The organism is Raoultibacter massiliensis (assembly GCF_900199545.1).
Lineage (GTDB): Bacteria > Actinomycetota > Coriobacteriia > Coriobacteriales > Eggerthellaceae > Raoultibacter > Raoultibacter massiliensis.
Window position 1 is genome coordinate 508217 of sequence record NZ_LT962670.1, and the last position, 57671, is coordinate 565887.

45 protein-coding genes and 2 pseudogenes (2 of these 47 running past the window's edge) are annotated in these 57671 nt (G+C 59.2%); 35 read left to right on the forward strand and 12 right to left on the reverse strand.

All coding sequences use genetic code 11. From position 1 onward, the window contains the following. From kdpA to C1719_RS02105, 5 genes are all read left to right on the forward strand, one after another. Positions 1-818: the 3' portion of a potassium-transporting ATPase subunit KdpA gene (gene kdpA / locus C1719_RS02085; protein ID WP_245874258.1), read on the forward strand. Its footprint begins 955 nt before the window's first position; 818 of the gene's 1773 nt are visible here — the last part of the coding sequence; its start codon lies beyond the left edge, outside the window; its stop codon occupies positions 816-818. 19 nt (positions 819-837) lie between these two features. Then, positions 838-2946, forward strand: coding sequence for a potassium-transporting ATPase subunit KdpB (gene kdpB / locus C1719_RS02090; protein ID WP_102373579.1), 2109 nt, complete (start codon positions 838-840; stop codon positions 2944-2946). A gap of 96 nt (positions 2947-3042) precedes the next feature. Beyond that, positions 3043-3672, forward strand: coding sequence for a K(+)-transporting ATPase subunit C (gene kdpC / locus C1719_RS02095; protein WP_102373580.1), 630 nt, complete (start codon positions 3043-3045; stop codon positions 3670-3672). 72 nt (positions 3673-3744) lie between these two features. Further along, the gene (locus tag C1719_RS02100; RefSeq protein ID WP_102373581.1) at positions 3745-6612 is read left to right on the forward strand and encodes a sensor histidine kinase; all 2868 of its coding nucleotides are present in this window, start codon (positions 3745-3747) and stop codon (positions 6610-6612) included. A gap of 4 nt (positions 6613-6616) precedes the next feature. Continuing rightward, positions 6617-7330: a response regulator gene (locus C1719_RS02105; protein ID WP_102373582.1), complete on the forward strand. Its 714-nt coding sequence runs from the start codon at positions 6617-6619 to the stop codon at positions 7328-7330. 22 nt (positions 7331-7352) lie between these two features. On the opposite strand, the gene C1719_RS02110 is transcribed toward C1719_RS02105, so the two are convergent. Both C1719_RS02110 and C1719_RS02115 read right to left on the reverse strand, forming a co-directional pair. Next, positions 7353-8687, reverse strand: coding sequence for an MFS transporter (locus C1719_RS02110; protein WP_102373583.1), 1335 nt, complete (start codon positions 8685-8687; stop codon positions 7353-7355). Between the two features lie 98 nt (positions 8688-8785). Then, positions 8786-9550, reverse strand: coding sequence for a class I SAM-dependent methyltransferase (locus C1719_RS02115; RefSeq protein ID WP_102373584.1), 765 nt, complete (start codon positions 9548-9550; stop codon positions 8786-8788). Between the two features lie 348 nt (positions 9551-9898). Between C1719_RS02115 and C1719_RS02120 the strand changes: the two genes are divergently transcribed. From C1719_RS02120 to C1719_RS02130, 3 genes are all read left to right on the forward strand, one after another. After that, positions 9899-11989, forward strand: coding sequence for a glutamine synthetase III family protein (locus C1719_RS02120; protein WP_102373585.1), 2091 nt, complete (start codon positions 9899-9901; stop codon positions 11987-11989). A gap of 99 nt (positions 11990-12088) precedes the next feature. After that, positions 12089-13531: a helix-turn-helix transcriptional regulator gene (locus tag C1719_RS02125; RefSeq protein ID WP_102373586.1), complete on the forward strand. Its 1443-nt coding sequence runs from the start codon at positions 12089-12091 to the stop codon at positions 13529-13531. Positions 13532-13731: 200 nt separating this feature from the next. Further along, on the forward strand, positions 13732-15444 hold the full coding sequence (locus tag C1719_RS02130) for an FAD-dependent oxidoreductase (protein ID WP_102373587.1): 1713 nt from the start codon (positions 13732-13734) through the stop codon (positions 15442-15444). Positions 15445-15617: 173 nt separating this feature from the next. Here C1719_RS02130 and C1719_RS02135 read toward each other — a convergent pair whose 3' ends face one another. Then, the gene (locus tag C1719_RS02135; protein ID WP_245874260.1) at positions 15618-16919 is read right to left on the reverse strand and encodes a sensor histidine kinase; all 1302 of its coding nucleotides are present in this window, start codon (positions 16917-16919) and stop codon (positions 15618-15620) included. 32 nt (positions 16920-16951) lie between these two features. After that, entirely contained in the window at positions 16952-17704 is a 753-nt protein-coding gene (locus C1719_RS02140) for a response regulator transcription factor (protein ID WP_102373966.1), read from the reverse strand. Between the two features lie 235 nt (positions 17705-17939). Between C1719_RS02140 and C1719_RS02145 the strand changes: the two genes are divergently transcribed. The 3 genes from C1719_RS02145 to C1719_RS02155 are packed head-to-tail and all read left to right on the forward strand — an operon-like array spanning position 17940 to position 21719. After that, positions 17940-18923: a polyphosphate polymerase domain-containing protein gene (locus C1719_RS02145; RefSeq protein ID WP_102373588.1), complete on the forward strand. Its 984-nt coding sequence runs from the start codon at positions 17940-17942 to the stop codon at positions 18921-18923. Further along, positions 18916-19611 (forward strand): DUF4956 domain-containing protein, encoded by a 696-nt coding sequence (locus C1719_RS02150; protein WP_102373589.1) that lies wholly within the window; start codon positions 18916-18918, stop codon positions 19609-19611. Before C1719_RS02145 ends, C1719_RS02150 begins: the two co-directional genes overlap by 8 nt. 2 nt (positions 19612-19613) lie before the next feature. Beyond that, positions 19614-21719 carry a carbohydrate-binding domain-containing protein gene (locus C1719_RS02155; protein ID WP_102373590.1) on the forward strand — a complete coding sequence of 702 codons (2106 nt, stop codon included), beginning with the start codon at positions 19614-19616 and terminating at the stop codon, positions 21717-21719. A gap of 11 nt (positions 21720-21730) precedes the next feature. Here the strand turns inward: C1719_RS02155 and C1719_RS02160 are convergent, their stop codons facing one another. Then, positions 21731-23077, reverse strand: coding sequence for a helix-turn-helix transcriptional regulator (locus C1719_RS02160; RefSeq protein WP_180963425.1), 1347 nt, complete (start codon positions 23075-23077; stop codon positions 21731-21733). Between the two features lie 330 nt (positions 23078-23407). Between C1719_RS02160 and C1719_RS02165 the strand changes: the two genes are divergently transcribed. The 18 genes and pseudogenes from C1719_RS02165 (at position 23408) to C1719_RS02250 (ending at position 42425) form a co-directional block, all read left to right on the forward strand. Further along, entirely contained in the window at positions 23408-25309 is a 1902-nt protein-coding gene (locus C1719_RS02165) for an FAD-binding protein (protein WP_245874326.1), read from the forward strand. A gap of 205 nt (positions 25310-25514) precedes the next feature. Next, the gene (locus C1719_RS02170; RefSeq protein ID WP_102373593.1) at positions 25515-26438 is read left to right on the forward strand and encodes a branched-chain amino acid transaminase; all 924 of its coding nucleotides are present in this window, start codon (positions 25515-25517) and stop codon (positions 26436-26438) included. A gap of 153 nt (positions 26439-26591) precedes the next feature. Beyond that, positions 26592-28178: a citramalate synthase gene (cimA, locus tag C1719_RS02175; RefSeq protein ID WP_102373594.1), complete on the forward strand. Its 1587-nt coding sequence runs from the start codon at positions 26592-26594 to the stop codon at positions 28176-28178. Next, the gene (locus C1719_RS02180; RefSeq protein WP_102373595.1) at positions 28179-28472 is read left to right on the forward strand and encodes a YerC/YecD family TrpR-related protein; all 294 of its coding nucleotides are present in this window, start codon (positions 28179-28181) and stop codon (positions 28470-28472) included. It begins immediately after the preceding gene. 245 nt (positions 28473-28717) lie between these two features. Further along, a complete protein-coding gene (locus C1719_RS02185) occupies positions 28718-29221 on the forward strand; it encodes a MarR family winged helix-turn-helix transcriptional regulator (protein WP_102373596.1) in 504 nt (167 codons plus the stop codon). Between the two features lie 286 nt (positions 29222-29507). Further along, positions 29508-30356, forward strand: a complete 849-nt coding sequence (locus C1719_RS16295) for a PTS sugar transporter subunit IIC (RefSeq protein ID WP_425439800.1) — start codon at positions 29508-29510, stop codon at positions 30354-30356. Next, positions 30281-30895, forward strand: coding sequence for a PTS sugar transporter subunit IIC (locus tag C1719_RS02195; RefSeq protein WP_245874328.1), 615 nt, complete (start codon positions 30281-30283; stop codon positions 30893-30895). The genes C1719_RS16295 and C1719_RS02195 overlap by 76 nt, the downstream gene beginning before the upstream one ends. A gap of 124 nt (positions 30896-31019) precedes the next feature. Beyond that, positions 31020-33311: an Ig-like domain-containing protein gene (locus C1719_RS16150; RefSeq protein WP_102373597.1), complete on the forward strand. Its 2292-nt coding sequence runs from the start codon at positions 31020-31022 to the stop codon at positions 33309-33311. 125 nt (positions 33312-33436) lie between these two features. Further along, positions 33437-34450, forward strand: coding sequence for an Ig-like domain-containing protein (locus tag C1719_RS02205; protein ID WP_146007826.1), 1014 nt, complete (start codon positions 33437-33439; stop codon positions 34448-34450). Next, entirely contained in the window at positions 34359-36959 is a 2601-nt protein-coding gene (locus tag C1719_RS02210; RefSeq protein WP_102373599.1) for a collagen binding domain-containing protein, read from the forward strand. Before C1719_RS02205 ends, C1719_RS02210 begins: the two co-directional genes overlap by 92 nt. Before the next feature lie 28 nt (positions 36960-36987). Further along, the gene (locus C1719_RS15825) at positions 36988-37683 is read left to right on the forward strand and encodes an MSCRAMM family protein (RefSeq protein WP_425439801.1); all 696 of its coding nucleotides are present in this window, start codon (positions 36988-36990) and stop codon (positions 37681-37683) included. Between the two features lie 292 nt (positions 37684-37975). Next, a complete protein-coding gene (gene amaP, locus C1719_RS02220) occupies positions 37976-38767 on the forward strand; it encodes an alkaline shock response membrane anchor protein AmaP (RefSeq protein ID WP_102373601.1) in 792 nt (263 codons plus the stop codon). Positions 38768-38777: 10 nt separating this feature from the next. Then, complete coding sequence (locus C1719_RS02225; RefSeq protein ID WP_102373602.1) at positions 38778-39164, forward strand: DUF2273 domain-containing protein; 387 nt, start codon at positions 38778-38780, stop codon at positions 39162-39164. 34 nt (positions 39165-39198) lie between these two features. Continuing rightward, positions 39199-39663, forward strand: coding sequence for an Asp23/Gls24 family envelope stress response protein (locus tag C1719_RS02230; protein ID WP_102373603.1), 465 nt, complete (start codon positions 39199-39201; stop codon positions 39661-39663). 17 nt (positions 39664-39680) lie between these two features. Further along, positions 39681-39830 (forward strand): annotated as a pseudogene (locus tag C1719_RS02235) (zinc ribbon-containing protein); the annotation flags it as partial. 173 nt (positions 39831-40003) lie between these two features. Then, on the forward strand, positions 40004-40573 hold the full coding sequence (locus tag C1719_RS02240) for an NAD(P)H-dependent oxidoreductase (protein WP_102373605.1): 570 nt from the start codon (positions 40004-40006) through the stop codon (positions 40571-40573). Further along, a complete protein-coding gene (locus tag C1719_RS02245) occupies positions 40570-41823 on the forward strand; it encodes an HD domain-containing phosphohydrolase (RefSeq protein WP_245874264.1) in 1254 nt (417 codons plus the stop codon). Before C1719_RS02240 ends, C1719_RS02245 begins: the two co-directional genes overlap by 4 nt. Positions 41824-41867: 44 nt before the next feature. After that, positions 41868-42425: a cysteine hydrolase family protein gene (locus C1719_RS02250; protein WP_102373606.1), complete on the forward strand. Its 558-nt coding sequence runs from the start codon at positions 41868-41870 to the stop codon at positions 42423-42425. A gap of 6 nt (positions 42426-42431) precedes the next feature. On the opposite strand, the gene C1719_RS02255 is transcribed toward C1719_RS02250, so the two are convergent. The 3 genes from C1719_RS02255 to C1719_RS02265 all read right to left on the reverse strand — a co-directional run bounded on the left by C1719_RS02255 (position 42432) and on the right by C1719_RS02265 (position 44525). Next, positions 42432-43115: an NUDIX hydrolase gene (locus C1719_RS02255; RefSeq protein ID WP_102373607.1), complete on the reverse strand. Its 684-nt coding sequence runs from the start codon at positions 43113-43115 to the stop codon at positions 42432-42434. Positions 43116-43124: 9 nt separating this feature from the next. Beyond that, entirely contained in the window at positions 43125-43883 is a 759-nt protein-coding gene (locus C1719_RS02260; RefSeq protein ID WP_102373608.1) for an NAD-dependent protein deacylase, read from the reverse strand. A gap of 189 nt (positions 43884-44072) precedes the next feature. Next, complete coding sequence (locus tag C1719_RS02265) at positions 44073-44525, reverse strand: Hsp20/alpha crystallin family protein (RefSeq protein ID WP_102373969.1); 453 nt, start codon at positions 44523-44525, stop codon at positions 44073-44075. 176 nt (positions 44526-44701) lie between these two features. Here C1719_RS02265 and C1719_RS02270 point away from each other — a divergent pair, with 176 nt between their 5' ends. Next, positions 44702-45262, forward strand: coding sequence for a metallophosphoesterase family protein (locus C1719_RS02270; RefSeq protein WP_102373609.1), 561 nt, complete (start codon positions 44702-44704; stop codon positions 45260-45262). Between the two features lie 90 nt (positions 45263-45352). Here C1719_RS02270 and C1719_RS02275 read toward each other — a convergent pair whose 3' ends face one another. The 3 genes from C1719_RS02275 to C1719_RS02285 form a co-directional block, all read right to left on the reverse strand. Continuing rightward, entirely contained in the window at positions 45353-45964 is a 612-nt protein-coding gene (locus C1719_RS02275; protein ID WP_102373610.1) for a beta-class carbonic anhydrase, read from the reverse strand. Positions 45965-46083: 119 nt separating this feature from the next. Continuing rightward, positions 46084-46698, reverse strand: a complete 615-nt coding sequence (ngr, locus tag C1719_RS02280; RefSeq protein WP_342745888.1) for a nigerythrin — start codon at positions 46696-46698, stop codon at positions 46084-46086. A 297-nt stretch (positions 46699-46995) separates the two neighbouring features. Next, entirely contained in the window at positions 46996-48576 is a 1581-nt protein-coding gene (locus tag C1719_RS02285; protein WP_180963427.1) for an FAD-dependent oxidoreductase, read from the reverse strand. 163 nt (positions 48577-48739) lie between these two features. On the opposite strand from C1719_RS02285, the gene C1719_RS15515 reads away from it, so the two are divergent. The 3 genes and pseudogenes from C1719_RS15515 to C1719_RS02305 form a co-directional block, all read left to right on the forward strand. After that, positions 48740-49354: a TetR/AcrR family transcriptional regulator gene (locus C1719_RS15515; protein WP_180963428.1), complete on the forward strand. Its 615-nt coding sequence runs from the start codon at positions 48740-48742 to the stop codon at positions 49352-49354. Positions 49355-49538: 184 nt separating this feature from the next. Continuing rightward, complete coding sequence (locus C1719_RS02300; RefSeq protein ID WP_102373614.1) at positions 49539-50984, forward strand: aminopeptidase; 1446 nt, start codon at positions 49539-49541, stop codon at positions 50982-50984. A 313-nt stretch (positions 50985-51297) separates the two neighbouring features. Next, positions 51298-52053: pseudogene (locus C1719_RS02305) on the forward strand (IMP dehydrogenase); the annotation flags it as partial. A 149-nt stretch (positions 52054-52202) separates the two neighbouring features. On the opposite strand, the gene C1719_RS02310 reads toward C1719_RS02305, so the two are convergent. After that, positions 52203-53927 (reverse strand): lipopolysaccharide biosynthesis protein, encoded by a 1725-nt coding sequence (locus C1719_RS02310; RefSeq protein ID WP_245874265.1) that lies wholly within the window; start codon positions 53925-53927, stop codon positions 52203-52205. A gap of 240 nt (positions 53928-54167) precedes the next feature. Between C1719_RS02310 and C1719_RS15635 the strand changes: the two genes are divergently transcribed. Beyond that, entirely contained in the window at positions 54168-55181 is a 1014-nt protein-coding gene (locus tag C1719_RS15635; RefSeq protein WP_180963429.1) for a coiled-coil domain-containing protein, read from the forward strand. A gap of 162 nt (positions 55182-55343) precedes the next feature. Continuing rightward, on the forward strand, positions 55344-57671 hold the 5' portion of the coding sequence (gene leuS, locus C1719_RS02320; protein ID WP_102373615.1) for a leucine--tRNA ligase. The gene runs 243 nt beyond the window's last position; 2328 of the gene's 2571 nt are visible here — the first part of the coding sequence; its start codon is at positions 55344-55346; its stop codon lies off the right edge, out of view.

A 57671-nucleotide genomic window follows, 5' to 3' on the forward strand; every position in this document is an offset into this window, starting at 1 on the left:
GAATCATCGCCTTCTTCGAACAGACGGGCACGCCCCAGCTTGCGCAAAACGGCGCGGTTCTCATGGGCACGGAAGGCCAGTCGGGCGGCAATATGGAGGGCAAGGAAGTCCGCTTCGGCGTAACCGATTCGTCGCTGTGGGCTGCGTTCACGACGGCGGCTTCGAACGGTTCGGTCAACTCCATGCACGATAGCTACACCCCGATCGGCGGCATGGTTCCCATGGTGCTCATGCAGCTTGGCGAAGTTATCGGCGGCGGCGTCGGGTGCGGTCTGTATTCCCTGATCGGTTTCGTGATCCTCACGGTATTCATCGCGGGTCTCATGGTTGGGCGCACGCCCGAATACCTCGGCAAGAAGATCGGGCCGAAAGAGATGCGCATGGCGGTTATCCTGTGCATTACAACGCCGTTCGTCATCCTGGTCGGAGCTGCGGCGATGAGCCTTGACCCGGCGACGGCGGCAAGCTTGAACAACCCCGGCGCGCACGGGTTCTCCGAAGTGCTCTACACGGCAACTTCGACGGGCGGCAACAACGGATCGGCATTCGCCGGCTTCAATGCGAATACTCCGTTCATCAACGTGGTTACCGGCCTTGAAATGCTCGTCAACCGTTTCGTGCCGATTGCGGCGACGTGCGTGCTCGCCGGAAGCCTCGCTTCGCGCAAAAAGGTTGCTACCACAGCTGGCACGCTTTCGACGAGCAATGCGATGTTCGTCTTCCTCCTCATACTGATCATACTCCTCGTAGGCGCTCTGACGATGTTCCCGGCTCTCGCTTTGGGCCCCATAGCCGAACAGCTTCAGATGGTCTTGTAAAGGTAAGGTGCAAGGGTCAATGGCAACTGCCACATTGAAACAATACGATACGAAATCTCAGGCGCGTCGAGCCGTTCGCGAAGCGCTCGTGAAGCTGAACCCCAAGGATCAGGTGAAAAACCCGGTCATGTTCATGGTGTTTGTCTCGGCGGTCCTTACGACGGCTCTGTTTCTGCTCTCCCTTTTCGGCGTATCCGATCAGCAGCCCGGCTTCATTTTGGCGATCGCCGTCATCCTCTGGCTGACCGTGCTGTTCGCAAACTTCGCGGAGGCGCTGGCCGAGGGGCGCGGCAAGGCGCAGGCCGATTCCCTGCGCGCCGCCAAGCGCGATGTGCAAGCGCACAAGATCACCCAGGGCTTGCTTGCGGCTGGGGCGCATGAAGACGATCCCGTTGCGCTGTACCTGGCGCGCGCCGAAGAGGTCAATTCAGCGACGCTCAAGAAGAAGGATTACGTCTTCGTCTGCGCGGGCGAGCAGATACCCGCAGACGGGGAGGTCGTGCAGGGCGCCGCATCGGTAGACGAGAGCGCGATCACGGGCGAATCGGCCCCGGTCATCCGGGAATCGGGCGGCGACCGCTCGTCGGTCACCGGCGGCACGACGGTGCTTTCGGACTGGCTGGTCGTCTGCGTCACGCAGGAAAGCGGCAAGAGCTTCCTCGACCAGATGATCTCGATGGTAGAGTCGGCCTCGCGCAAGAAGACCCCCAACGAAATCGCGCTCGAGATCCTGCTCGTTGCGCTTACGATCATCTTCCTGCTCGTTGCAGCATCCCTGTTTACGTTCAGCGGTTTTTCGGCAACCCAGGCGGATATCGCGAACCCCACGACGATCACCTCGCTCGTGGCGCTGTTCGTGTGCCTTGCGCCGACCACCATAGGCGCCTTGCTCTCGGCCATCGGCATTGCGGGCATGAGCAGGCTCAACAAGGCGAACGTGCTCGCCATGAGCGGGCGCGCCGTCGAAGCCGCCGGCGATGTGGACGTGCTTCTGCTCGACAAGACCGGAACCATCACGCTCGGCAACCGCCAGGCGAGCGAGTTCATCCCCGTCGACGGGGCGACCGAGAAGGAGCTTGCCGATGCGGCACAGCTCGCGAGCCTGACCGACGAGACGCCCGAGGGGCGCAGCATCGTCGTGCTCGCCAAGGAACGCTTCAACATCCGCGAACGCGAACTGGGCGGCGCGGGCATGGTGTCGATCCCGTTTTCCGCGACGACCCGCATGAGCGGCGTCGATTTCGAAGGGCACGAGATCCGCAAGGGCGCGGCAGATGCGATCAGGTCCTATGTCGAAAAATCCGGAGGAAGGTACAGCGATGAGTGCAAACAGAGGGTCGAAGATATCTCCCGTGCAGGCGGCACTCCGCTGCTTGTTGCTCGCGATCATCGTATTGTGGGCGTCGTCTATCTGAAAGACATCGTCAAGCAGGGCATCAAGGAGAACTTCGCGAGCCTGCGCAAGATGGGCATCAAGACCATCATGATCACCGGCGACAATCCGATGACCGCCGCCGCGATCGCCGCCGAGGCGGGCGTCGACGACTTCCTCGCCGAGGCGACGCCCGAGGCGAAGCTCGACATGATCCGCCGCTACCAATCCGAGGGCCATATGGTTGCCATGACGGGCGACGGCACCAACGACGCGCCGGCGCTCGCCCAGGCCGACGTCGCCGTGGCCATGAACAGCGGCACGCAGGCTGCCAAGGAGGCGGGCAACATGGTCGACCTCGACTCGTCGCCCACCAAGCTCATCGACATCGTGATGATAGGCAAGCAGCTGCTCATGACGCGCGGGTCGCTCACGACGTTCTCGATCGCCAACGACGTGGCGAAGTACTTCGCCATCATCCCGGCGCTGTTCGTGCCGCTGTATCCCGCGCTTGATGCGCTGAACGTCATGCGGCTTACAAGTCCCGAGACGGCGATCCTCTCGGCGATCATCTACAGCGCGCTCATCATCGCGGCGCTCATCCCGCTTGCGCTCAAGGGCGTGAAGTACCGCGAGGCGTCGTCCCAGAGCCTGCTTTCGCGCAACCTGCTCGTTTACGGGCTCGGCGGCATCATCTTGCCCTTCGTTGCGATCAAGGCCATCGATATGCTGCTTACGGCGTGCGGGATGGCGTAGCGGACGGCGTCGAAGCGGTGCGCGGCGATTCATCTGCCGCGCACCGCGAAAACCCTGCGAAAGCGATTGCGGTCAACGTGAAAGGAAAACGCGATCATGAAACACTTCAGTATTGGAAAAACGCTTGGGAGAACCGCCGGGTTCTTCGCGATCATGACCCTGATCACCGGAGTCGTGTATACGGGCGCGTGCTTGGGAATCGGGCAGATCTTCTTCCCTTACCAGGCCAACGGCAGCATCATCGAGGTCGATGCCGATGGGGACGGAGCCAACGACAGCCGCTACTGCATGTTGCTCGGCCAACAGTTCGAGGATGCCGATCATATGTGGGGCAGGCCGACGAACTACAACCTGTCGACCTTCACCGACGATGAGGGTAATCCCGTTGCGTGGGCGGGCGCATCCAACCTGACCCCCGCGGGCGAAGAGTTCGAGCAGCTGGTTGCCGAGCGCGTGGAGAAGATCAAACAAGCTCATCCCGAAAGGGGAGACAAGCCCATTCCGAGTGATCTTGTGACGGTTTCGGGCAGCGGACTCGATCCCGACATATCTCCTGCGGCTGCGGAGTATCAGGTGGAGCGTCTCGCGAAGAACACGGGCAAAAGCACCTCCGAGATTCGCGATATCATCGACGCGTGCACCGAGCAGCCGGTGTTCGGAGTTCTCGGCGATGCGCGCGTCAACGTTTTGAAGGTGAACCTTATGCTCGACGGGGTGCTATCATAGGCGAATCGCAGTGGGCGGCACCGTTTCGTGCGGCGTTGCGCCCTGCAAAAAGACGAAGCGAGGATATGCGGTATGGTTGACGAGAGCGGTTTCGAGATCAGGCGCGATCCCGATGCGATTCTGCGCCAGATCAAAGAAGCCGAGCGCAGCGACGAGCCGGGACGCGGCAAGCTCAAGATATTCTTCGGTTACGCGGCCGGCGTCGGCAAGACGTACGCCATGCTCGAAGATGCCCATGCGTTCAAGGAAAAAGGGCTCGATGTGGTGGCGGGCTACATCGAGCCGCATACGCGCGCCGATACGACGGCGTTGCTCGACGGGCTCGAGCAGATCGACTGTCGCACGATCGAGCATCGGGGAATACGGCTGCGCGAATTCGATCTTGATGCCGCTCTTGCGCGGAAGCCTCAGATTCTGCTCGTCGACGAGCTCGCCCATACCAACGCGCCCGGCAGCAGGCACCGCAAGCGCTACCAGGATATCGAAGAGCTGCTGCGCGCGGGCATCAACGTGTTCACCACCGTGAACGTCCAGCATCTCGAGGGTTTGAACGACAAGATATCGGCGATCACGCAGGTTCGGGTTGCCGAGCGCATTCCCGACTCCGTTTTCGACCGGGCTGATTCCGTTGAGCTCATCGATATAGAGCCCGACGATCTGATAGAGCGCCTCAATGCGGGAAAGGTATACGTACCCGATCGCAGCTGGGTTGCGCTCTCGAACTTCTTCACCAAGAAAAACCTCGCCGCTCTGCGCGAAATCGCTCTGCGCCGCATGGCCGACCGCATGACGCGCACGCCCTCCGTCGACGGGGCGGCATGTCGCGTCGAGGCGGGCGAAGACGTGCTGGTGTACGTGACGCCCGATGCGGGCAACGTAAAGGTCATCCGTGCAGCGGCCAATATGGCCGAAGCGTTCCACGGCGCCCTGACCGCACTCGTCATCGAATCGTCGGAGAGCAAGAAGCTCGGCCCCGAAGAGCGCGCCCGCTTGCGTTCGAACATCGATCTTGCCGAAGAGCTCGGCGCGCATGTCGTGACCATGCACGGCGACGACGTCTCCGTGCTCATTTCGCAGTACTCCATAACCGCGGGCATCACGCAGCTTGTGCTGGGCAGCGCTTCGGGCGGCAAAAGGCTGTTCAGTCCGAAGGAAAATCTGGTGAGCCGTCTTTCGCACCTGTCATACGGCGCGGTTATCAACGTGGTGCCGGTGAAGGATCTTCCGATGCAGTTGAGTCGGTTTCGTCCTGCTACGGGGTTCAAGCTGACGTCGGGGGATGTCGTCAAGGCGTTTCTGGCGGTTGCGGTTGCAACGGCAGTCGGTTTGCTGGTGCATGGGTTCGGCCTTGCGTCGTCGGTCATCCTCATGGGCTACATGCTCGTGATCCTGCTGTTCGCGACGCGTGCCGACGGGTTTTTCTATTCGGTCATCGCCGCTTTGGGAAGCGTGCTCGCGTACAACTTCTTCTTCACGGTTCCGCGCTTCACCCTCGATGCGTACGGCATCAACTATCCCTTTATTTTCGGATTCCTCATGGTGTCCACGCTGGTGGCCTCATCGCTTACCGTGCGGGCCAAGCGGCAATCTGAGGCGACCGCGCGTCGCGCGTACCGCACCGAAGCGCTGCTCGAGAGCAGCCGCGAGCTGCAGGCGGCAACGTCTATCGAATCGTGTTTCGCGATGGCTGCGAAGCAGATCATGAAGATACTCGATCGCCCCGTGGTGATGTACCAGGCTTTGCGCGACGGCCGCCTGTCGGCTCCCGAAGTCTACGACGTTCCGGGAAGCGGGGGAGGCGATGCCCGCTCGGTCGATCTCGTCTCGCCTTACGAAGTGGCCGTTGCTTCATGGGTCGCCTCGAACAACGAGCGCGCAGGCGCGACGACGAACACCCTTGCCGAAGCCCGATGCCTTTATCTGCCCATCAGGTCGAAGGGCACGGTGTACGGGGTTGCGGGGCTCGTGATGGAAGAGGAGAGCGAAGACTTCGGTTCGTTTGAGAAGAATCTGCTCATCGCCATGCTCGATGAGTGCGGTCAGGCATGCGAGCGCATCGTGTCGGCGCGTGAGCGCCATGAGATGCGCACGAAGGCGGAGAAGGAAGAGCTTCGCTCGAATTTGCTGCGAATGATCTCGCACGATCTGCGCACCCCGCTCACGAGTATTTCCGGCGATGCCGATATGCTGCTTTCCGAGGGCGGGCGTCTGAGCGACGAGCAGAAGCGGCGTATGTACGAGGATATCTACGAGGATTCGACCTGGCTCATCAACCTGGTCGAGAACCTGCTGTCGGTCACGCGGATCGACGAGGGGAGCCTGCAGCTCGATATGGAGCCCGAAATCGTGGGCGATATCGTGCGCGAGGCGGTGGCGCATACGAATCGGAAAGGGGCCGCCCACGATATTCGCGTCGATGTTCCCGACGAGCTGCTCATGGTGAAAGCCGATGCGCGCTTGATCATGCAGGTCATCATAAACCTGGTGAACAATGCGATATCCTACACGCCCGCGGGTTCGCGCATCGAGGTATCGGCACGGCGAGAGAAAACAGCCGATGGGCATGCGGTGCGCATCGCGGTTGCCGATGACGGCCCCGGGGTCCCCGACGCTGACAAGGAGCGTATTTTCGGCATGTTCTTCACCGGGTCGGAATCGGGTCTTCTCAAGGAGGGCGGCGATGCCCATCGCAGCATGGGGCTCGGGCTTGCGCTCTGTCGCTCGATCGTGCGCGTGCATGGAAGCGATCTGGTGATTTCCGATGCGGACCCCCGCGGCAGCGTGTTTTCGTTTATGCTACCCGAAGCAACCATGGGCGGCGATCTGGGCGAGCGTGGCGACGGCTCGGCCGAGGGCGGCTCGACGGCCGAAGATGCGGCTGAAAGGGGCCTGCCGGGCGCCGGCCTGTCAGGCGTTGGCGAAAACGATCGAAAGGGTTAGGCGAATGGGCGAATGCGCACGGACGATCCTCGTTGTCGAGGACGATGCGGCGATCCGCAACCTGGTGGCCACCACGCTCGACGTGCACGGCTATCGCCACCGCGTGGCTCCGAACGGCAATCGCGCCCTGCTCGAGCTGACCTCTGCAACAGATATCGACCTGGTGATTCTCGATCTGGGTCTGCCCGATATGGATGGGGTCGATATCATCCGTTCGATTCGCGGCTGGTCGCATATGCCCATCATCGTGCTGTCGGCTCGCAACGAAGATGCCGACAAGGTAGAGGCCCTCGATGCGGGCGCCGACGACTACCTTGTCAAGCCGTTTTCGGTCGAAGAGCTGCTAGCCCGCCTGCGCGTGGCGCTGCGAAGGCTCGATGCCGGGATCGCAACCGAAGAGGAGGCGGTTTACGAAAACGGCGATCTGCTCATCGATTACCGCGCCGCAAGCGTGTCGTGCGGCGGCGTGGAAATTCATCTCACGCCCATCGAGTACAAGCTCTTATGCCTGCTCGCACGTAATACGGGCAAGGTGCTCACGCATACCTACATCCTCAAGGAGGTGTGGGGCACGGCGCTTGCATCCGATATACCATCGCTTCGGGTGTTCATGGCTACGCTGCGCAAGAAGATCGAGCCCGATCCCTCCCATCCGGTCTATATCCAGACGCATGTCGGCATCGGCTACCGCATGATGCGGGTAGGGGATTCGGCGTAACGGGAAGGCGCCCGCCTCGTTGCTACGGGGTGGGATTCTCCTCTTCTTTGGGGTAGACGATCCATGCGACGATGAACGAGGCGGCGATGCATGCGATTACGCACCAGAGCGTCACCGCGAAGCCGAAGATGTCGTTGATGGCCCCCCAAGCAAGGCAGGAAAGCCCGATTCCGATATCGGTGGCCAGCAGGTACAGGGCGTTGGCTGCTCCCCAGCGATTCGAAGGCGTGTTCTTGACGGCGACCGACTGGCTGATCGGCATGCTGACGCCAAGGCAGACGCCGTAAAAGATCCCGGCAAGATAGAACAGCGCATGCTGTGCTTCCGAGGCGAAAAGCAGCAGGTAGGCGATGATTCCGCATACGACGGAGACGCCGAACACCTTGATCGGAGCAACCCTGTCCATGTACGTGTCCGATTTCAGGCGCACGATGATCATGCTGATGGCGGAAACGGTGAAGAACAATCCGGCGTTGCCGATGCCAATCGATGTTCCGTACAGCCCGATGAAGAAGATGCCGAATCCGAATGCGGGGCTGATGATGGCCATGGGCAGCGCGCCCGGTACAGCGCGCGCTTCGAGCACGCGGCCGATGCCCCGAGGGATGGACTCGTCTGTCCCAGGCGCATCTGCAGAGACGCCCTTCTGCGGCGAGGCGGCTTGTTCGGCGGTTTCGTTCGGGCTGATGGCGACATCGTGCTGCTTGTGCTGCCGGGCTTCCCACCGCATCCGGAACACCGAGGTCTCGGGAAGCTTTTCGGGGTTTCGTTCGTAGCGGCAGAACAGGGTGAGCACGAGGGCGGCAGCCGAGATGCATGCGCATCCGAAGTACAGGTTGCCGGGTGCATCGGTCGATACCAGAAACAATCCCAAGGCGGGTCCGATCGACATGGCGAGCGCCTGCCCGAGTCCGTAGTAGCCGATGCCTTCTCCAAGCCGCGAATAGGGCAGCACGTCGGCGGCGGCTGTAGCGGCGGCGGTCGTCACGGCGGAAAAGCCGATGCCCTGCAGGATTCGGTAAGCGACGAATAGGGATAGTTCGTCCGATACGAGGGGCCCGGCCGAGCCTGCAACAAGGAACGCGGCGCCGATCGTCATGGTGAACGCGCGGCCCTTCGAATCGATGACAGGTCCGCAGACCAGGCGCGCCGCACCCGCTGCGATGGAGAACACGGCGGCAAGCAGACCCGAAAACAGAGCCGTTCCGCCTCGAAGGTCGATGTAGACCGAGGTGCCGGCGTTGACTGCCTGGCCAACAACGAAGCAGAAGAGCGCCAATCCGACGATCAGGACGAATACGGGCGTCCAGAGTTTCGGCCGCGGCGAGCGGTTCGTATTTCGCTTGGGGGTTTCCATATGCCCATCATACTCGTTAAGCGGCGCATGTGATCATGCCGATAGGCTGAAATTACATGTACGCCCGCCGAACAGCGCATGATGACGCCGGAAGCCCTCTATTTGACCGCAGTATGCACTGCGGCGATGCCTCCTGTGAAGTTTCGCCACGCGACGTCGTGGAATCCGGCATCTTCGAGCATGCCGGCGAATGTCGTTTGATCGGGGAAAGCCTTGATCGATTTGCTCAGGTACACGAACCCTTCCTTGTCGCCGGTAATGAGTCCGCCCCAAAACGGGATCATGTGCTTGAGGTAGAATCCGTACAACGCCCGCCAAACAGGGTTGGGTGGCGTTGAGAATTCGAGGCACACGAGCGTGCCGCCAGGCTTGAGCACGCGGTGGATCTCGCCCAGCGCGCGATTCCGATCGGGCATGTTGCGAATGCCGTAGGCCATGGTCACGATATCGTAGCTGTCGTCGTCGTAGGGGATGTTCTGGGCGTCGACCACCTCGAAATCGATTGGCACGCCGCATCCCGATCCTTCGTCGTAATGCGTTTTCGCCACCTCGAGCATTTCGGGAACAAGATCGGTGATCTGGATATGCGCAGGATGCGCAGAGCAGGCGATGGTGAACGAGACGTCTCCCGTGCCCCCCGCGATATCGAGGATGCTGCTCTCTTCGGTGATCGGGGCTGCTTCTATCATGCCTTTGAGCCAGCCTTTGTATGCGCCGAAGCTCGATATGGCATTGAACCGCTCGTACTTCTTGGCGATGGCGGAGAATATCTCGTACACGCGCTGCGACGAGATCTCCGCGGGCGCTTCTTTGCCGGTGGCGGTATCGATGGTATGCGGTTCTGCGGTGGTTCCTGCTGTCATGACGTCCTTCCGGCAGTTCTCTGCGCGATTGTCTTCGGGCAATCACCGATGATACCCGAACTGAGCGGTTTTGCCGAGAAAATGTGCTGCTTTCGGGTGCGAGCCTTCGGCGTGCGCCGAGACGTTTGCGGCAGCCGATCGCAGCCGTCTTGGCGCGATCGGCGAAATGAAAAGTTCTCGGCTCCGAAAACTGCCCGAAACATTGCGCCGATAGTTTGGTAACGGCAAGTTAATCGTGTGTATTGATGCGACCTCGTGATATTGTATCGGTCTATAAAACAGAAAGACCGTTGCTCGGCATCGAACACGCTGTCTGCGAAAAGGCAACAGGTGAGGAGTGTTAACAACATGGCGAAAGTTTCAGAAAACTACGGCACGATGGTTTTCAACGACTACACGATGCAGGAGCGCTTGCCCTCTGCAACGTACAAGACTTTGGCGAAAACCATCAAGGAGGGAAAGCCCCTCGACGAGGAGGTTGCCAACGTCGTCGCCCATGCGATGAAGGAATGGGCGATCGAGCGCGGGGCTACGCACTACACGCACTGGTTCCAGCCCCTTTCCGGCATCACTTCCGAAAAGCACGACAGCTTCCTCGATCCGACGGCCGACGGTCGCGCCATCATGACGTTTTCGGGTAAAGAGCTCATTCAGGGCGAACCCGACGCATCGAGCTTCCCCTCGGGGGGCTTGCGCGCAACGTTCGAGGCGCGCGGCTACACCGCTTGGGATCCTACGAGCTACGCGTTCATCAAGGACGAAGTGCTCTGCATCCCCACGGCGTTCTGCTCCTATACCGGCGAGGCGCTCGACAAGAAGACGCCGCTTCTGCGTTCGATGAGCGCGATCGAAGTGCAGGCGAAGCGCGTACTTGCGCACTTCGGAGACGGTGACAAGCATGTGGTGACCACGGTTGGCTCCGAGCAGGAGTATTTCCTTATCTCCGAAAAAGACTACGCGCAGCGCCAGGACCTCGTTTTGACCGGCCGCACGCTGTTCGGCGCACCGCCGTGCAAAGGCCAAGAGCTCGAAGAGCATTACTTCGGAGCCATCCGCCCCTCGGTCAACGAGTTCATGAAGGAGCTCGACAACGAGCTGTGGGCGCTCGGCGTGCCGGCAAAGACCAAGCACAACGAGGTCGCTCCCGCGCAGCACGAGCTCGCGCCCATCTACACCAACACGAACCGCGCCATCGACGAAAATCTGCTTACCATGGAGAAGATGCGCCTTCTGGCATCGCACTACGGGCTTGTCTGCCTGCAGCACGAGAAGCCGTTCGAGGGCATCAACGGTTCGGGCAAGCACAACAACTGGTCCATTTCGGCAGGCAAGGTGAACCTGCTCGACCCGGGCGACACCCCTATGGACAACCTGCGTTTCCTGGTGTTTCTCACCGGCGTCATCCAGGCCGTTGACGAATACCAAGAGCTGCTTCGCATGTCGGTTGCCTCTGCGGGCAACGATCATCGCTTGGGTGCGAACGAGGCGCCGCCTGCGATCATCTCGATCTTCTTGGGCGACGAGCTCGGCGAGATCGTCGATGCGCTCATCGACGGCCATGAGTACTGCAACGCCGAGAAGGTTGCCATGGACTTGGGCGTGGCGGTGCTGCCGAACTTCCTCAAAGACAACACCGATCGCAATCGCACGAGCCCGTTCGCGTTCACCGGCAACAAGTTCGAGTTCCGCATGCCCGGTTCGGCGGTGAACCTGTCCGATGCGAACATGATCCTCAACACGGCCATGGCGAAGAGCCTTAAGGAATTCGCCGATGAAATGGAAGGCAAGGAGGGTGCCGAATTCGAGGCGGCCGCCATCGCTTACGTCAAGCGCACGCTCACCGATCACCAGCGTATCATCTTCAACGGCAACGGCTATTCCGACGAATGGCCGATCGAAGCGGAAAAGCGCGGGCTTGCGAACCATCGCACGACCGCCGATGCCCTGCCATGCTACATCGATCAGAAGAGCATCGATCTGTTCGAAGAGTTCGGCGTGCTCAACGAGGCCGAGGTGCACAGCCGCTACGAAGTGAAGCTCGAGAAATACAACAAGCTTCTGAACATCGAAATCCGCGTGATGAAGCGCATGGCGCGCCGTACGTACTTGCCCGCTATCAACGAATACATCGGCGAGCTCGCTTCGACGCTCAATTCGATCAAGGCGGCGGCTCCTGGAGCCGATACGACCCAGCAGGAAGAGACGCTCGGCAAACTGCTCGACGGCGTGGCGAAGGCGTTCTCGGCGCTCAAGGCGCTCGATACGTTCCATAAGGAAGTCGAGGCGCTCGAGGACGAGCAGGAGAAGGCGAACCGCTACGCGCACGAGGGAACGCCGCTCATGGAGGCGCTGCGCACCGAGATCGATCTGCTTGAGAAGCTCACCGATCGCGATCACTGGCCGGTTCCCACCTACAACGATATCCTGTTCTACGTTTAGGGCAGTTCCGGTAACGGGAAACGGAACAGCGCCGCCCGTTGGCTCGGGCGGCGCTTCGTCGTGGTACAGGAATGGCGTTGCGGACGGAAGCGGGGTGATATGGATACGCAGAAAAGCAAAGAAGGCTATCGCGCGGCGCTCAACTGGCCGCTGCTCATCGCCGGCATCTCCTATTGGGGATACGTTAACCTGCTGTTTTCGTTTTCGAGTATTCACCCGAGCGAAGCTGCCCCCAGCGGTCCCGATGCCATATGGTTCTATTCGCTGTTCGGAAATCTCGTGGCCCTGTTCTTGGCGGCCCTCAGGCCGAGCAAAGAAGCGCATGCGGTCGGAAACGCTGCGTGGGTGACCGTCTCCTGCGCTTTTCTGGTAGTGGGTGCCTCGATGTTGTTCGCGATCAAACTGCAGTTGCTCGCTCCAGTGCTTCTTCCGCTCGCAGGCGCTCTGGCTGGTTTCGGCACGGGCTTCTCCTTCGTCTTCTTCGCAGAGCTTTTTTCGGGTATGCGGCTTCAGATGGTGCTGCTCTACGCAGGTGCGCATCAATTCTTCGGCGTCCTGCTCTATCTCGTCATCGCGCTCTTGCCTCCTGCTTTCGTCCTCGGGTTTACGGTTGTGCTGATACTGGTGTACGGGTTTTTGTTCGCTCGGCTCGGGAACTCCCAGAAAGGAGCGCCCGGCGCGCTCATCGACCGCGTGGTCGTGCAAAGCGACGTGACCCTTCCGGTATTCGTCGTGGCGGCGTTGTTCGTCGGCGCTTGCTATGGGCTCGTTCGGGCGCTCACGATAGGTTTCACGCCGACGATGACCGTGCTTTCGCCGACGGACTCCCTCGGCGGCTTGGCCGGCGGAGCGTTGCTGATGCTGAGCGCGCTGTTGTTCATTAAGAAGAATCCCGCGGAGTACCTGTACCAGATCGCCATTCCGGTTCTTGCTCTTGGGTTGGTGACGGTGCCGTTGCTAGCGTCGGGGATTCCCGTCGCTCTGCCGATCCTCTTGGCGTGTTCGTCGTATTTTTACGGGCTGCTCTGGTTCTTCGTCGTGCTTGCATGCGCGAACTCTACGACGTCGGTTACGCGTATCGGTGCGCTGTCGTTTTTCTGCTTTCAGCTCGGTCAGCTTATGGGCACGATTCTGATCGGCGCGATACCCGATGTCGCCATGGGGCTGTACGCCGTGAGCGTGGTCGCTCTTTTCGCGGCAGTCGTTCTTCTCGTGCTCGTTTTCTCGAAGCAGAAGAAATCCGAGCTCTTGTTGCTGAAGAAAGCCGAAGAGTCGAAGTTCGAACTCGGCTGCGAGCGGGTGGTTCGGGCATTTGCGCTCACCCAACGCGAAAGCGAGATATTCCGACTGCTTGCCCTCGGCGTCAATGCCAAGCAGATCGCCAAGCGCTTGGTGCTATCCGAGAACACGGTGAAGACCCATATTCGCCATATTTACCAGAAACTGGGAATCCATTCGAGAAGCGAAATGGAAGAGCTGCTCGACGAGGAAACCGCTGCGCTCGGCCGTGATGGCGCCTCGATCGGATTGCCCTTTTCGTAGCGCACGTGCACCGATTGGTCCGAACCGCCCATAGGTATCGTGATCAGCTCAAACAGACGTATCACCCTTGGGTGGTGATACGTCTGTTTTTAAGTTCATCACTGAAAAGCGAGTTACAGACTCCCTTGCTTTCCGCATAGTGCACGGTGAAACGCGATGGTGCGTTTCCGAAAGGGAAGCGAAAGAAGAAAGAGGGAGATATGGGTAACAAAGCATGCGTCGATCGCCGCGGGTTTCTCAAGGGGTCGGTTGCCATTGGCGCGGTAACCGCGCTTGGCGCTCTTGCGGGGTGCAGTCCTCAGCAGGGGGGGCAGCCGGAAGCAGCTTCTGCGGCGGCATCGTCTGAGGGGGTTACCGCTTCTGTCGTGGAAGGCAAATGGGCGTTCGAGATTCCCCCCGAGCCGATTGCGGAGAGCGATATCGCGGAAACGGTGGAAGACGATATCATCGTCATCGGAGCTGGGGTCTCGGGCCTTGTGACGGCGCTGGCTGCGGCGGAAGAGGGCGCGTCGGTCACGCTCATATGCGCGGGCACGGCGCCGGTTGCCCGTGGCGGTACGTTCCATGCGTTCAAAAGCAGGCTTCTTGACGAGGTCGGGTTGAGCGATCCTTACGGCGCCAATATCGGCGAGTTCTTCAAAAAGGAAATGATGGCATCGAGTTGGAACATCGATCAGCGCAAATGGTATCGCTTCTACAATCATAGCGAAGAGACCATGAACTGGCTGCTCGACAAAGTGGAAGCTGCGGGATACGAGTGCGTGATCGAGAATTTCGTCGCCGATGAGAGCGCTGGCGTCAACACGTCTGTGGTCGGCGGCCACAGCTTCATGGGCGGGGAGATCGTATCGACCGGCATGGGCGGACCTTTGGTCGTTGAGGTTCTGGTTGCCGAAGGCGAGCGTGCGGGCGTGAAGTACCTTTATTCGACGACTGCCAAGCAGCTTGTCCGCGAGGATGACGGTGCGGGCCGGGTGAGTGCGGTCATCGCCGAGAACCCCGACGGGGCGTACGTGAAGTATGCAGGAAAAAAGGGCATCGTCATGGCGACGGGCGATTTTTCGGGAGACCGGGAGATGGTCGCCAAATACTGTCCGAGCGTACTGCCGTTTCTGAACGACAACAAAGACACCTACGACGCCCAGTTCCAGTTCGGCGGCTTGATGCCCGGCGACGGTCACAAGATGGGACTCTGGATCGGCGCAGCGTGGCAGCATAGCTCGTTGTGCACGCCCATGGTGTTCACGGGCGGCCCTGGTGCCACGGCCTCGCCATCGACTGGGTTGTTGCTTGATGCCCGAGGAGAGCGTTTCGGCAACGAGGATATGACCAACAGCTTCTTGGCAAACGCCCTGATGCAACTTCCCGATCAGGCAGCCTATGGAATCTGGGATACGGGTGCGGCGTCGTTTTTCAAATGGCCTGCGGCGGCGCCGTACGGGTCGGGTACCATGACGCCCGAGGATGTTATCGCAGGGTGGGAGACGGCTTGCACGCAAAGCAACCCCACCATGGTGAAAGGCGAGACCGTCGAAGAGGTTGCTGAGCTGCTCGGGCTGCCGATTGACGAGGCGGTCAAGGCGGTGGCGCGGTACTCCGAACTTGCCGAGGCCGGCGTCGATGAGGATTTCCACAAGAGGCCGCAGCTGCTCAGCCCGATCACGACGGGCCCCTTCTATGGGATGAAGTACAAAGGCGAGGATATGCTCACCATCATGGGAGGACTGCGCACGAATGCCGACATGCAGGTGTGCGACGCCGACGACAACCCCATCGAAGGGTTGTATAACGTGGGAACGATGGTCGGAGACATGTACAGCAATCTCTATACGCTGCTGGTGCCCGGTTTCAATCTGGGGTCCACCTGCTTGACGTTCGGGTATCTGACCGGCAAGTCTTTGGCCAAGGCGTAGCCGGGCGCCTTCGGAGAATCGGAGCAGCTCGCTTTTTGCGTGATAATGCGGGGGCTCGACCGGGACGGTTCCGGTCGAGCCCCCGCTTGCGGTATGCGCCTGTTCGGTAGGCCTGCCTGTGGGCTTCCAAAGCGGGTTGTGCAGGGGAGGCGTCCTGAGACGCTTGATCCGCCCTATTGAGCGACATCGGGATCGCAGGCGAGTTTCGCATCCCACGCGACGACGAACACGGTGCTTTCGGCTTCCGAGCTGCGGGCGGAGATGGTGCCGCCGTGCTCCTCGGCCACCTCGCGTGCGATGGCAAGGCCGAGGCCGTAGCCTCCGATGCTGCGTTCGCGCGCCTTGTCAGCTCGGTAGAAGCGGTCGAAGATGCGAGGCAAGTCCGCCTCTGGGATCGGTGTTCCCGAGTTAGCGACACGCAGTTCGATGCGCTGCGACGTGCTTGCGAGTGCGACCTCGATGCGACCGCCATCGCCTGCGTACTTGTACGCGTTGTCCAGAAGCGTGCTGATAAGCCGCTCGAGGCGCAGAGCATTGCCCGTGATCCAGATGCCTTCCTCGACGTTTGAAGCCACGTCGATTTCCCTCTCGTAGGCAAGCGATTCGAACTGCAGCAGGTTGCGCTCGACCATGTCGCTCAGATTGATCGGCGTGTGGATACGGTCTCTCTTCGGCGCATCCGTGCTTGCCAGGAAGAGCATGTCTTCCACCAGCTTCTGCATGTTTTCGGCCTCTGTTTCGATCGCCTCCACCCATTGGCTCTGGCTTGCCACGGTTTTTTCGGGGTGCTTGAGCAGAATCGAAGCATTTGCAAGCATAACGGTAAGCGGCGTTTTGAGCTCGTGAGATGCATCGGCGACGAACTGCTGCTGCTTGTTCCAGGACTCTTCGACGGGTTTGAGGGCCCATTTTGAAAAGAAGAGGCTGATTGCAAAAAAAGCCAGCAGGGCGATGATGCCTACGCCGGCAAGGGTAAGGGCAAGCGTCTGCCATTCTTCGGCTGACCCTTTGTCGGCGAATGCGACGAAGGCTCCGTTTTCGTTGGTGTGTTTGACGTAGAAGAGGCCGACCGGGTCGAGCAAGCCCGATCCGTCAGGAACCGAGGCGATTTGCTCGGCTGCCTGCAAAAGCACATCGTCGGTCATGGAGGCGGTTGTGGCGTCGGAGACCGCAGCAAGCGTCCCGTCTGATTCGATCTCGTATACGGCAACGGGGATGAAGCGCTTGCCCTCGCCCTTTCCGCCGATTTCGAACGGCATTCTGCCGTCGGTTTCGGCGGACGATTCGCCCGACCGATCGCTCGTGGCGGGGGAAATCGCAGAAGCGAGCGGTTCTTTTTTTGGCATGGTGTCATGATCGATTGCGGATTCGAGCGTTGCGTAAACGTCGGCAACCGCCTGTTGGTAGTTGATGACGCAGATGATGGAGAAAATGGCAAGCAGCACAACGGCTACCATCGCCATGATGATGGCCACGAATTTGACTCGGAGCTTTTTCAGCGTGGCGTCTATGAAGCCGCCCTCGCTTCGGATCGGGAAACCTCGGCGGATGTGCCGCTCGTTGCCTGGTCGCCGGCATTATCGTTTCCGCTTTCGGCGACAAGCCGATAGCCGGCTTTGCGCAGCGTTTCGATCACCGCGCGAGAGCCGAGAAACTTGAGCTTTTTCCTCAAAAACGAGATGTACGCTTCGACGTTGTTGTCCTCGGCGCTCGATTCGATGCCCCACACTTTGGCGATGAGCGTTTCCTTCGAAATAACCTGGTTGGGGTTGAGCATGAGGATCTTCAGGATGGAGAATTCCTTCAAGCCGAGATGGATGGTTTTCTTGCTGCAGGAGAGATCGAAGCTTTCGAGGTTCAGTGAAATATCGGCGAATTCCACGGTTTCGAACACGATTTCGCCCTGTCGGCGGGTTAGCGCCCGCAGATGGGCGAGTAGCTCGGCAGGCGAGAACGGCTTTGTCATGTAATCGTCGGCTCCGCTGTCGAGTCCGGTGATCTTTTCGGGGATAGCGTCGCGTGCGGTAAGCATGAGAACGGGCGTGATCACTTTGCGGCGGCGCAGCTCGGCCACGACATCGAACCCGTTCATTTTGGGAAGCATTACATCGAGGATGATGACGTCGTAGATATCGCTCTCGCCGTAATCGAGGCCGGAGGCGCCATCGTGAACGAGATCGACTCCATAGCCGTTCTCTTCGAGTATGTGCCCAAGGGCGGCTGCGAGGCGCGCGTCGTCTTCGACGACGAGGATCTGCATGATGTCGCGCTCCTTTCCGCCGGTCTTGCGGGCTTCGGCGTTCGTGTTTATCGTGCCGTCTCCATTGTAGCCGCTTGTCTTAAATTGCCCTGAAACTCCATCCGCCCCGTGAACGGATCGCCGGTGTTTTCCGCATTCAGGGCAATTTAAGGTAGCAGCTTTAGCATATTCCACGATCGGAACCTCCGCATGCCTTTCGAGTGCCGAGGTGCCGTCAAGGGAAAGGAAAGACGACATGACTACGTTTTCAGATGTTTTCGCACGCAAGGAGATGAAGTACCGCCTGAAGCCCGGGCAGCACAGCCGCGTGCTTGCTGCGGTCGAGGAGCGCCTCGAGCTTTCGGAATTCGGGTTTTCGACGGTGCGGAGCCTCTATTTCGATACGCCTGAATATGGGCTGATCGAGCGCTCGCTCGACAAACCCCTCTATAAGGAGAAGCTTCGCTTGCGCGTGTACGGCGAGCCCGCCGACGATGCTCAGGCGTTCGTCGAGATTAAAAAGAAGTTCAAGAGAATCGTCTACAAAAGACGCGTATCGATGACGCTCGCGGCGGCTCGGGCATATCTATCGGGCGAATCCTACGAGCGTGCGTGCGCCGCTAATCCACTTGCCGACCCGCTGGCGGCGGAGCAGTCGCTTTCGGGCCGGAGCATCCAGATAGCGCACGAGATCGATTTCTTCCGCGAGCGTTATGGAAGGCTCGCTCCCTCGATGCTCGTTGTATGCGACCGCAGCGCATATGCCGATCCTTCGGGCAGCGAGCTGCGGATCACCTTCGATACCGGCATTTCGGCCGACCCGAATGCGAAGGCTCTCGCAGATTCCTGCGGGTTGGCTCCGCTGATCGGTCCTGGTGAGGTGATCATGGAAATCAAGAATGCTGGCCCTTTGCCCTCATGGCTTGCTGCCGAGCTCAGCGCGGCGCATGCATACCCGCAGTCGTTCTCGAAATACGGGACGGCATACCTTTCGCTCTTGGGAGGGGCGCCGTTGGCGGTGCGCAGCCAGGTGGCGGTTTCGGCTTCGGAGCGCGGATGTGCGGTGCGGGGAGCGGGCCCTTCCGTCGCACGCCTCGCGCAAGAATATGGAAAATCAGGACGCCACACGGGCGTTGCCGATGTCGATCGCGGAGGAGCGGTCGTCGGTAGGCAGGTGGGCGCGAAAGCGATCCGCGGACGTCATGCGCGCGTAAACGAGAGGAGCGGGACCTGTGCTTGATTCAATGTTCACATCGGTATTCGGAACGAGCGAGGCGCTTGTCGGCAGCGTTTCGTCGATCGATTTTCTCCTATGCTGCGGCGTATCGATTGCGCTCGGCTGCCTTGTGGCCCTCATCTACATGTTCAAGCACAACTACTCCAAGAACTTCGTGGTAACGCTTGCCCTGCTTCCGCTCATCGTGCAGATGGTCATCACGCTCGTCAACGGCAACATCGGCGCGGGCATCGCCGTCATGGGCGTGTTCAACCTTGTTCGGTTCCGCTCCATCCCCGGCAGCGCCAAGGATATCGGCAGCGTGTTCTTCGCAATGGCGATCGGCCTTGCTACGGGCATGGGATATCTGTGGCTTGCGGCTGCATTCACCGTGATCGTGGGTATCGCGAACGTCGTGTACGTTATCTCCCCGTTCGGCAAGAAGAAGGAGCCGGGAAAGTCGCTCAAAATCACGATTCCCGAAGATCTCGATTACACGGGCCTCTTCGACGACGTGTTCGATCGCTATACCGCGGCGCACGAGCTCATCGAGGTGCAGACCACCAACATGGGAAGCCTCTTTCTGCTCGAATACGAGATCCGGCTCAAAGGCCCCGAATACGAGAAGGGCATGATCGACGAACTGCGCTACCGAAACGGAAACCTCAAGATAACGTGCGGCAGAATGGCCGCCGCAAGGGATGTGCTGTAGCTATGAGAACCCATCTTCCATATAAGAAAACACGCAAGACGGTTGGAGCCTCCATTGTGGCAATCGGGCTTTCGGCAGCGCTGTGCCTGCCGGGATGTTCGACATCGGATGCCACGAGCGCCGACACGGCGAGCGTTTCTGGTTCGTCGGTCTCGTCGGATACGACAACGGCGAGCAGCGATGTCGTATCGGCTGCCGATATCGCAGGTATGGATTTCGAATACACCGATCGCGATCAGGATTCGACCTACGATGAAGCGTCTGCCACACATGTCGCGCTCTCGCAATCGGGCTCGACGGTCGAGGGGTCGGGAGCGGTTGTCGACGGTTCGACGGTGACGATAACCGACGAGGGAACCTATATCGTATCGGGCGAGCTGACCGACGGGCAGCTTGTGGTGGAAACCGACGATACCGTGAAGGTGCAGATCGTGTTCGACGGCGTAACCATCCACAACGAAGACGGCCCCGCCGTCTACATCAAGCAGACTGATAAGTGCTTCATCACGCTTGCCGACGGCTCGAAGAACACGCTGACAGACGGCGCGGAGTATGTGCTCGAGGATGATTCCGACGAACCGTATGCAACGCTGTTCAGCAGGGAAGACCTGACGATCAACGGGTCGGGCGCGCTCAGCGTGACGAGCTCGTATCGGCATGCCGTTTGCTCCAAAGACGATCTCGTAATCACGGGCGGCACCTATACCGTGGATGCGGTCGAGGACGGGTTGCGCGGCCGCGATTGCGTGAAGATCCTCGATGGAACGTTTAGCGTTGTCGCCGGAGGAGATTGCATCAAATCGAACAAGGGCACCGATGAGGTGCGCGGATTCGTGTCCATCGACGGCGGAACGTTCAACCTTGTGGCGGGAGACGACGGCATACAAGCGGTCACCTACCTTCGCGTCACGGGCGGAACAGTGGTGATCGACGCTGCCGACGATGCGATGCACAGCGATCTCGACGCCCTGATTTCGGGTGGCGATATCACCATCAACGCGGGCGACGATGCGGTGCATGCCGAAACCTCGCTCGCCATCGACGGCGGCATGATCGACATCCAAAGCTGCTACGAGGGCTACGAGGCCGAGAAGCTCTACATTAACGGCGGCGACACCCATATCGTCGCAAGCGACGATGCCATCAACGCCGCTGCGGCCGAAACGCCCGCCGACAAGGCGGCGGCGGAAGCAAGCAGCACGAGCGCTTCGGATAGCGCCGCAGACGGTGCCGCAACTGCCGAAGATCCCGACGCGGCGGGGGGGGAGCCGCCGACGGGCGAGGGGGCAACCACCGACGGTGCAGCTATCGCGGATGGCGAGATGCCGAGCGGGCCTGACGGAGCCGATGTCGCAACTGGCGAGGTGCCTGCGATGCCCGAAGACGGAACCGCGCCTACGGGTGAAGCGCCAACGGGCGGCATGGGTCCGGGCGGCGGGTCGTTCGGGGGATCGAACGAGGAATCCAGCGAGCGCATGCAGAACGGCGGCATGCCCGACAACGCGTTCGCCGAGGGTGGAGCCACGATGGGCGATGAGAACTGCCTCATCCAGATCACAGGCGGCTACACGGTGCTCGAAGCCGATGGCGACGCAGTCGATTCGAACGGATACGTTGAAATCACGGGCGGCGTGCTTTTGGTCTCGGGGCCCACGAGCGGCGGCGACGGCGCATTCGACTACGACCTGTCCGCAACCATAACGGGCGGAACGGTTCTCATGGTCGGCTCGACGGGCATGGCGCAGAACTTTACGAGCGGCGAGCAGCCCTTCTCGTTCAATACGATAAGCGGCAGTGCGAACCAGTCGGTCGCCATCACCGACGAGGAGGGCAACGTGCTTGTATCCTACACGCCGACCAAGCAATTCGGCATGGTGCTTGCAAGCTCGCCAGCCTTCGAGGAAGGCGGCACCTACCAGCTGGTCGTCGGCGGCGCGGTTTCCGGCGCGAACGCCGATGGCTACACCGACGCGGGCGCGGTTTCCGGCGGCATCGCAACCGAGATCACCGCTTCGACCACCGCGACCGGCGGCATGGGCGGCCTCGGCAGGGGAGGAGGCGGCATGCCCGCCGGCCAGGGCGGCGACGTTCAGCGCGGCATGCGCTAGACTGTTGTATGCTACAGGATCTCGTCACGCATGCTGGCTGCGCGATCGACGAGATCCTGTTTTGTATGTACGTTTGCCTTGCGATAGATGCTCTTTGCATGCGATTGTACTGTGCTGTCGCTTACATAGAGCAGTGATGCGATTCTCTTGTACGTGTTGCCCTCCAAGAGAAGAGTTAGAACTTCGGTTTCTTTGTCGGTGAGTCCGTATTCGCCTTTCATCATCGTGGCGACGACTGCGGCCTCTGAGCCGCCCGCGTCTGCTTGTTCGCTGCGCGGCAGGTATTTGACGACGATGGAGGAGAGAAACCCAAAAAGAAACACGCCAAGAAGGAAGCCCATCAAAAGGGATAGAAGTCCCCAGAAATCACTGTATGAGACGCTGAAGAGGGAAGCGCAAAAGGGAACAGCAAGATAACTGATGAAACTGCTTGCCGCTGTCGGGAGGACGAATCTGATAAGAATGGTGGCTTCCGGATTGGTTTTCGGCGCTGCTTCGATAAGGACAAGCATATACAGCAAAAGCGAGAAGCACGATTTGCTTGTTTGCATGAGACCCGTTCCAGCGAAAAACCAGCTTTGCTGAAATATCGTTGCGATGAAAATTCCCTCAAACAATACGACGGCCAATACGACTATGAGTGAGAACTTGATTCTCTCCATATGTTTTGACAGGCCTATGATCACGAGAAGCGATGCCGTGACGCCAATGTTGAGCGTGTCGCGGATTAAGGTATCGAACGAGGGTTGGTACGAAACTGAGCCGAGATTTATAAACCCGGTGGCGATACTGCTCACCAGGAAAAGGACGAGTACGAGAACATAGAGACTGCCTCCCTTCCGAGAGCTCCCTGATGCTTGGTTGCAGCTTGGAGTTTTGGCAGAAACTTGCCGTGAGCACGCATACCATGCAAGAGCTGAGAGCGCTGGAGCTCCGATTGGTCTGATGAGGTCGAAGGGCGAAGGAAGGTATGAGAGATATCCGATGAAGAAGCTGACGGTGTACGAGGCGGCAAGAACAAGCAGCAAGCGCTTGGGCGATGCCCCCATTTCGCGAATCAAGATCGAGCCCCACGCAAAAGGCAACACCACATAGGCGCATGCAAGGGCAATGGAGTCTGCTATGAGGATGCCGATATGCGGTGTTCCCGAGAAAAGAAAAACCACCAAGCTCAATGTGCTTGCCGCGAAACAAGACGCCATGGGGAAGGCGTTGGAGGTCAAGCGTCTCTTCGCTCCTTTTGCCGAAGCGAATGCGAATCCTAAAGAAAGAACGACTGCCGTGGCAATAAAGACCCATAGTTCGATTTGGCTTTGGATTTCCCCGACAGTCGAGGGAGAGAAAATAAAGCCGACCACGCTGTTCCTCAGCATTGGCCACCAAAACGCCATGCCGAGCGTTGCGAAAACTATAGTTTTGCGCTCCCCTTTTCCCATAGTGAAAGAATAGCACGGCTTGTCCGCTTTGGCTCGATTTGCAGCTGCAGATTTGGCGTGGCGAAAAGGCACCAGAGCAAAATTACATGTTTTATGGGAGGCGTTTCCAGACCCAAAAAGGCTTTTATGGGATGCCCTCATCCTTTTGGAATGGGAGCATGCGATTCGCCGATGCAGCTGTGTGCTTTCGGGCTCTGCCGCTGTGGGGATGGATATGATTCTGCGGACTAAGGAGGATTCATCATGGAGGGTATGTATACAAGGAGAGGATTCATCACGGGTTCGGCGATTGCCACTACGGGCATCCTGGGAGCCTCCCTGCTTGGGGGATGCAGTCCCCAAGCGTCGTCGGCAGGAGAGCTCAAAAGCGACGGGGCCTTTGAAAAGAGCGTGGATTGGAGTGCCGAATACGATGTTGTCGTAGTTGGTTTCGGGGGAGCGGGCGCAAACAGCGCCATCGCCGCGGCCGACGAGGGGGCGAAGGTTCTTCTTATCGAGAAAGCGCCCGAATCCGAGGCGGGCGGTAACTCGATCGCCTGCATGCAGTTGCTGTGCTGGTCGGAGGATCTTGATGATGCGATTTCCTACGTAAAAGCAATGCGCGGCGACTACAATACGCCGAGCGATGCCATCATCGAAGCATACTGCAAGGAAATGGTTGAAAACAAAAAATGGATAGAATACCTCGGCGCTGAGGAGCCTGCGTTTGTCGAGGGGAAGATCGAATACCCCGAAATGGAAGGGTCGGAATCATTTAGGGTGATAACTGTTCATGAGGGTCGTGGCGACGGTGCGGCCTACAAGCTGTTTCGGCAGGCTGTAGCGGATAGGTCCGATAACATCGACGTTTGGTATGAGGCGGCTGGTACGCATCTTATTCAGGATCCGCTTACGAAAATCGTTCACGGTATCGAAATCGAAGTCGATGGGCAAACCGTAAATGTTCGTGCAAGGGGCGGTGTGATTTTGACCACGGGTGGCTACGAATCGAACGATGAAATGCTCGAAAGCTACAATGGGTATCATGGATGGAAATCGCTTGGCCGCTCTCTCCATAACACCGGAGACGGCATCAGGATGGCCATGGAGGTGGGATGCGATCTATGGCATATGGGAAACATGCAAACGAACAATTTCGAGTTCGTCGATCCCGATACGCTTGACTGCACGTGGAAGTACGATAGCGATTTAAAGGGCATTCTCGTTGGAGGGAACGGTACGCGGTTTATCAGTGAAACGGATACGGGAGCCACTAATCATGGGCACCTCAACTATGCCGGCACATGGCATGTCCCCGTTTTGCCTGAAGTGACATATGAAGTCCTTGATCAAGCGATATTCCAAAAAGGGCCGCTGTATAAATCGTGGTCGTCTGATGGACGGGAAGAGATCGAAAAAGGGTGGATTCTCAAAGCGGAGACGCTTGAAGAGCTCGCTTCTCTTATGGGATTCGATGAGGAGGCTGCCCAAAACCTTATCGCCGAGACGGAAAAATGGAATCGTTTCTGTGCGGAAGGAGTTGATCTGGCCTTTGGGAGAAAGGGTGACCTGAGCCCGATCAGCGAAGCTCCGTTTTATGCAGTCAAATTAACTCATACTTTGGTGAACACGCAGGGCGGGCCGGTTAAAAACGAGAAGGGCGAAGTGCTCACGCCCAGAGGCGAAGCGATTCCCCACCTGTACGAAGCAGGCGAGTTAGGGGACATTTGGTCGAACCATTACCAAGGGTCATGCAATCTGGGGGGCGGTATGATATTCGGTCGTATTTCCGGACGAAATGCGGCTGCCGCAAAAACCGACAACCTGCAGGAGTCGGTTATGGATGGCATGCCCAATTTTGCGCCTTCCACGTTGGCGGTGTTTGGGCAAGAGGTTGATAAATCGCAGTACGAAGTTGAAAGCGGTGAAAGCATCGGCGTAGCTGAAGGGAAAAAGGGCCCGATTGTTGTGAGGGTTTCTTCAGATGGGTCAGCGATTACTGGTGTGGAAATACTTGAGCAAAGCGAAACGCCATCCATCGCCGGCGATGCCATCGTGTCGATCCCTGCGGCGATAGCCGAAAAGGGGACGCTCGATGTCGATATCGTTTCGGGCGCGACGATAACGAGCAAGGCGATTATTGCTGCGGTGGAGGATGCTTTGGGCGGCGAATAGCTACGATATGCGGCTTTGTTCGGTCGATAATGGCCAGGCGGGCAGATCTCCGCAAAGAGGTTCTGCCCGCGCTGCCGTCCGCCAATCTGTGCCTTTCGTTGATTAATTCTCCCGCTGCCAGAAAACTTCTCTCGCTTTAGCCGATTGGAGTACAATGAACAGATTCATCAACCTGCCCAAACGGCGAGAAGAGAAGGGATCTGGGATGGCTGACATAACACCAGTCGACTACATCTGGAAAAATGGCGAGATGGTGCCGTGGGCAGAGGCCAACACGCACGTACTCTCGCATTCGCTCCACTACGGTTCGGGTGTATTCGAGGGTATTCGCTGCTACCAGGATCCCGATTCCAAGAAGAGCTACGTATTCCGCCTGCGCGACCATATGGAGCGTCTGCACCGCAGCTGCAAGATGGTTTTGATCGACCTGCCGTACACGGTGGACGAGCTGTGCGATGCAACGGTGGAGCTCATCCGCAAGAACAACCTGCCCGCCTGCTACATCCGCCCGATCGTGTACCGCGGGTACGGCGTCATGGGCGTCGATCCGACGGGCGCTCCGGCCGATGTCGCCATCGCCGTATGGCCGTGGGACAGCTATCTTGGGGCAGACGCGCTTGAGAACGGCGTTGCCGTGGGCGTGTCGTCATGGCGCCAGCGTTCGAACAACGCGATCCCGCCCGCGATCAAGGCCACGGCGTCGTATATGAACTCGATCCTCGCCAAGCTCGAGGCGAAGTCGCATGGGTATGCGGAAGCCATCATGCTCAACGAGGCGGGGCTCGTGTGCGAAGGCACCGGCGAGAACCTGTTCGTCGTCCGCGACGGCATCCTTTCGACGCCGCCGCTTTCCGACGGCCTGCTCGAGGGCATCACGCGCGACACGGTGCTGTGCCTTGCCGATGATCTCGAGATTCCGTCTGTCGAAGAGAGCCTGACGCGTTCTGATCTCTACATTGCCGATGAGGTGTTCATGACCGGCTCCGCTGCCGAGCTGACTCCCATCGGAAGCGTCGACGGTCGCGTGGTCGGCAAGCCCGGCGACATCACGAGGGCCTTGCAGGAGCGTTTCTTCGATCTTGTGTACGGCCGCATCGAGGAGTACGCAGACTGGCTGATCGAGATTTAGAACCGATCATGAATCAGAGCGAAGCCGCTTGTGCACCGTTTCGGCGGATTGCAGCCAAGCGGTTTCGTTTTCCCCTTACGTGCAGGCGCTCTTTCGTTGCGACCGCGTCTGCGCGATGAAGCAACCCGCCGATCCTAAAGGGAGCGAAGCCGCATGGAACAGCGCATACTGACATACGACAGCACGCTACGCGACGGGGAGCAGAGCGAGGGCATCACGCTTTCCCTCGAAGACAAACTGCGCATCGTCGAGCGGCTCGATGCCTTCGGAGTCGATTACATCGAAGGCGGCTACCCGGCTTCCAATCCCAAAGACATCGCATTCTTCAAGCGCGTGCAGGATATGGATCTCAAACACGCGAAGATCGCCGCATTCGGATCTACCTGCAAAAAGGGTACGGCTCCCGAAGACGACAGGGGCCTTGCCGATCTGCTTTCGAGCGGAGCGCCGGTCGTCACCATCGTGGGCAAGACATGGGACGAGCAGGTGACTCGCGCGCTCATGACGTCGCTTGATGAAAACCTGCGAATGATCGGCGAGTCGATCGCCTACCTCAAATCAAAGGACGTGCGCGTCGTGTTCGACGCCGAGCACTTCTTCGATGGATACAAGGCGAACCCCGATTACGCCATGGCGTGCGTTTCGGCGGCAAGCAGCGCGGGAGCCGATTCGATCGATCTGTGCGAAACCAACGGCGGCGCCCTTCCCTTCGAAGTGGAGGAAATCGTCCGTGCCGTCACCGAAGCCCTTCCCGGCCAGCAGATCGGCATCCACTGCCATAACGACACGGGCTGTGCGGTTGCCAACACGCTTGCCGCCGTCCGTGCGGGCGCGACGCAGGTTCAGGGCACCGTCAACGGGTTCGGGGAGCGTGTGGGCAACTGCGACATCCTCACGACCATCGCCGATCTTGAACTCAAGATGGGGCTGTCGACGGTGGGTCCTGAGAATCTGCGGCAGCTTACGGCGGTATCGCAGTTCGTGGCGGAGACGTGCAACATGTCGGTTCCGACGCATCACCCCTATACCGGTGCATCGGCGTTCGCGCACAAGGGCGGCCTCCATGCGAGCGCCATCGCCCGTTTCCCCGAAGCCTACGAGCATGCCGACCCCCAGCTTGTCGGAAACACGACCCGTATGCTCGTCAGCGAACTTGCGGGCAAGGCTTCGCTTGTCGCAAAGGCGAAGAGCCTCGGCATCGATCTTTCCGATAAACCTGAAAAGACCCAGGAGATTCTCGACACCATCAAGGAGCGGGAGCACGAGGGGTATTCGTACGAAGTTGCGGACGGTTCGCTTGCGATTCTGCTGCAGACGCATCTCGGCAGGTTCAAATCCCATTTCCGGCTCGAGAGCTTTCGCGTGATCGTGGACGACTACGAGGATTCTGGCGCTCGGGCGAAGGATGCCATGAGCGAGGCGACGATCAAGATCCATGTGGGCGATCACCGTTTCGTGGCAACAGGGGAGGGGACGGGTCCCGTTGGCGCTCTCGATACCGCACTGCGCATGGCGATCACCGAGTTCTATCCCGAAGTCGCGGGCATCGAGTTGGTGGACTTCAAGGTGCGCATTCTCGACGAGAATGTGGGAACCGATGCGATCACGCGCGTTGTCATCACTTCGCGCGATGCGAACGGCGTGTGGGGCACGATCGGCGTTTCCGAGAATATCATCGAGGCTTCGTGGAACGCGCTCGTTGATTCAGTCGAATACGGTTTGATGAGGATGGGGAGATAAATGAGCGATCTCAGAACACCCGAGGTTGAGAACCTCGCTTTCGCACTTGCGAAGATCGATGATCCCGATACCGTGTTCGCGCTTCTCGAGGACATGTGTACGATTCGGGAGATCAAGGAAACCTCCCAGCGCCTCGACGTTGCGCGATTGCTTGCCGCGGGCAAGTCCTATTCGGCTATCGAGCAGATAACGGGTGCGTCGGCGACGACGATCGCACGCGTGTCGAAATGCCTCTCGTACGGCTCGGGCGGCTATGCGGCCGCTTTGGAAATCCTCAAGGAGCACGGCGAGTAGCGTCCGTTTCGGAGGCGGCGAATCGCGCTCGAGGATCTCGGCGGACCGCATATCGCACGCAGGGCATTTCACGGCAAGTCTAAGGCGGAGCCCTCCGTTGCACCTCCTTGCATGCCAAGTAAACATAAGAACTTCTATATATGGATAAATCTTGTATTATGGTAATAAATTATATATTTTACTCGGAAGTACGCGATAATACGGTATATTTACTATAAAATAAGTATCAATTAAAGGGGATTCTTTTGGAGCGAGGCGGTGGCACGGTATCGGGCAAACACGCTGATTCGGTTTATTACCGTGTCCTTGACGACGCTCTGTCGCTTTCGGAGAAGATCGAGCAGATGGGCAGGAAGCGGTTCGACGAGCTGACGGGAAGGCAGATCATGTTTCTTGCCATGATCAGCTCGTTCGACGAAAAGCCCTCCTTGGGAGATATGGCGCGCAAGGCGCGATGCTCCCATCAGAATGCGAAAACGGTGCTCGGGGCCCTGCACAAGAAAGGGTTCCTCGATTTCAAACTCGATGCCGACGATCAGCGCGTTTTGCGCATCCATCTGACGAAAAAAGGGAGAGTCGTCGGCTTGCGTGCTTTGGAAGAGCTCGACAGGCTGGTGAGCCGCATCGGGGAAAACGTCGATCGCGAAGCCGCCGAGGCGTTCGCCGATGTGATAGCCGAGCTGTCCGAAGTGTTCGGCGGCACGTTCTCGCTTATGGGAGACGGCCAAGAGGAGCAGGCCGCATTGTAGCGAGCCGTTTGCCGTTCTCGGCCGACCCGTTTGCCCTTCGCATCGTTCGGTCGCGGCACGAATGCCGGGATCGCCGCAGCGGATGGCGGCATCCACGATACAATAACCTCTCAATGAAAAGGTGCGCCATGGCGGCGGCAGGCCGAAGGGCCGTGCGCGCAGGCGCAATCGTGCGGCGAAGCGCCGCGTGAGGGGAATTTCAATGAGCATATCGACAACGATGCGCGCCCTGCGGGGCGGCGTTGCGGCGATTGGAAAACCGATTCGGATGGCAGATGGCGAAACCATGGAAGACGAGCCGGATAAACAGGGCCCGAAACGTATTGGCAAGGGGCGGGTTGGGAGTTTTCTCGAACGCAAGAATATCGAGATATCCCCAAAGCGCTACGGGGTCGATGCTCTTTCGGCCATGGCGCAGGGTCTGTTCGCGTCGCTTCTGATCGGGACCATCCTCGCGACGATCGGCGAGCAAGCGGGCGTCGAATCGCTTGTTACCATCGGCGGCTTTGCGAAGGCGGCCACGGGGTTTGCAATGGCGGTGTCCATCGGCTTTGCCTTGCAATGCCCCCCGCTCGTTCTGTTCTCGCTAGCGGCTGTGGGCGGTGCGGCGAACGACCTCGGCGGCGCGGGCGGTCCTCTTGCCGTGCTGATCGTGTGCATCTTCGCCGCTGAAGCGGGCAAAGCGGTTTCGGGGGAGACTAAAATCGACATCCTCGTCACCCCCATTGCGACGATCTGCATCGGCGTCGGGCTGTCGCTGTGGTGGGCGCCTGCGATCGGCGCTGCCGCGAGCGCGGTGGGCGGGGCCATCATGTGGGCGACCGATCTGCAGCCGTTTCTCATGGGGCTGATCGTTTCGGTTCTCGTCGGCGTTGCGCTGACGCTGCCCATCAGCTCGGCTGCGATCTGCGCCGCCTTGGGTCTCACGGGGCTTGCCGGCGGGGCGGGGGGTTGCGGGTGCGGGGCCCCGCTGGGCGGGGTTGGGGTGATGGGGGTNTCGTCACCCCCATTGCGACGATCTGCATCGGCGTCGGGCTGTCGCTGTGGTGGGCGCCTGCGATCGGCGCTGCCGCGAGCGCGGTGGGCGGGGCCATCATGTGGGCGACCGATCTGCAGCCGTTTCTCATGGGGCTGATCGTTTCGGTTCTCGTCGGCGTTGCGCTGACGCTGCCCATCAGCTCGGCTGCGATCTGCGCCGCCTTGGGTCTCACGGGGCTTGCCGGCGGGGCGGCGGTTGCCGGTTGCTGCGCCCAGATGGTCGGGTTTGCGGTCATGAGCTTTCGGGAAAACGGCATCGGGGGTTTGGTTGCCCAGGGCATCGGCACCTCGATGCTCCAGATGGGCAATATCGTGAAGAACCCGCGCATCTGGATTCCCCCTACGGTCGCGGCGGCCATCACCGGTCCGCTTGCGACATGCGTGTTCGGCTTGCAGATGAACGGTCCTGCCGTTGCGTCGGGCATGGGCACGTGCGGCCTTGTGGGCCAGATCGGCGTGTATACGGGATGGGTCGGCGATGTGGCCACTGGGCTTAAGCCGGCTATAACCGCGTTCGATTGGCTGGGTCTTTTGCTCGTCTGCTTTATCCTACCCGCGGTTCTCACCTGGGCTATCGGTTTGCTTCTGAGGCGTTGGGGCTGGATTAAGCAGGGGGATCTCAAGCTCGATTTGTAATCGGTTGCAGCAGGCTGCCGCAACTGGACGTGCCATTTACCCAGAAATATTTGTAATATGTTCTCTAAGAGAAAAAAAGCATGGTATTCTATGTAAGATATTACTATCTGATGAAAGGAACACCATGCCATCAGACACTGCGTTTCTTCGAATTTCGAGGCGTGCGCTTGCCTGCGCAACGGTGCTGTGTGCAGCGTTGCTTGCGCTGTCGTTCGCTCCGACCGCCCACGCGACGGTGACACTTGAGGGGAACCCGCCTGAAGCGCTTGCCGATGCGGGAAGCAACGAGCTGTTCAGCAAGCGAACGTATACCGAATCGACCATCCCGTACGCTTCCGAAGGCCGAGCGTACTATCTGCTCACGCAAGATGCCGCCTACGCTTCGTACGGCCTCGACGATACGACCGCGGTTCAGTACGGCGGGCAAACCTACACATGCCGCGTCATATACCGTGCTGACGGCTTATTCAGTTCCGGCGGTGGCTTGACGGCTGCGGGCGGCTTGTTGAACGGACGAGCGTATCCGGCCGAAGGCGTCACCATTTTCGTCGAAGGCGGCACCTTCCATAACCAACACGAGAACAACTACACGGCGCTTTCAGGACCCAATCTCGCCATCGTCGGGCTGACCGACCCGAGCGGCGATAATCCAGCAGTCTTCACCAAGGCTCCGCGCACGGCTGCAAATCCCGGTCTCGAGCGCTATCTGCTGAACGACCCGAACATGCGCTACGAGAATCTCGTGTTCGACGGACAGAACAACGGCATGTCTTCGGCGAGCAGCCGAGGCCACTACTTCATTTCCGTTTCAGCGGGCGATAAGCCGTTCTATATAAAGAACTGCACGCTTAAGAACGTCGGCTCGTCAAACAACCGCTCGGCGATCAACCTGGTGCTTGCGAATACCGGGCAGGTCAACCTCGAAAACATCACGATCGACAACATCAAAACGAGTGCCTCGTATGCCTACATGCAGCTCAATGCCGGCACCAACGTCAACGTCGATACCATCACGTTTCTGAACGCCAATTCGACGAAGCGCCTGTACTTCGATCACACGACGGCAGCCACGGTCGGTCAGCTTCGCCAGGCGAACGCGGTGTTCAGAGGCTCGCTTGTGACCGACGGGGCAAACAACTACGTAACGGTGCGCAGCTACTTGCTGGGAGACCTTACGCTGCCTTCCGATTACCGTTATGCGGTCATGAATACGAGTTCGAGCAGCTTTACAACCGATACGATCAGGGTGTACAACGATCTTGCGAACATTGCCGACAACGCTACGAGCCCGATTTACGACATTGTCGATAAGACGTGGATCGTCAGATCGGGAAGCGCTTACCGCAGCGTCGAATCGCAGCTGCAGGGCATCAACACGGTGCTCACTCGGGCGGCGCAGGCGTATCCCGCCGACGGCACGACCATGAGCGCGACGTTCGGGCGCGGATGGACCACGAAGGCATACATCAAGCTCGTGGCCGACGAAAACGGAATCGTGCCCTCGTTCAAAGTCCCTGCGTTTTCGGGAGCGTTTTGCGATACGACGGAACCCTACGTGCTCATCCGCGCGGTTTCCGATGCGTCGGTTCCGTTCTCGCAGGCTATCGACGAGGCGTCTCTGGTTCCGTTCGGCAAGGACAGCTCGGTCGAGATCGATGCGGCATCGGCCGATAAGGTGCGTTTCTTCGGCATCGATTTCCACGGGGTCGATCCCGTCATCGAGAACAACCCGCGAATAACCCTCGAGCGTGCGCACACGGGCATAGCATCCGCTTCGACCGATCCGGTGTTCTCCAATGCGACGGACGATTCGTTTGCGGCATGCCGGTTTACGGGTTTGGTGAACGATCTGGCCGTCACATCGCCAGTTTTGAGCAGCGGAAAAGCTACGGTGGAGTTGAAGGACGGTCCGTTTACAGCTGCGGCTGTGCCGGGTAACGTGTTCGCCTCGCAAGGCACGGTGTTGCCTGCAACCGAATCGGCCTTCGCCGACGATCCTTCGCTTGCGTGGGAGTCGAGCGATCCGAGCGTTGCCGCCGTCGACCCTCAGACGGGGGAGGTGACGCCGCTCAAAGTGGGCACAACCACCATCACGGCGCGTGCCAACGACATGCATAATGCAGGCGAGCTGGAAAAGCCGGGTGCATCGTTTGAGCTTGAGATTCTCGATACGCCCGATCCTGTCGATCCACCCGACCCGATCGACCCTGTCGACCCGATTGACCCGGTTGATCCGACCGATCCTGTCGACCCGACCGATCCGGCTGATCCAGCCAAGCCGATTGAGAAAGCGAAAACGGGTGGCGACAAGCTCGCCCAGGTGGGCGACCGCGCTCCGCTTGCGGCGGGTGTTCTTGCTGCGGTGGCGGCGGGAGTTTGCGCGATCGTTGCCATTCGCAAACGAAATCGGGCCTAAATGGTTTCATGTGGATAACAATATGTTGATAGCACGGCATCAGATTGCATAAGTAGCGGGCTTTCATATCCAAAGCGCCCATCATTAGTCGTAACACAAAGATTACGACCGAAATGGTGGTTGCTATGAAAGCCCGTACAAAAAGAACAGTGCTTGCCTACGCGATGGCGGTACTGCTGGCGTTGAACCTTTTACCGCTCTCTGCATTTGCGGAGGCTTCCGATGGGGAGCGGACCGCTCAGGCGGTAAGCGATCGCGTATCGAATTCGCCTGTCGGGTCCGGCGATGATGCATTGACGGACCCGACAGCAAACCGGCAAACAGTCGAAGCCGCCGATGAAGTGCCTGCCGAAGGCGCTTTGGACGACTTTTCCGAAGAGAGCAGCGGGGGGTCCCCGTCAATCGATGACTCGGATGGGGTTGCTTCGGGCGGCGAATCAGACGGGGCAGCTTCAGGATTGCGGAACGGCTCGGAATCGGCGGATCCCGAAAGATCCGCCGATTCCGATGACGGCGCGGCGCTTCTTGCCGCCGATCCCGTCGATATTTCGACGTTGCTGCCGCCAAGTTCCAACGGCACCATTCTCGGCGGCATGACCGTCGAGATGCGCGATGCGAACGGCAATCCACTGCCTGCAGGCCAAGATCCTACGATTGATTCGATCATTCACCTCGGCTTCCCGCTTTCTATTCCTGCAGATACGACCGACCAGATAAAGGCGGGCGATTATTACTCCTTCGAGCTTCCCGATGCGGTAACCGTTCCGGCGGGCATCAAAAGCGTCGCTTTGGTCGATCCCGATGACGCGAGCATCGTATATGCCAATTTCACGGTGTCACCCTCGAAGCCGGGCACGCGCGCGGTTGTGACCATTACGTTCACCGATGCCGTAACCGGCAAAGGGGACGTGACGGGGCAGATGGGTTTTTCAGGTGGCCTCAATGCCGATGCGATCGGCAAGCCCGGCGAAACCGAGATAAAGCTTCCTTTCGAGAATAGCGTTCCCCCCCGCATCGATCACCATCGTTCCTGCAACCGACAGCGACGTGAGCAAATCGGGCAATTTCGATCAGCCTCGCAATCCTACAAGCATCTCCTGGTCGGTCGATATCAACAAATCGCTCAAGCAGATGAATAACGCCTCTGTCGCCGAAAGCTTTCCTTCGGGGCTTACGTTCGAAGGCGTCGAGGTGTACCAGGTTCCCGTCGATTTCTACGGCAACGTGATCGGGGAACCGGGGGATGCGGGCTGGACGAAGCTCGATGCGGTTGGCTATACGGCGTCCTCCGACGGTACGAAGGTGACGCTCAACAGCCCCTATGATTCGACGAAGGAAGCTTATCGGTTCGTTTACAAGACGACGATCGAAGATGATGTCAAGGACCTGAGCGGGGGAGACGTCGCGTTTACCAACAAGGCGGTGCTTCATTCCGACGATACGGGTGCGGACGGCCTTCCGGCGCAAGCAACGGTTAGCGCCAACTTCGGAAAAATGATCGACAAGAAAGGCTCAACCTACGATCCCTCGACGAGGCTCATTACCTGGCAGGTTCAGTACAACTACGGCGGGCGCACCATACCGGCAGGCGACGCCTGGGTTGAAGACATCTGCGATTACCCCGATTTGGAGTTCATTGCCGATTCTGTGACCGTGCAGAAAATGAAGTTCGATTCCAAGGGCAACGCCGTCGTTGAAAGCGGTTTGTCCGAAGGTGCGGGAGCCGGCCAGTACACGTTTTCGCAGGATCTCGGTAGCAAGAGCATCAAGGTGGGGTTCAACAGCGACGTCGATTACCCTGTCCTCATCACGTATCAGACTAAGGTCACCAGCGTGATCGATGCGAACAAAACTTACGTCAACACGGCGATCACCTCGGGAAATCCGCCTTCGATCGCACATGATCGGATAACGGTCGGCCAGCATAACCTGGTCAAGACCGTCGATGGCGTGGACATTGCGAACAAGACGATCACGTGGAAAATCGACATCAACAAGAGCCGCTATCCGATGCAATCCTTCACGCTCACCGACACGCTTGTGCTGGGCCTGTCGCATACGATATCGAACGGTGCGAACATCGAGGTTCATGACGTGACCGCGGGAAAGGTTGTTCCCGAAGCGGGCGATTTCACCGGTGATGGGTACACTCTTCGTCTGAGCACCGATTCCTCGGGAAACCATATAGGCTTCAACCTGGCCTTCGTCGGCTCTTACGGGAGCACCGATCACGAATTTGCGATCACATACAAGACATCGTACGACGCCATGCACAATCCTCCTGACGGTAGCCAGGAATTCGTCAACATCGCAAGTTCTTCGTGGTACGACGCATCCGGGGGTCACCACTCCAATACCGGTCGGGCATCGTATCGACCGACGCCTCCCGACGGCAGCAACGGCATGAAATCGGGCTCGTACAATGCCGTCGACAAGAAGATCACTTGGTCGGTTCTTGTCAATTACGCCCGGACCGGACTGAAGGGAGCTTCGATATCGGATATGATCCTTCCCGGGCAGACGTTCGTCGACGGCTCGCTTTCGGTGCACTCGTACACCATTCGCTCGAACGGAACGACGGTCAAGGGCCCCGAGCTTACTGCCGAGCAGATGGCCTCTCTCGACGTGACGCTGCCGAGCGACGATAACGAGCAGACGCTCACGGTTGGGTTCCCCGATGGCGACGAGCTGTATTGGATCGAGTTCGACACTTCGGTCGAGGGCACGGTCATCGAAGCCGCCTACGACAACGTTGCCATTTTGCACAACGAAGCGGAGAGCGTGAAGGACACATCGCTCAAGGCGAAGGTTTCGGTGAAGCACGGAGGATCTCTTGCCGAGAAAAGCGGATACCAGGATTCTGATGGCGCGGCGGTATGGAGTCTGACGGTGAACCCGAACAACTCCAAGCTGTCGGACGTGCTTGTAACGGATACGCCATCAAGCAATCAGTTCGTCAATCTCGATTCGATTGCGATTAACGGCACGACTGTCGACAAAGCGGGCAATTTGACGCTCGACCCGTCGTCGGTGCTTGTCAGGGATACCGACTATACGGTTGATTACGTGCAGGACGAGAACGGCGTGTGGCAGCTGAAGATAGCGTTTGCCAATACGATCGACAGCGCCTACATCGTTACCTACAAGGCAACTCTGTACGCCGATTCGAGCGTGCCGCTGAGCCAGGCGACCAACACGGCCACCATCACGGGGAACAATCTGAAAACCGTTACCGACAATACGACAGGCAGCATCCTCGTGCAGCTTACCGACGGCAGCGGAATACTTAAAGGTACGCGCAAAGACCTCATTCTCCATAAAACGGATCTGGGCGGCAATGATCTGCCTGGGGCGAAGTTCCAGCTTTTCAATTCGCATGGTCAGCCGATCGGGGGAGTCGTATCCACCGATGAAAACGGCGCGATTTCCTTTGCCGGCATAGTGACGGGAATCTACACGCTCAAAGAGGTGGAACCCGCACCCGGCTACACCATGTCGGAAGAGCTTGCCGCGGGAATCACCGTTTTGCTGGAAGCCGATTCCGGTCCGGTGGAGATAACCAACGATTTAACCGAGGTGAAGCTGGTCAAGCAGAACACCGAAGGCGCAGCAGTCGGGGGGTGCGGAATTCTCGCTGGAGCGTTTTGACGGCGGCGCCTGGAGCCCTGTCGCATCGCTGCCCGAGCCCCTCGATCTCGTTTCGAAGGCGGACGGCTCCATTGTAATTCGCGGACTCGAACCCGGTCATTACCGCTTGAGCGAAGTGGCGGCGCCCTATCCCTACGTGCTGGGCGAGCCGCGCGAATTCGATGTATCGTACCGCAGCGACGATGTGAAGATCGTCGATCCGGTTGATCTGGGCTCCTACGTTAACGAACGATTCGCCGCAACGCTCAACATCCTCAAAACCGATGTCGATGGCGCGCCGCTTGCCAAAGCGGAGTTCGAGCTTCGGGATCCATCGGGCGCGGTTGTCAAAGGCGGCATCGTCACCGGGTCCGATGGGCGTGCATCGGTCGCTGGAATCGACGAAGGGTCGTACGTGCTCGTAGAAACGAAGGCGCCCGAGGGCTATCAGCTCGATCAGACTCCGCATGAAATCGAGGCCGTGTACGATCAGGCGGGGCAGACGATAGAAATCACCCTCGTCAACCTTGCCGAGCCGATACCGCGCATTCCCGACGTTACGAATCCGCCCACGACTCCTCACCCGGCAGATTCTCCGAAGATGCCGACCCCAGTAGGCGGCCTTGCCCGAACAGGGGACGGGTATCTGGCCGCCGGCATCGGGGCGTTTGCGGCGCTTGCCGTGGTTGCCGCTGCAGCAGCGGGAGCGCTTGCCCTTCGACGGAGGCGTAGCGCCGGCGAATAACGGCGAGTGCATTGGTTGCTTCTGAAAACGAGAACCCGGTTAAGACGGCCGGGTTCTTTCTTATATATAAGTGAAACAATAATGGTTATGCAACGGGGCGAAAACGCGCAGACCACGGGCGCACCACGGGGGCATAACGCGGAAATTACTAACGTAACAGCAGGTCAATCGGTAGTTTGCAGAACGCCCATAGGTCTGTGAACCACTGGTCGGATGGAGTAGGGTGAGACAACACCAAAAGAAGCCCCGTCAAAAAAGACGGCGTCTTCGACCGAAGAGAAAAGAGGACGGTATGGGAGCTTTCAGACGACTCGCCTTTTTCGTTTACGCTTTCGCGACCATACTCGGCGTCGGTTATCTTGCCCTTCTGTGGTTCTCGTGGGAGCCGCTTATGCCGACTGCAGGATGGCTTGCGGGTCAGCAGTGGTTTTTCGTGTTCGAGGCGGTTCTGCTCGGTATCGTGCTTGCAGGAACGCTCGTCGTGCTCGTTCGCGCGATAGCTGCACCGCCTACTGCATCGCGGCTGCGCATCGAGCGGGATGCCGGTACGGTCGATATAGCCCGCGATGCGATCGTGTCGACTGCGCGCGACGCAGTTGAATCTCATCGAGGCCTCGCGGTGAAAGACGTGCACGTGAAGATTGTCGGGAAGCGCGATCCTCGGGTGAGACTGCGCATGAAAGTCGATCCTGGTCGCAGCGGCATGCTCGAACAGCTCGGCAGCCGTCTGACCGACGAGGTGGCGGCATCGGTTAACGCTTTGACCGGCCATCCCCTTGATTCGCTGCGCATTTCCTTCGCCAAGCCGGATGGCCGCCATGCGTCTCGGACATCAGCCGTTGCTGCTGCTGCGGCCTCGCCTGCCGCGCCGATCAGCCCCACGGAAGCTTCGGCTGGCCGACTTTCTGGCGCTTCGGACGGCTTTGGGACGACGGGCGCTTCCGAATCCGTCTATGCGCAGGCTGCGCCGAATGCTTCGGTTGCGCCGGAGGCTTTGAGCTTCGACGCGGAGGATATGGCAGACGAGGCAGTTGCCGGCGCTGAAGGGGCTTCATTCAACACAGTGGCGGCCATGTCGCGATAGGAGGTACGCAATGACGCAATCAGCAACGCTTATCCCGCCCGTGCAGGCGCAGTCGGTACAAGGTGCGCACGATCGATTGGGGTATCCGAACATCTCGTTCGAGCCCGATCGAAGCGATGCGGAAAAGCCCGAAGGGAAGCCCGTGCGCGCGGCTTCGCAAGAAGAGCTGTTCCCCAACGCGAAGCACGCGTGGTTTTCGTACTACCGCACCCACCGTAACCAGGTGGTCTGCGCGGCCGTTGGTCTTCTTGTGGCGGCGGGGTTTCTCATCATCGGATTTTGGCCAACCTTGCTTCTGGCGGTGTTTGCATCCGCAGGCGTTTTGTACGGACGCTACAAAGATGGAGATCGCAAGACGGCTGCTGCCGTCAGAGGCATCATCGATCGGTTGGACTAGATCATAAGCAAACGCAGAGCGAAAGGAGCCAGTTATGGCGCAGGAAACAATGAGCACTTCAAGCACCATGAGCCCGACGAACCAAGGCATCGGCACCGCCCCGGTGGCCGAACCCGAGTACAAGCTTGTAATAGACGAGGTGGTCGTTGAGAAGATCGCCGCATACGCGACCCAGAAAATCGACGGCATCGTCGAGATGAAGGGCAACCTGCTCTCCACCATCCAGGAGGGGCTCGGCGGGGAAGACCGCACGAAAGGCGTCAACGCCGATATCGAAGACGACCAGCGTGCATCGGTCGAGCTTTCGGTCATTCTCGAGTACGGCAAATCGGCCGTCGAGGTGTTCGATCGCATCAAGAAGGTCGTCGGCAAGAGCATCAAGGAAATGACCGGTCTCGATGTCGAAGAGATGACCGTCCATGTGGTCGATGTCATGACGCGCGACGAATACAAGCAGAAGCAGGGCGACGATCGTGCCCAGAACGTTAAAGCCGCGTAAGCCAATCGGAAAAGGAGCATGCAATGACGTATACAACAGGAGAAAAGCCGGGTAAGGGAACCTATCGCTGCCTGCATTGCGGACAGCTCGTAGAGCTCAAAAGCGACGACGACCAGCTGCCGCCGTGCCCGAACTGCCATCATGAGAAGTTCGAGAAGGTGTCATAGCCGACCGCATCGTCGCGAGGCTGGAAATCATGCGGGATGCGGGCACGGCGGCATCCCGCATTTTCATGCGCAGTCGCCTTCGGTTCGTGCATGCAAAACGAAGGTATCTGCTATGATGAACCAAATGAGATACGTCGCCGCTTTGCGGAGCGAACACCCTTGAAGGAGAGACCATGCCAACGACCTTATTCGTCAACGCCTGCATGCGGGGCGCGCAATCGCGAACGCTCGAACTGTGTCGCGAATATCTGGCGGCAAAGCAGGATGTGGTGGAGGTTGACCTGAGCGCCCTTCGGCTTGTGCCGTTCGATGGCGCTGCCGCCGGTCATCGGTACGATCTTCAGAAAGCCGGGCGGTGGGACGATCCCGTTTTCGACCTGGCCAAGCAATTTTCTTCCGCCGATGAAATCGTTGTGGGCGCTCCGTACTGGGACCTTTCGTTCCCGGCGGCGCTCAAAACCTACATCGAGCATGTTTCGGTGTGCGATATCACGTTCCATTATACCGAGCAAGGCCAGGCGGAGGGAATCTGCAAAGCGCAGACCCTCACCTACATAACGTCGTGCGGCGGTTTTGTCGAAGGGGCGAATTTCGGCTACGAGTACATGTGCGGCATTGCTTCTATGTTCGGCATCCCCGAAACCCGGTTCGTTGCCGCCGAAGGGCTCGATGTCGTTGGAATGAACGTTGAAGATCAGATGAACAAGGCGCGCTCCATCATTGCCAAGCTGAACGGGCGATGAGCACTGAAGTTTCGCAGTCGCTGTCCATTGCGATAATGGTGCAGCGTGCGCTCAATCTGGTTGACGAACGCTTGGTGGATCATGGGCTTCGTGTCGCGCTGAGCGTCGATGCCATGCTCGAGCGCAGCGGGAACCTTTGCGCCGACGACCGACGCGACGCGCTGCTTTTGGCGCTGTTTCACGATATCGGAGCGTATCGGACCGAGGAAATCGATCGGATGGTCGATTTTGAAACGGAGTCGGTGTGGGAGCATTCGGTGTACGGGTATTTGTTCCTGCGCGAGCTCTCGCCCCTGTCGCGCCTTTCGGAAGCCGTGCTGTACCATCACCTGCCGTTCGGTCGATTCGATGGGATTGATCCGGTTGTCGCCCATATCGCCCAGGTGATTCACGTTGCGGATCGGGTCGATGTGTTTGCGCTCTCCCATCCCGACGGGACGCGCGAGCAGCTGTACCTTCAACTTGAGCAGGCGAAAGGCGCCTTGCTCGCTCCCGATGCCGTCGATCTCTTCCTCGAAACCGATAAAGCGGTCGGCCCGGGAGGCCTCGTGTGCGAGAATGCGGGCATCGAGCGGCTCTTAGGCGCGTATCCCATCCCCGACGGCGATGCATCTGCGTTTCTCAAGATGCTCGTCCACGTGATCGATTTCAGAAGCCGCCATACCGTCGCCCATACGATGACGACGGCGCAGATAGCCTACAGCGTTGCTATCCGCCTCGGCCTTCCCGAAGACGCCTGCGAGGCGATATACAACGGAGCCATGGTCCACGATCTTGGCAAAATCGGCGTTCCGCTGACCATATTGGAAAAGCCGGGAGCGCTCACCTCTGACGAGCGCGATGCCATGCGCATGCACGTCGATCTGACCGAGCACATAATCGACGGGTGCATCGAATCGCGGGTGGCGCGCATTGCGCTCAGGCACCACGAGAAGCTCGACGGCTCGGGCTACCCTCGCGGCTTGTCCGCTCCCGATTTGTCCGAGCCCGAACGGATCGTTGCCGTGGCCGACATCGTGAGCGCGCTGGCTGGGACGAGAAGCTACAAGGAGGCATATGCTGGGGAACGGGTCGTTTCCATCGTGGGAGGCATGGCGAGCGACGGGCTGATCGACCGTCGGACGGCATCGACGCTCATCGGCGACTACGATGCCATTATGCGGGAGGTTGATCTCGTTTGCGCGCCGATCATGAGCGCCTACGAGCGCATACAGGAGGAGTATGGTACCCTTATCGCCAAGTTATCTTGAAATTGCGCGCCGAAGTGCGCTGATGCAGGCGATGAGGAACGGTAATGAAGAAGCTTTTGATTGTTGTTGATTTCCAGAACGATTTCGTGGACGGGGCGCTGGGCTTTCCGGGTGCCGAGCTGCTTGAGGACCGCATAGCGGCCAAAATCGATGCGTATCGGGAAGCCGGCGACGAGATTGCGTTCACGCTCGATATGCATGGCAAAAACTACCTGAACACGCTTGAGGGCAAGAGCCTTCCGATCGAGCACTGCATCGAAGGCACGCCGGGTGCAGAGCTGTACGGATCGATCGCCGAACGCGTTGGGGCGTGCGATCCTGTGTTCGAAAAAGCGGCATTCGGGTCGAAAGAGCTGTTCGGGCGTCTGGTTGCGATGCAGAAAGTTGCCGATGAAGTGGGCACGAACCCCTTCGAGAGCATCGAGCTCGTCGGCCTGGTAACCAATATCTGCGTGATTGCGGAAGCGGTGCTTGCCAAGACGGCATGCCCCGAGGTTCCGGTCATCGTAGATGCGTCCTGTACCGATTCCTACGACAGGGAATTGCGGGACAAGGCGTTCGACGTCATGGAAGGCCTGCAGATTCAAGTTATCAACCGGTAGCTCCCATCATCGGCATCGCTGCAGTTCGTTGCGCGCATCGCGGGCGAATGATTCGAGGATGAGCTGGCAGCGGGTTCCTATCGGCGTCGTATTGTGTTCGAGAAAACTCGGCACGTCGGCGATGGGGAGTGTGAATACCTCGATGAACTCGGAGGGCTCGGGTTTGGGTTCCCGTTCTTTTTTCACGAAGGCGAACACGACTTGCACGCTTTCCTCCGAAAGGCCCGTGGACGAATAGCCTGACTGGGGAAGCGGGTGGAATTTCGGCTTTCCGTCAATGAGGTGAAAGCCGTACCCCGTCTCTTCGTACAATTCGCGCTCGAGGCATTCTCTCAGATCTTCGCCCTCTTCGATAAGGCCGGCGGGAAAGGCTATGCACCAGCTGTTGAGCGGATAGCGAAACTCGCGGATGAGCACGAGTTCGTCATCGGCTGTGCGCGGGACGATGCAGATGGCGTCGGCCTGCTGCGTGCCCGTTCCCGCTCTTTCAAGCTCTTTGCGATACGCATCCAATCCTTTTCGGGAAACCGCCTCATAGGTGTAGGGGCTTCCGTCTGGCATCGTGTACGTCAGCTCGTATTTCTTGATCCAGCCGTCGCTCACCTGCTTGATGTCGCGCAGGGCGGGGGCGGATCGGTTTGCTGGTTGGTCAGGGGTGGCGGTTTGCTCGGGCGCGGGTGCGTCTGCCATGGCGATCTCCTAGAAATCGAAAACGGATCCGACGTTTGCGGCGATGCAGAGGTCGGCTTGTCTGTCGCGCGGGGTGGGCGTGCGGTTGATGATGGCCAGATGGTCTCCCGTGAAGTAGTCGATGAGGGTTGCAGCTGGATAGACGGCGAGCGAGGTGCCCGCGATGATGAGTGTGTCGGCTTTCGCTATGGCTTCGACCGAAGCTTGGAGCGTATGCGAATCAAGCGCCTCCTCGTACAACACGACATCGGGTTTGATGATGCCTCTGCATTCAGCACAGTGCGGGACGCCGTCTTCGGCCTGCTCGTGCAAGGCGAGAAGCTCGTTGACGCTGTGGGGCTTGCCGCATCGCATGCAGAAGTTGCGCAGTACGCTTCCGTGCAGCTCGTATACCGTTTTGCTGCCTGCGGCCTGGTGGAGCCCGTCGATGTTCTGGGTGATCACGGCTCGCATGATTCCCTTCCGTTCGAGGTCGGCGAGCTTTCGGTGCGCTTGGTTGGGCTTCGCGTCAACGAACACCATGCGATCGCAGTAGAAATCGAAGAACTCGGGGGGATGCTCGTCGAAGAAGCTTCTGCTGATCATGACTTCAGCGGGGTAGGGGTATTTTTGAGCGAACAGGCCGCTGGGGCTTCTGAAGTCAGGAATGCCGCTTTCGGTGGATACGCCCGCTCCTCCGAAGAACACGACGCCGCCTTGCGGCGCTTCGGCAATCCATCGCCTGAGCGTCTCGATGGCTTTTTCCGTTTCGTCGTTTTCGGCTGCCATATGCCGTCCTTTCCCGCTGCGTTCGCGTGCGGCATTGTCTGCCGCCGACGCAGTGCCGTGCGACCGCATTCGATACGGGCAATGATAGCAGGTTGTTCGCGTTGCGTGTTTGCTTTGATCGCGCGCGTGCAAGCAAAAAGCAGGGCGGCCGAGCGACCGCCCTGCATAAACGAATCCAGCTTCGGGCGATCAGCCCTCGATCGAGATGACTTTCTTGGCATCTTCCTCTTTGGGTTGTTCCTTTTTCGGAACCGTGATCTTCAGCAGGCCGTCTTCGAATTTCGCCTTGATGTCATCCTCGGAAATGTCTTCTCCGACATAGAAGTTGCGGCTGCATTTGCCGCTGAAGCGCTCTTTGCGGATGAACGTGCCCTCTTCGCTTTTCTCCTCCTTCGATGATTCGGTGGAGGCGCTGACGGTCAGGTAGCCGTTCTTGAGCTCGGCGGCTACGTCGTCCTTCTTGAATCCAGGCAAGTCGATGGTGAGCTCGTAGGCCGCATCGGTTTCCTTGATATCGGTTTTCATCAGGGTTGGTGCCGGCTTTGCCAACGCGGTCGCGTTGTCGAGGAACGTTTCGAACGGATCGAGCATCAAACCGTTGATGAAATCCTTGGGTCGTCTTGTAGGTACTAACATTGCGATCATCTCCATTCTTTTAACGCGGGCTGCATCGAAATGGCATCGCTTCTGTCATGGGTGTTTCGCCCGCTTGCCGTGTACGATTCCAGGTATACTCAGAGGTGTTCCACCCGTCAACGGTTCGGGGTCATTGGTAACTGTTTTGTAATCTTGATCTGGGCGCATGATACAATTACCACATGGATAAACCACTGAACAGCACCGCGGGTTTCTTTCGGATCGGACTTGTTTCCGATACGCATGGGCAGCTTGATCCGAAGGCGTATGCCGCGCTTGCGGAATGCGATCACATCATCCACGCAGGCGATATCGGGGGTCCCGACATCATTCGAAGCCTCGAGTCGCTTGCTCCGGTAACGGCGGTGCTCGGCAACAACGACTACGACGAATACGGAGCGGCGGTAGGTCGGTTCGCTCATCCCGTGATCGGAGGCGTCCGGCTTCTTGTGGCGCATTACCCGCAGGATGTTCGCATCGGGTTCTCGGGCGGTCCGGGCATTGCGCCGGGAGACCCCATTCCACAGGTCTGCGTACACGGCCATACCCATGTACCCGAAATCATCGCGGGCGCAGATGCCCGTCCCGCCGATTACGTGATATGCCCTGGCGCCGCGTTTCGCCCGCGTGGCGGCTTTCCCCGTTGCATCGGGTACCTGTTCGTCGAAGGAGGTCGGGTGCTCGGTGTGCGCATCGAATCGCTCGACGGAGACGTCGTGTTCGAAACGGGCGATCGAAACTGAGGGCGGCGGGCTTGGCCGCAACCTGAAAAGCGGCGTGCGGCGGCATCGTGCGTGCGCTTCGGCAGCCGCTTTTCGCCAATGCCGTCGGGATCAGCAATCGACTTGGACGATCTCGCCTGTTTCGGAGTCCATGATCCAGCCCGTTACGCGTACGAGCGGCGGCATGACGGGGTGCTCGCGCACCATCGCCACGCTTTCGCGCACGGCTTTTTCGGTATCCCCGAATCCCGCAAGCCATCGGTTGAAATCAACGCCGCAGTGCTCGGCGAGCCTGATGCGGTCTTCGGCGACGCCTAGGCTTTCCATGGCTTCGACCATCGATGAGCCGTCCATATGCTGGGCGCCGCACGAGGTGTGGGCGACTATCATGACATCTTCGACTCCGAGTTCGCATACTGCGATGAGGAGCGAGCGCATAACGCTGCCGAACGGGTGCGACACCTCCGCACCTGCGACTTTGATGATCTTCGCATCGCCGTTCTTCAGGCCGAACGCGGCGGGAAGCAGCTCGGTGAGGCGCGTGTCCATGCAGGTCACGATGGCAAGCTTCTTATCGGGATACTTGTCGGTGCGGTAGCGCTCGTACTCTTTGTTCGCTGCGAACTCGCGGTTGTGCGCGACGAGCGCCTGTATGGTGGGGGAGAGGACGTCGTGCGGTTCTGCGACGGCGGCGCTTTGTTCGGATACGTTGTTCTCGTGCATGGGATACCTGGCTTTCTTTGCTGAAGCACCCAGTGTAGCGCAACGCCTTCGGCAAAGGAAAGGCGCTCCGCGAACGGAGCGCCTTGGATTCGCTGGTTTTCGGTTTGCTTCTGATTGGCTTAGAAGGCGGTGAACTTGTCCTTCGTGCAAAAGCAGATGGGGCACTTTTCGAAATCTTCGCCCTTGTGGATGTAGCCGCAGATGGGGCAGAGGTAGAACGTATCGTCGTCGGCGGCGTCGAGGTTGTTGTAGGCATCGAGGTAGCGCTCGGCATGCACGGACTCGGCGAGCTTGGCGCGGGTGAACACCTGGACTGCCTTGGTCTCGCCCTCTTCTTGGGCCTTCTTGATGAAGGCGGGATACATGTCGGAGGTCTCGTAGATCTCGCCACAGGCGCCCGAGATGAGGTTCAGATCGCTGGCTTCGGCTGCGGGGGCATCGGCGGAAGGCTTCTCGTAGTCGGGATCCATCTGCGAAACGAGGCCGTACTCGAGGCCGATGTGGATCTGCTCGGCGGCTGCGGTTGCCTCGAACAGGCGGGCGATCTGATCGTAACCCTGCTCTTTGGCGGCCTTGGCGAATGCGGTGTACTTGGCCGAAGCGCTGGTTTCGCCCGCGATGGCAGCCTTCAGGTTGTCGAGCGTCGAACCGACCACGGTCTTGCTGTCGCTGACGATGTTGAAATTGGTGGAGTTATCGGGTGAAGGGATGGCGTCGCGAAGCTTCATTGTCATTGAGCTCTCCTCTGTGTTGTTATTGGGTCTCGTCTCTTATTGAGAACGTATCTCGATAAGGTATACTACACCGTCCAATCGAGCATTTCAAGAGCAGGATGGGAACTGCTTGCGACTTTTCCCGAGTTTGCACAAATTCTGCGAATGAGCTTTTTGCCGGTTCGATGCGATTTCGGGTGGGCGGAGGCGCCGATGTGCGGCGGGCCTGCGATTGCTTTACGCGCGGTCGGGCCTGTCGTTGCGGGAAAGGGCGACCGCTTCAGCGGTCGCCCGGAAGATGAAGCGCGGTACGTTCGGCTATGCGGAAAGGCGCTCTGCCGCAAGTCTACCCGATGTCGCCGCCCAACCTTGTTGCGATCCCGAGCATACGTCGACATCGTAATTGGAACCGTAGAGCCCGGCGGCATCGCCTCCAGCAGCGAAGAGCCCTGCGATAGCATGCCCATCGGTGTCGATCACTTGCATGTTTTCGTTGACGCTCAGTGCGCCTACCGTTGTGAACAGGGTGGGGGTGATGACGGCCCCGTAGAACGGAGCCGTCTCGATCGACAGCAGCTGCTCTGCTGGCTTGCCGTAGTCTTCGTCGGCGCCCGTCGCGCAGAATTCGTTGTAACGGGCCACGGTTTTTGCGAGCGTATCGGGTTCGAGCCCCAATTGGTCTGCGAGATCCTCGATAGTGTCGGCCTTGACTATGCCTGCGCACGATTCGATACCCTTGCGGCATTCGAAGGGTTGACCGACGAATGCCCCGAGGTTCGGCATCGGGCAGAACGGCCCTTCCTGTTCGATGTGGTCGATGTAGGCGTCGTCGAATATGACGTAGTTGGCCGCATTGGTGGTGAGGACGTTGCCTGTTGCGGAAAAGTCGCTCGTGACCGCTTCGTTGAAGTAACGTTCGGCCGATGCGTTGACGCGCATGGTTGGTTGCATGGTTAGAACGAAGTTGGGTATGTCGGAAAATGCGTCGGTGCCCTCTATGCGTCCAGTGTGGTACATGACGGCGCTTGGAATGTGCGTATCGGCATTCGCGGAAGCGGTTGCCGCGATGATGCCATCGCCGTCTCGTCCCGTCATGCCCCAAACATGAACCGAATCGTAGGGGCGGCCGGTGAACTTCTCGAACAACTCGGCGTTGTTCGCGTAGCCTCCGCTTGCAAGGACCACCGCCGGCGCTTCGATGAGCGTTTCGCTGCTTCCCGACCCGATGTAGACGCCTTTGACGGTTTTGCCATCAACGGCGAGGTCGGTCATGGGAGCCGATGTCCGGAACTCGACGCCGAGCGATTCTGCGTTTTTCTGCAGCACTTCAAGAACCGTCTGCATGTGCGTTGGAGCACCGGCCTGGTCGGCAGGCAGGTGCCATACCGGATAAGAATCGCCGAGCGCCACGACTGACGAAAACGTCACACCCTGCTCTTCGAGCCAGTCGATGGTTTCGCCGCAGTTGTCGATAAACGAGCGGACGACGGGACCGAGGCAGGCGTAATGGTGGTAGTTCATGGTGTCGGCGAGCACGGCGGCTCGGTCGACTTCGATGCCTTGTTCGGCTTGGTAGCGCGATCCGATTCCGCAGAGGCCTTCGGCGAAAACGGATGTTCCACCGAGCCCTGAGTTCTTTTCAAGGCACACGACTTTCTTACCGAGCTCAGCCGCCCGCAAGGCAGCGCAGGTTCCGGCTGTTCCCGATCCGACCACGACGACGTCGAACTGTTCGGTAGAAGCGGGGTTGTGCTTTGCGCCGGCCGGTTGACTTGCTTGTTCAGTCTGGTCTTTTGCCGGTGTTTCGCCGGCGGGCGAGCAGCTGATCAGTCCACCCGCTACGATGCCTGCGCCTGCAAGCAGCGATCCCGATAGAAACGATCTTCTTGATATGCTCATAGGTATCTCCTCCTCATTTGGTACAGTGTACCATATAATAGTGGTACACTGTACCAAAGTCAATACCCGCAAGTTATGGGCGACTCGACGGGAACACCGTGATGCCATCGGCCAAGCGGCTGGCCTTCGCTATAATGGGCGATACGTTAGAAAGGCGAGGTACATGGCTCAAGCTGCTCGAAAGGGCAAATCGCTCACAAATGAAGAACTGGCGAAAGCGGCGCTCGAATACGTTGACGAAGAGGGCGTGGACGCGCTTTCCTTCCGCAAACTGAGTGATAGAACCGGCGTGCCCACGATGACCATCATGAACCGTTTCGGTTCAAAGTACGACCTCATGAAAGCCGCTTTGGGGGTTATGCTTGATGAGACGATCGTCGAGCCGGTTGCGGGGGAGACGTGGCAGGAAAGTCTGCGCCGCGTCGCTCGCCTGAACCGCGCCATGGCACTCAAGCACCCGAAGGCGTTCATGATGTTCGTCCTCGTGCCCATATTCGAGTCCCCTGTTCTCGAGTTTACCGACCGCGTGTTCTCTACCCATGAGAGCCAGGGGCTGCCCGAGGAGATGCCTGCGGTGTTTCTGTCGATGATGCATTCGTTCCTCCCCGGTTTCCAGCTTGCCGAGGCTTATGCGAATCGGGAGCGCGATCGGGTGGGTGCTGGCGCGTCCGCCGAAGCGATCGAGCGATTTGATCTTTTCACCGAGGAATCGTTCGACCGAAATATCGAAATAATCATAGCGGGATTGGCTGCCTGCTACGATCTGCCTCGGGAGTAGGGCAACCTGGCTCGGAGCGTTTCGCTTGCCTCTGTTCCCAAGTTGTCATCTTGAAGTTTCTGTGCCGGCTCCTTTATTTGCCATTTCCCGAGGATAATGGTAGGGAAATAAGAAGCGCATTGCTCATGGAATCACGTGCAACGGTTGCAGTAAAATCGGGGTATGCGCGAAGGAAGGGAACGTTATGGAACGTGAAAATGCATGGAAATCGTACTCCGAGCAAGATCTTGCTGCGGTCGAGACATTGGCTCAGGGGTATATCGATTTTCTTTCCACCTGCAAGACCGAGCGCGAGTGCGCCCGTTTTGCCATCGACCTTGCGGAGGAAAACGGTTACGTCGACCTCAAACAGGTGATCGAGGAGAAGCGCCCGATTCGGCCGGGTGATAGAATTTGGGCGCATGCGCAGGGAAAAGCGCTCATGCTCGTGGATGTTGGAGCCGATCCGTTCGAGAGCGGTCTTAATATCCTGGGCGCTCACATCGATTCGCCTCGCCTTGACGTCAAGCAGAATCCGCTGTTCGAGTCGAACGGATTCGCTCTGATCGATACGCACTACTACGGCGGCATTAAGAATTACCAGTGGGTCACGGTTCCGCTTGCCATCCACGGCGTAGTCGTGAAGAAAGACGGGAGCGCCGTCGATGTCGTCGTCGGCGAGGCGGCGGATGATCCTGTGTTTTGCGTGACCGATCTCCTGATCCATTTAGCCTCGAAGCAGATGGGCAAGAAGGCGAACGAGGTTGTTGAAGGCGAGGATCTCGATATTCTCGTGGGCAATCGTCCGCTCGTTATCGAAGGCGACGATGGGGCCTCTGCCGCCGCCGATAAGGGCAGCCCCGAAGCGAAGCGCGCCAAGCTTGCCGAAAAGGAACCCGTCAAGGCCTATCTGCTCGATCTTCTCGCCGAGAAATACGGCATCGAAGAAGAGGATTTCCTTTCGGCCGAACTCGAAGTGGTCCCCGCGGGAGCCGCGCGCGATTGCGGTTTCGATCGATCGATGGTGATTGGATACGGGCAGGACGACCGTGTGTGCGCCTATACGTCGCTGCTCGCTCAGCTCGCCATCGAGGAACCTGCGAAAACGAGCGTGTGCATCCTCGTTGATAAAGAGGAGATCGGAAGCGTCGGGGCGACGGGCATGGCCTCGCAGTTCTTCGAGAATACGATGGCCGAGATCATGGCGCTTGCCGGATCCCCCGGCGATATCCCCCTGCGCCGCGCTCTTGCTTCCTCGAGCATGCTGTCTTCCGATGTGAGCGCTGGGTTCGATCCTGCGTACGCGAGCGTTTTCGAGGCGAAGAACTCCGCGTTCCTCGGGCGGGGACTTGTGTTCAACAAGTACACGGGCAGCCGAGGGAAGAGCGGGTCGAACGATGCCAGCGCCGAGTACATGGCGCGCATCCGCGCCATCATGGATGAAGCTGACGTGGCGTTCCAGACTGCCGAACTCGGCCGCGTCGATGCGGGCGGTGGCGGCACGATCGCCTACATTCCGGCGAAATACGGCATGGACGTCATCGATTCGGGCGTCGCGGTGCTCTCGATGCATTCTCCTTGGGAGGTATCATCGAAGGCCGATCTGTACGAGGCATACAAGGGGTACAAGGCGTTTCTGCGCGGGGCGTAGAAACGCGTAAGAGGGCACGGCATTCCGAAAGGCGAAACGGGCGTCCTGCGAGGTGGGCGCCCGTTGTGTTTTTTTGCGATCGCCGATCACGCGCGCGGCGGTTCTGCGCCCATGCGAGCGTGCGGTTGCATGGGTGCAAAAGACCGTCGGCCGCAGAATATTTCTCCACATTCTCTGTGCTTGGTCGCACTTGCGCTTTGTCGTGGCTATAATAGCGGGTAATACCTGAGTAACGGCCCGCCGCCGATCGGGAAAGCTGGTCGCTGTCCGCGCCGTGCAAACCTCGACCGCAGTCCAAGAAGGAGTTTCGTCCATGGCTTACTATTTCGACGAACCATCGCGTACGTTCAACGAGTACCTGCTGGTTCCCGGATTCTCTTCGTCAGAGTGCATTCCTGCAAAGGTGAGTTTGAAAACTCCCCTCGTAAAGCACAGGCAAGGGGAAGAGCCTGCGATCTCGCTCAACATCCCGATGGTTTCTGCCATCATGCAATCGGTTTCCGATGACGGCATGGCCATCGCGCTTGCGACCGAGGGAGGCCTTTCGTTTATCTTCGGATCGCAGACCATCGAAAACCAGGCGGCTATGGTTGCGCGGGTCAAAGATTACAAGGCCGGTTTTGTGACGAGCGATGCGAACCTCGCTCCCGACGCAACGCTCGCCGACGTGCTTGCCCTTAAAGAGGAGTACGGCCACTCGACGATGCCCGTAACCGACGACGGCTCTGCCCACGGCAAGCTGCTCGGCATCGTGACAAGCCGCGATTACCGCATATCGCGCATGGACCCTTCCGAGAAGGTTGCGGATTTCATGACGCCGCGCGAGCGCATGATCGTGGCCGCTGCGGATACGAGCCTCAAGACGGCAAACGATATCATCTGGGACAACAAGCTCAACTCGCTTCCCCTGGTCGATGAGGAAGACCATCTCATGTACATGGTGTTTCGCAAAGACTACGATTCCCATAAGTCGAACCCCTACGAGATGCTCGATTCCCACAAGCGCTACATGGTGGGGGCGGGCATCAACACTCGCGATTACGCCGAGCGCGTGCCGGCGCTTGTCGAGNTCGTTGAAATCCGTTGAGGACGCTGGACCGGGCAGCGTAAACGCATGAATCTGATGGAAACTGTGCAATCTGATGGCGCTCTGCCGACAGGCTGGGATTGGCGTCGCTCCCCAAAGCGTCCGACGGCTTGTTCGCTGCAGCGTTTCGCTTACTTTTTAGAGTGGTTTCCCGTGTGAGTTTTCGTCCGTGCGCCGTGGCTGGCCGTGCGGGCTCTTCTGCCCTCGGGCGCGAACTCGGCATCCTCGCGGGCAAGGCGCTTTTCGCGCGCGGCGTTGCGAGCGGTATGGGCGCCGGTTTCGGCTTTCTCGGCTGCCGTCTGCCGCGACATCTCGTAGCGGATGCGGAAGTATTCCCATATCAGCAGCACAAATAGGATACACATGACGATGAGGTAGCCGATGATGGCGCCCGGCAGCCCCGTGAAGTTGATGAGCAGGATGGGGATGAACAGCGAGAACCCGAAGGTGATGAGGTAGAGCTTCATGACCGCCTTCTGGCGACGCAGCACCGTGATGACCTGGTAGACGAATTCAATGGCCGCCGTCACGCCGCCCGCTGCAAGCATGATGAAGCACAGATCTCTGAACGGCATGAAATCGATGCCGTACAAGAAGCTCATGACGGGCAGCCCGATCGACCCCATGATGAGCGCCATGAGGAGCGTGAGCACAACGATGGCTGCAAGGATCACGACGATGATGAGGTCGAAGCGCTTCCTCTTGGCGGGATCGGCCCAAACGTTCGCCATGCGCAGCAGCAGGGGCTTGTAGATGAATCCCGCCGTCAGCAGAATGCCGTGGGCAGGGAAGTAGAGCGCGTTGAAGTACAGCTGGCTGTCGTAGGAAAGCACGCCCTCCATGACGAATTTCGGCATGTTGTCGATAAGGTTGTACATGAACAGCGCCACGAACAAGGGAAAGCATTGCTTGAGCAGGTCGAAGACGCTGCCCATGCTCCACTTGCGCGATTTCGGCGTTTCGAACAGCGCAAGCGGGAATGTGAGGAACAGGAAGGTCGCTGCGGCGGCGATGGCCATGGCGATGCTTGCAGCCGAGAGGTTGCGCGAAACGAACAGAACGACGGTGAAAACGACGAACACCACCAGCGAACGGAATGCTTGCGAAATGCCCGCAAGATAAAGCTTGTCCACCTGCTGAAGGCGCCCTTCGTATACATCGGCCAGGCCGTCGATCATCTTGTAGAGGTACACGCCTATGCTGATGAAGAGCATTTGATCGGTATACCCGCGGATGGCGCAGTAGGCAAACCCCGCTGCAATCATGATGATGCAGGTGAGAATGCGGTTTATCTGATAGTCGGAAAACGAGTGCTCCTCGCCGATATCCGATACCTGGTAGGTGCGCACGCCGTAGTTCGCGACGAACATGAGCAACAGGCCCGTGACGAAGGCGAGCGAGAACATGCCCGCCTGCTCCACGCCCACAAGCTGCGTTACCACGATGGTGAGCAGCGGAAAGACCATGCCCCATGCGCCGACTCCGATGGTGTTCCACACAAAGTCGCGCGTGGTGCGATGCGCGGCGTATTCCTCTTCCTGCTCGGCGAGCGAGCGGTCGGATACGGCGCCGAGCAGGCGGTTGCACCACCCGTTAACCGTGCGCGTGACGAAGTTGGGCTTGCGCTCCTTGCGTTTCTTTCCGCTGGTTGCCCACCCTGAGGGGCCGAAGGCCTTCCGGTTCGCCTGCACCTGCGTCTGCGGCTCGTCGGTTGAGCGTGCGGCGCCTAGATCGTGCTGCGCGCGCGTACGTTGCGCGGGCTCTTCCGCGCGCTCGCGCCGCATGGCGGCGGCTTTGCCGAGCTGCCGTTTGCGGGTATTCGCTTTTTCGGGGTTGGACGGGTGCTGATCTACCAACGAGCCCGCCTTCTCTCACGCATTGTGCACAACATGCCGGTGTTTGCGACCTTCTTCGATCATCGGGGTTCGATTACTTGGAAAGTATAGTTCATTGCGCGCTGCCTCCCGACAAGCACATCAGCAATCAACAAACCGTCCGCAACGTATGGCTGGCGCACGGCGGGCGGGCGTCAACGGTCGGATGTCGTAATGGGGCGATTTCTTCTCGATGCAGAAAGGGAACGCTATACTGTTTTTATGAAAACAAACGAAACATTCGAAGCGTTGCCCGAAAACCCCGTCGTCGCACGCCTGCGCGGCTCGGGGGGCAGCCTGGTCGCGCCGTTCGCGTGCCTCGCGGTCGTTTTGGCGTTCGTCGGCCTGTTCGGTGCTTGCGGCATCGCGTTCGGCGATGAGGTTTCCGATGCCCAAGACGCCCTTTCGGAAGCGGAATCCCAGTTGACGGAGCTGCAGGCCGAGCGCGACGAGCTTGAGGCGAGCATCGCATCGCTTCAGGATGAGATCGACTCGGTGGCTGCTCAGGCGATGGCGGCGCAGCTCGCTTCGCAGCAGAGCCTCGATCGGCTGAAGAACAGCGCCGTTTTTCACTACAAACTCGGAGGCGTTACGCTCTACGATATGGTGCTTTCTTCGGAATCGCTCGCCGACATGCTCGCGACGGTGAACTACCTCGATGCGCTCGAGGCGTCCTTTGCGAAGGACGCGCAGGAGCAACAGGACCTTACGGCTGCCCTGGAAAGCACAATCAAGGGACTCGACCAGAAGAAGGCGGAGCAGAACGCGTTGCGCGACGAGCTGGCTGCCAAGGAAGCCGAGGCCCAGACGCTTGTCGAGGAAGCGACCGCCCGAGTCGACGAGGCGAAAGAGCAGGAGCGGTTGGCGGCTTTGGCCGCTTTGGCCGCCCCGAGCGGATCGGTGTTCGAAACGGGCGCGATCGACGGAAGCTGGCAGCTCGGTTTCGCTTCTGCGTACAGTTTCGAGGATAACGACGGATGGGATGCAACCGCCTCGGGCATACCGCTCGATTGGACTTCCTACACGGTGGCCGTTCCCATCAGCCAGCGCTATCTGCTTGGGAGTTCGGTGGAGATCAGCTACGGCGGCATGAGCCTTGTGGCAACCGTCACCGACGTCGGGGGATTCGCGGGCTACGGCCGTGCGCTCGATCTGGCGCCGGGGGTATGGAGGGCGTTCGGCGCGAGCTCGCCGGGCGATTGGGGTGTGCGTCAGGTGGCGTACCGGTTCCTGTAGGCTCCGCCCCGCAATCGCCGCATGCGGAGATTTGCCCCTGTCTGCTTTGCTCCGTTGCGAATATCACTATAATAAGCACCACTTGTGATTATGCATGCTGCGGGCGTGCTCGGTTCGGCCGAGCGGGTAGGGAATCCGCAGCCCTGACGAGGAAGAAACGCCATGAAAGAATACAACCCGCACGAGATAGAACCGCGCTGGCAGAAAGTCTGGGAAGACGAGGGTCTCAACGCGGTGACGGAAGATCCTTCGAAGCCGAAGAAGTACATCCTCGAGATGTTCCCCTATCCCTCGGGCGATCTCCATATGGGGCATGTGCGCAACTATACGATCGGAGATGTGCGCGCCCGCTATTTCCGCATGCGCGGATTCGACGTGCTGCATCCGATGGGCTGGGATGCGTTCGGCCTTCCTGCGGAAAACGCCGCCATCCAGCACAACAGCCATCCGGCGAAATGGACCTACGCCAACATCGACACGCAGAAGGAATCATGCAAGCGCATGGGCTTCTCTTACGATTGGAGCCGTACCGTCGTAGCGTGCGACCCCGAGTATTACCGCTGGGGTCAGTGGATCTTCCTCAAAATGTGGGAGAAGGGCCTTGTCGAGCGCAAGAACTCGCCGGTGAACTGGTGCCCGAACTGTAAAACCGTGCTCGCCAACGAGCAGGTGACGGAAGGCGAGTGCTGGCGCTGCCACGGGGCGGTCGAGAAGCGCGACCTCACGCAGTGGTACTTCAAGATCACCGAATACGCCCAGGAGCTGCTCGACGATCTCGATCAGCTTGGCGGATGGCCCGATCGCGTGAAGCAGATGCAGGCGAACTGGATCGGCCGCTCGGAGGGCGCCGAGGTCGATTTCATCCTGTGCGATGCAGAGGGAAACGCGCCCGAAAACCCCACGGACGACGACATCATCACCGTGTTCACCACTCGTGCCGACACGCTGTTCGGCTGCAGCTTCTTCGTTCTGGCTCCCGAATACAAGGGGCTTTCGGATCTGGTTGCGGGAAGCGAATACGAGAAGGCTGTAACCGACCTGGTCGCCGCCGCCGAGAAGGTGAGCGCCGTCGAGCGCGCCCAGGGCGACCGCGAGAAGCACGGTGCTTTCACGGGCCGTTACGTAGTGAACCCCATCAACGGCGAAAAAGTGCCCGTTTGGGTGGCCGATTACGTGGTTGCCGATTACGGCACCGGCGCGGTCATGGCCGTTCCGTGCGGCGACCAGCGCGATTTCGAATTTGCCCGCAAATACGATCTGCCCATCATTCCTATCATCCTTCCCGAGGATGACGAACTGTATCCCGAGATCGGCGGCGTCGCCGAGCGCGTTCGCCTGGACGTCCCGTGGGACCACGCGTTCGACGCCGAGGGCATCCTCGTGCAGTCGGGCAAGTACACGGGCATGGTGGGCGGCAAGCACTCCGAGGGCGAAGCGGCGATCGTCGCCGACCTCGAGGCGATGGGCCGCGGGCGTCGCAAGGTGGAATTCCGCCTGCGCGATTGGCTGATCTCGCGTCAGCGCTACTGGGGAAACCCCATCCCCGCCATCCATTGCGAGAAGTGCGGCGTAGTGCCGGTTCCCGAAGATGATCTGCCTGTCGTGCTTCCGCTCGAGGTGGATATCGCCAAGGGCGAGACGCTCAAGGATTGCGCATCGTTCTACGAGACGACCTGCCCCGTATGCGGTGGATCCGCTCATCGCGAGACCGATACGATGGACACGTTCACGTGCTCGTCGTGGTATTTTTTGCGCTACACCGATCCGCACAACGATTCCGCTCCTTTCGATTCGGCGAAGGCGAACCGCTGGCTTCCCGTCGACCAGTACATCGGCGGCATCGAGCACGCGATTCTGCATCTGCTCTACTCGCGCTTCTTCGTGAAAGTGCTGCGCGATATCGGTCTCGTCGATTTCGACGAGCCGTTCCAGAACCTGCTCACGCAGGGTATGGTGAAACTCAACGGCGAGACCATGTCGAAATCGAAGGGCAACACGGTTGCTCCCGAGGATATGATCGTCGAATACGGGGCCGATGCGGTGCGCACGTACATCCTGTTCATGGCCCCGCCCGATAAAGATCTCGAGTGGGAAGAGGACGGCCTTGCCGGCATATACCGCTTCCTGAACCGCGTGTGGCGTCAGGTGAGCGATTTGATGGGTGTTGCTGGCGAGGATACGCTCTACCAGGGCGAAGCGAGCAAGGAAGAGGGCATCGCCGCCGCCGATCTGCTCAACCGGGAACGCCATCGCGTGGTGGGCAAGGTGATCGACGATATCGATCGCAATAACTTCAATACGGCGCTCGCCGCCATCATGGAGCTCTCGAACGCGACGGGTGATTACCTGCGCAAAGTGTCGCCCGAAACGCGAGGCGGATGCGACTACCTGCCGAAACTCGATCGCGATGTCGCCGAGACCATCGTGGTAATGCTTGCGCCCATGGCTCCGCACTGGGCCGAGGAGCTGTGGCATACGGTGCTCGGCCAC

Excerpts from the sequence above, each read along its gene's own strand:
- C1719_RS02115 (WP_102373584.1), bottom strand. The coding sequence starts at position 9,550 with ATGACAGCAGGAACCACCGCAGAACCGCATACCATCGATACCGCCACC.
- C1719_RS02180 (WP_102373595.1), top strand. The coding sequence starts at position 28,179 with ATGAGCGATCTCAGAACACCCGAGGTTGAGAACCTCGCTTTCGCACTT.
- C1719_RS02300 (WP_102373614.1), top strand. The coding sequence starts at position 49,539 with ATGGAACGTGAAAATGCATGGAAATCGTACTCCGAGCAAGATCTTGCT.
- C1719_RS02165 (WP_245874326.1), top strand. The coding sequence starts at position 23,408 with ATGTATACAAGGAGAGGATTCATCACGGGTTCGGCGATTGCCACTACG.
- C1719_RS02250 (WP_102373606.1), top strand. The coding sequence starts at position 41,868 with ATGAAGAAGCTTTTGATTGTTGTTGATTTCCAGAACGATTTCGTGGAC.
- C1719_RS15515 (WP_180963428.1), top strand. The coding sequence starts at position 48,740 with ATGGCTCAAGCTGCTCGAAAGGGCAAATCGCTCACAAATGAAGAACTG.
- C1719_RS02255 (WP_102373607.1), bottom strand. The coding sequence starts at position 43,115 with ATGGCAGACGCACCCGCGCCCGAGCAAACCGCCACCCCTGACCAACCA.
- C1719_RS02240 (WP_102373605.1), top strand. The coding sequence starts at position 40,004 with ATGCCAACGACCTTATTCGTCAACGCCTGCATGCGGGGCGCGCAATCG.
- C1719_RS02230 (WP_102373603.1), top strand. The coding sequence starts at position 39,199 with ATGGCGCAGGAAACAATGAGCACTTCAAGCACCATGAGCCCGACGAAC.
- kdpC (WP_102373580.1), top strand. The coding sequence starts at position 3,043 with ATGAAACACTTCAGTATTGGAAAAACGCTTGGGAGAACCGCCGGGTTC.
- C1719_RS15635 (WP_180963429.1), top strand. The coding sequence starts at position 54,168 with ATGAAAACAAACGAAACATTCGAAGCGTTGCCCGAAAACCCCGTCGTC.
- cimA (WP_102373594.1), top strand. The coding sequence starts at position 26,592 with ATGGAACAGCGCATACTGACATACGACAGCACGCTACGCGACGGGGAG.
- ngr (WP_342745888.1), bottom strand. The coding sequence starts at position 46,698 with ATGACAATGAAGCTTCGCGACGCCATCCCTTCACCCGATAACTCCACC.
- C1719_RS16150 (WP_102373597.1), top strand. The coding sequence starts at position 31,020 with ATGCCATCAGACACTGCGTTTCTTCGAATTTCGAGGCGTGCGCTTGCC.
- C1719_RS02170 (WP_102373593.1), top strand. The coding sequence starts at position 25,515 with ATGGCTGACATAACACCAGTCGACTACATCTGGAAAAATGGCGAGATG.
- kdpB (WP_102373579.1), top strand. The coding sequence starts at position 838 with ATGGCAACTGCCACATTGAAACAATACGATACGAAATCTCAGGCGCGT.
- C1719_RS02270 (WP_102373609.1), top strand. The coding sequence starts at position 44,702 with ATGGATAAACCACTGAACAGCACCGCGGGTTTCTTTCGGATCGGACTT.
- C1719_RS02140 (WP_102373966.1), bottom strand. The coding sequence starts at position 17,704 with ATGCAGATCCTCGTCGTCGAAGACGACGCGCGCCTCGCAGCCGCCCTT.
- C1719_RS02105 (WP_102373582.1), top strand. The coding sequence starts at position 6,617 with ATGGGCGAATGCGCACGGACGATCCTCGTTGTCGAGGACGATGCGGCG.
- C1719_RS02125 (WP_102373586.1), top strand. The coding sequence starts at position 12,089 with ATGGATACGCAGAAAAGCAAAGAAGGCTATCGCGCGGCGCTCAACTGG.
- C1719_RS02155 (WP_102373590.1), top strand. The coding sequence starts at position 19,614 with ATGAGAACCCATCTTCCATATAAGAAAACACGCAAGACGGTTGGAGCC.
- C1719_RS02100 (WP_102373581.1), top strand. The coding sequence starts at position 3,745 with ATGGTTGACGAGAGCGGTTTCGAGATCAGGCGCGATCCCGATGCGATT.
- C1719_RS02245 (WP_245874264.1), top strand. The coding sequence starts at position 40,570 with ATGAGCACTGAAGTTTCGCAGTCGCTGTCCATTGCGATAATGGTGCAG.
- C1719_RS02205 (WP_146007826.1), top strand. The coding sequence starts at position 33,437 with ATGAAAGCCCGTACAAAAAGAACAGTGCTTGCCTACGCGATGGCGGTA.
- C1719_RS02225 (WP_102373602.1), top strand. The coding sequence starts at position 38,778 with ATGACGCAATCAGCAACGCTTATCCCGCCCGTGCAGGCGCAGTCGGTA.
- C1719_RS02260 (WP_102373608.1), bottom strand. The coding sequence starts at position 43,883 with ATGGCAGCCGAAAACGACGAAACGGAAAAAGCCATCGAGACGCTCAGG.
- amaP (WP_102373601.1), top strand. The coding sequence starts at position 37,976 with ATGGGAGCTTTCAGACGACTCGCCTTTTTCGTTTACGCTTTCGCGACC.
- C1719_RS02275 (WP_102373610.1), bottom strand. The coding sequence starts at position 45,964 with ATGCACGAGAACAACGTATCCGAACAAAGCGCCGCCGTCGCAGAACCG.
- C1719_RS02120 (WP_102373585.1), top strand. The coding sequence starts at position 9,899 with ATGGCGAAAGTTTCAGAAAACTACGGCACGATGGTTTTCAACGACTAC.
- C1719_RS02285 (WP_180963427.1), bottom strand. The coding sequence starts at position 48,576 with ATGAGCATATCAAGAAGATCGTTTCTATCGGGATCGCTGCTTGCAGGC.
- C1719_RS02130 (WP_102373587.1), top strand. The coding sequence starts at position 13,732 with ATGGGTAACAAAGCATGCGTCGATCGCCGCGGGTTTCTCAAGGGGTCG.
- C1719_RS02110 (WP_102373583.1), bottom strand. The coding sequence starts at position 8,687 with ATGGAAACCCCCAAGCGAAATACGAACCGCTCGCCGCGGCCGAAACTC.
- C1719_RS02145 (WP_102373588.1), top strand. The coding sequence starts at position 17,940 with ATGACTACGTTTTCAGATGTTTTCGCACGCAAGGAGATGAAGTACCGC.